54 protein-coding genes, 1 tRNA gene and 2 pseudogenes (1 of these 57 running past the window's edge) are annotated in these 56,027 nt (G+C 65.7%); 21 read left to right on the top strand and 36 right to left on the bottom strand.

Going from position 1 to position 56,027, the window contains the following annotated elements; all coding sequences use genetic code 11:
- From ABFP37_RS09350 to ABFP37_RS09335, 4 genes are all read right to left on the bottom strand, one after another.
- Window positions 1-417 carry the 5' portion of a YcnI family protein gene (locus ABFP37_RS09350; protein WP_078027402.1) on the bottom strand. The gene continues 351 nt to the left of window position 1, outside the view, so 417 of the gene's 768 nt are visible here — the first part of the coding sequence; it begins with the start codon at window positions 415-417; the stop codon falls past the left edge of the window.
- A 106-nt stretch (window positions 418-523) separates the two neighbouring features.
- A complete protein-coding gene (locus ABFP37_RS09345; protein ID WP_347033373.1) occupies window positions 524-1,189 on the bottom strand; it encodes a hypothetical protein in 666 nt (221 codons plus the stop codon).
- 443 nt (window positions 1,190-1,632) lie between these two features.
- Entirely contained in the window at window positions 1,633-2,352 is a 720-nt protein-coding gene (locus ABFP37_RS09340; protein WP_015877499.1) for an autoinducer binding domain-containing protein, read from the bottom strand.
- Window positions 2,353-3,072 carry an autoinducer binding domain-containing protein gene (locus ABFP37_RS09335; protein WP_243567400.1) on the bottom strand — a complete coding sequence of 240 codons (720 nt, stop codon included), beginning with the start codon at window positions 3,070-3,072 and terminating at the stop codon, window positions 2,353-2,355.
- Between the two features lie 43 nt (window positions 3,073-3,115).
- On the opposite strand from ABFP37_RS09335, the gene ABFP37_RS09330 reads away from it, so the two are divergent.
- Window positions 3,116-3,373 carry a hypothetical protein gene (locus ABFP37_RS09330; protein WP_347033372.1) on the top strand — a complete coding sequence of 86 codons (258 nt, stop codon included), beginning with the start codon at window positions 3,116-3,118 and terminating at the stop codon, window positions 3,371-3,373.
- A gap of 315 nt (window positions 3,374-3,688) precedes the next feature.
- Here ABFP37_RS09330 and ABFP37_RS09325 read toward each other — a convergent pair whose 3' ends face one another.
- Entirely contained in the window at window positions 3,689-4,408 is a 720-nt protein-coding gene (locus ABFP37_RS09325; protein ID WP_243567400.1) for an autoinducer binding domain-containing protein, read from the bottom strand.
- A gap of 7 nt (window positions 4,409-4,415) precedes the next feature.
- On the opposite strand from ABFP37_RS09325, the gene ABFP37_RS09320 reads away from it, so the two are divergent.
- A complete protein-coding gene (locus ABFP37_RS09320; protein ID WP_347033371.1) occupies window positions 4,416-4,901 on the top strand; it encodes a hypothetical protein in 486 nt (161 codons plus the stop codon).
- On the opposite strand, the gene ABFP37_RS09315 is transcribed toward ABFP37_RS09320, so the two are convergent.
- Window positions 4,808-5,527: an autoinducer binding domain-containing protein gene (locus ABFP37_RS09315; protein ID WP_243567400.1), complete on the bottom strand. Its 720-nt coding sequence runs from the start codon at window positions 5,525-5,527 to the stop codon at window positions 4,808-4,810. The genes ABFP37_RS09320 and ABFP37_RS09315 overlap by 94 nt on opposite strands.
- A gap of 190 nt (window positions 5,528-5,717) precedes the next feature.
- On the opposite strand from ABFP37_RS09315, the gene ABFP37_RS09310 reads away from it, so the two are divergent.
- Together ABFP37_RS09310 and ABFP37_RS09305 are read left to right on the top strand one after the other, a co-directional pair.
- Entirely contained in the window at window positions 5,718-6,491 is a 774-nt protein-coding gene (locus ABFP37_RS09310; protein ID WP_347033370.1) for a YcnI family protein, read from the top strand.
- Between the two features lie 42 nt (window positions 6,492-6,533).
- On the top strand, window positions 6,534-6,896 hold the full coding sequence (locus ABFP37_RS09305) for a hypothetical protein (RefSeq protein ID WP_347033369.1): 363 nt from the start codon (window positions 6,534-6,536) through the stop codon (window positions 6,894-6,896).
- On the opposite strand, the gene ABFP37_RS09300 is transcribed toward ABFP37_RS09305, so the two are convergent.
- From ABFP37_RS09300 to lasR, 6 genes are all read right to left on the bottom strand, one after another.
- On the bottom strand, window positions 6,887-7,552 hold the full coding sequence (locus ABFP37_RS09300; protein WP_347033368.1) for an autoinducer binding domain-containing protein: 666 nt from the start codon (window positions 7,550-7,552) through the stop codon (window positions 6,887-6,889). The two genes, ABFP37_RS09305 and ABFP37_RS09300, sit on opposite strands and share 10 nt — an antisense overlap.
- Window positions 7,553-7,612: 60 nt before the next feature.
- Entirely contained in the window at window positions 7,613-8,278 is a 666-nt protein-coding gene (locus tag ABFP37_RS09295) for an autoinducer binding domain-containing protein (protein WP_347033368.1), read from the bottom strand.
- A 129-nt stretch (window positions 8,279-8,407) separates the two neighbouring features.
- Window positions 8,408-9,145 (bottom strand): ferredoxin reductase, encoded by a 738-nt coding sequence (locus ABFP37_RS09290; protein ID WP_347033367.1) that lies wholly within the window; start codon window positions 9,143-9,145, stop codon window positions 8,408-8,410.
- Between the two features lie 10 nt (window positions 9,146-9,155).
- Window positions 9,156-9,749 (bottom strand): molybdopterin-dependent oxidoreductase, encoded by a 594-nt coding sequence (locus tag ABFP37_RS09285; RefSeq protein WP_347033366.1) that lies wholly within the window; start codon window positions 9,747-9,749, stop codon window positions 9,156-9,158.
- Between the two features lie 522 nt (window positions 9,750-10,271).
- Window positions 10,272-10,568 carry a hypothetical protein gene (locus ABFP37_RS09280; protein ID WP_347033365.1) on the bottom strand — a complete coding sequence of 99 codons (297 nt, stop codon included), beginning with the start codon at window positions 10,566-10,568 and terminating at the stop codon, window positions 10,272-10,274.
- A 189-nt stretch (window positions 10,569-10,757) separates the two neighbouring features.
- Window positions 10,758-11,477 carry a transcriptional regulator LasR gene (lasR, locus tag ABFP37_RS09275; protein WP_347032980.1) on the bottom strand — a complete coding sequence of 240 codons (720 nt, stop codon included), beginning with the start codon at window positions 11,475-11,477 and terminating at the stop codon, window positions 10,758-10,760.
- 560 nt (window positions 11,478-12,037) lie between these two features.
- Here lasR and ABFP37_RS09270 point away from each other — a divergent pair.
- Window positions 12,038-12,451, top strand: coding sequence for a nuclear transport factor 2 family protein (locus ABFP37_RS09270; protein ID WP_347033364.1), 414 nt, complete (start codon window positions 12,038-12,040; stop codon window positions 12,449-12,451).
- Window positions 12,452-12,739: 288 nt separating this feature from the next.
- Window positions 12,740-13,303: a plasmid pRiA4b ORF-3 family protein gene (locus tag ABFP37_RS09265; protein WP_347033451.1), complete on the top strand. Its 564-nt coding sequence runs from the start codon at window positions 12,740-12,742 to the stop codon at window positions 13,301-13,303.
- Window positions 13,304-13,742: 439 nt separating this feature from the next.
- On the opposite strand, the gene radA is transcribed toward ABFP37_RS09265, so the two are convergent.
- From radA to ABFP37_RS09225, 8 genes are all read right to left on the bottom strand, one after another.
- Window positions 13,743-15,116: a DNA repair protein RadA gene (gene radA / locus ABFP37_RS09260; protein ID WP_078027395.1), complete on the bottom strand. Its 1,374-nt coding sequence runs from the start codon at window positions 15,114-15,116 to the stop codon at window positions 13,743-13,745.
- A gap of 52 nt (window positions 15,117-15,168) precedes the next feature.
- Window positions 15,169-16,293, bottom strand: coding sequence for an FUSC family protein (locus tag ABFP37_RS09255; RefSeq protein ID WP_078027394.1), 1,125 nt, complete (start codon window positions 16,291-16,293; stop codon window positions 15,169-15,171).
- Between the two features lie 80 nt (window positions 16,294-16,373).
- Complete coding sequence (locus tag ABFP37_RS09250) at window positions 16,374-17,183, bottom strand: HpcH/HpaI aldolase/citrate lyase family protein (protein WP_347033363.1); 810 nt, start codon at window positions 17,181-17,183, stop codon at window positions 16,374-16,376.
- On the bottom strand, window positions 17,168-17,953 hold the full coding sequence (hpaH, locus tag ABFP37_RS09245) for a 2-oxo-hept-4-ene-1,7-dioate hydratase (protein WP_347033362.1): 786 nt from the start codon (window positions 17,951-17,953) through the stop codon (window positions 17,168-17,170). Before hpaH ends, ABFP37_RS09250 begins: the two co-directional genes overlap by 16 nt.
- Before the next feature lie 3 nt (window positions 17,954-17,956).
- A complete protein-coding gene (gene hpaD / locus ABFP37_RS09240) occupies window positions 17,957-19,033 on the bottom strand; it encodes a 3,4-dihydroxyphenylacetate 2,3-dioxygenase (RefSeq protein ID WP_347033361.1) in 1,077 nt (358 codons plus the stop codon).
- 49 nt (window positions 19,034-19,082) lie between these two features.
- A complete protein-coding gene (gene hpaE / locus ABFP37_RS09235; protein ID WP_078027391.1) occupies window positions 19,083-20,597 on the bottom strand; it encodes a 5-carboxymethyl-2-hydroxymuconate semialdehyde dehydrogenase in 1,515 nt (504 codons plus the stop codon).
- A gap of 58 nt (window positions 20,598-20,655) precedes the next feature.
- Window positions 20,656-21,363, bottom strand: coding sequence for a GntR family transcriptional regulator (locus ABFP37_RS09230; RefSeq protein WP_347033360.1), 708 nt, complete (start codon window positions 21,361-21,363; stop codon window positions 20,656-20,658).
- On the bottom strand, window positions 21,356-22,870 hold the full coding sequence (locus tag ABFP37_RS09225; RefSeq protein ID WP_078027389.1) for a fumarylacetoacetate hydrolase family protein: 1,515 nt from the start codon (window positions 22,868-22,870) through the stop codon (window positions 21,356-21,358). Before ABFP37_RS09225 ends, ABFP37_RS09230 begins: the two co-directional genes overlap by 8 nt.
- Before the next feature lie 220 nt (window positions 22,871-23,090).
- Here ABFP37_RS09225 and ABFP37_RS09220 point away from each other — a divergent pair, with 220 nt between their 5' ends.
- Window positions 23,091-24,992, top strand: a complete 1,902-nt coding sequence (locus tag ABFP37_RS09220; RefSeq protein ID WP_078027388.1) for an FAD-binding monooxygenase — start codon at window positions 23,091-23,093, stop codon at window positions 24,990-24,992.
- Here ABFP37_RS09220 and ABFP37_RS09215 read toward each other — a convergent pair.
- Together ABFP37_RS09215 and ABFP37_RS09210 are read right to left on the bottom strand one after the other, a co-directional pair.
- Window positions 24,974-25,837, bottom strand: coding sequence for a prephenate dehydratase (locus ABFP37_RS09215; RefSeq protein ID WP_078027515.1), 864 nt, complete (start codon window positions 25,835-25,837; stop codon window positions 24,974-24,976). The two genes, ABFP37_RS09220 and ABFP37_RS09215, sit on opposite strands and share 19 nt — an antisense overlap.
- Window positions 25,838-25,981: 144 nt before the next feature.
- The gene (locus ABFP37_RS09210) at window positions 25,982-27,394 is read right to left on the bottom strand and encodes an aldehyde dehydrogenase family protein (RefSeq protein ID WP_078027387.1); all 1,413 of its coding nucleotides are present in this window, start codon (window positions 27,392-27,394) and stop codon (window positions 25,982-25,984) included.
- 334 nt (window positions 27,395-27,728) lie between these two features.
- Here ABFP37_RS09210 and ABFP37_RS09205 point away from each other — a divergent pair, with 334 nt between their 5' ends.
- A complete protein-coding gene (locus ABFP37_RS09205) occupies window positions 27,729-29,210 on the top strand; it encodes an APC family permease (RefSeq protein ID WP_347033359.1) in 1,482 nt (493 codons plus the stop codon).
- Window positions 29,211-29,407: 197 nt separating this feature from the next.
- On the opposite strand, the pseudogene ABFP37_RS09200 reads toward ABFP37_RS09205, so the two are convergent.
- Window positions 29,408-29,791 (bottom strand): annotated as a pseudogene (locus ABFP37_RS09200) (AmiS/UreI family transporter); the annotation flags it as partial.
- Window positions 29,792-29,845: 54 nt separating this feature from the next.
- Between ABFP37_RS09200 and ABFP37_RS09195 the strand changes: the two are divergent.
- Window positions 29,846-30,007 (top strand): annotated as a pseudogene (locus ABFP37_RS09195) (glutamate dehydrogenase); the annotation flags it as partial.
- Here the strand turns inward: ABFP37_RS09195 and ABFP37_RS09190 are convergent.
- From ABFP37_RS09190 to ABFP37_RS09180, 3 genes are all read right to left on the bottom strand, one after another.
- The gene (locus ABFP37_RS09190; RefSeq protein WP_347033358.1) at window positions 30,006-30,965 is read right to left on the bottom strand and encodes a helix-turn-helix domain-containing protein; all 960 of its coding nucleotides are present in this window, start codon (window positions 30,963-30,965) and stop codon (window positions 30,006-30,008) included. The pseudogene ABFP37_RS09195 and the gene ABFP37_RS09190 sit on opposite strands and share 2 nt — an antisense overlap.
- A 145-nt stretch (window positions 30,966-31,110) precedes the next feature.
- Window positions 31,111-32,208, bottom strand: coding sequence for a D-TA family PLP-dependent enzyme (locus ABFP37_RS09185; RefSeq protein WP_260680909.1), 1,098 nt, complete (start codon window positions 32,206-32,208; stop codon window positions 31,111-31,113).
- Window positions 32,209-32,277: 69 nt separating this feature from the next.
- Window positions 32,278-32,868 (bottom strand): TetR/AcrR family transcriptional regulator, encoded by a 591-nt coding sequence (locus ABFP37_RS09180; protein WP_347033357.1) that lies wholly within the window; start codon window positions 32,866-32,868, stop codon window positions 32,278-32,280.
- Window positions 32,869-32,990: 122 nt separating this feature from the next.
- On the opposite strand from ABFP37_RS09180, the gene ABFP37_RS09175 reads away from it, so the two are divergent.
- Complete coding sequence (locus ABFP37_RS09175) at window positions 32,991-34,910, top strand: primary-amine oxidase (RefSeq protein WP_347033356.1); 1,920 nt, start codon at window positions 32,991-32,993, stop codon at window positions 34,908-34,910.
- Window positions 34,911-34,919: 9 nt separating this feature from the next.
- Window positions 34,920-35,378 (top strand): hypothetical protein, encoded by a 459-nt coding sequence (locus ABFP37_RS09170; RefSeq protein ID WP_078027382.1) that lies wholly within the window; start codon window positions 34,920-34,922, stop codon window positions 35,376-35,378.
- On the opposite strand, the gene ABFP37_RS09165 is transcribed toward ABFP37_RS09170, so the two are convergent.
- Window positions 35,326-35,823, bottom strand: a complete 498-nt coding sequence (locus ABFP37_RS09165; RefSeq protein WP_347033454.1) for a hypothetical protein — start codon at window positions 35,821-35,823, stop codon at window positions 35,326-35,328. The genes ABFP37_RS09170 and ABFP37_RS09165 overlap by 53 nt on opposite strands.
- Between ABFP37_RS09165 and ABFP37_RS09160 the strand changes: the two genes are divergently transcribed.
- Window positions 35,746-36,132, top strand: coding sequence for a pyridoxal-phosphate dependent enzyme (locus ABFP37_RS09160; protein WP_347033450.1), 387 nt, complete (start codon window positions 35,746-35,748; stop codon window positions 36,130-36,132). The genes ABFP37_RS09165 and ABFP37_RS09160 overlap by 78 nt on opposite strands.
- A gap of 391 nt (window positions 36,133-36,523) precedes the next feature.
- Here the strand turns inward: ABFP37_RS09160 and ABFP37_RS09155 are convergent, their stop codons facing one another.
- Window positions 36,524-37,075 carry a flavin reductase family protein gene (locus ABFP37_RS09155; RefSeq protein WP_347033355.1) on the bottom strand — a complete coding sequence of 184 codons (552 nt, stop codon included), beginning with the start codon at window positions 37,073-37,075 and terminating at the stop codon, window positions 36,524-36,526.
- 242 nt (window positions 37,076-37,317) lie between these two features.
- On the opposite strand from ABFP37_RS09155, the gene pstS reads away from it, so the two are divergent.
- The 4 genes from pstS (at window position 37,318) to pstB (ending at window position 41,454) form a co-directional block, all read left to right on the top strand.
- Window positions 37,318-38,436 carry a phosphate ABC transporter substrate-binding protein PstS gene (gene pstS, locus ABFP37_RS09150; RefSeq protein WP_078027381.1) on the top strand — a complete coding sequence of 373 codons (1,119 nt, stop codon included), beginning with the start codon at window positions 37,318-37,320 and terminating at the stop codon, window positions 38,434-38,436.
- Between the two features lie 121 nt (window positions 38,437-38,557).
- Window positions 38,558-39,490, top strand: coding sequence for a phosphate ABC transporter permease subunit PstC (gene pstC / locus ABFP37_RS09145; protein WP_078027380.1), 933 nt, complete (start codon window positions 38,558-38,560; stop codon window positions 39,488-39,490).
- Window positions 39,491-40,600, top strand: coding sequence for a phosphate ABC transporter permease PstA (gene pstA, locus ABFP37_RS09140; protein WP_078027379.1), 1,110 nt, complete (start codon window positions 39,491-39,493; stop codon window positions 40,598-40,600).
- A 74-nt stretch (window positions 40,601-40,674) separates the two neighbouring features.
- Window positions 40,675-41,454, top strand: coding sequence for a phosphate ABC transporter ATP-binding protein PstB (gene pstB / locus ABFP37_RS09135; protein ID WP_078027378.1), 780 nt, complete (start codon window positions 40,675-40,677; stop codon window positions 41,452-41,454).
- Between the two features lie 41 nt (window positions 41,455-41,495).
- Here pstB and ABFP37_RS09130 read toward each other — a convergent pair whose 3' ends face one another.
- The 3 genes from ABFP37_RS09130 to ABFP37_RS09120 form a co-directional block, all read right to left on the bottom strand.
- Complete coding sequence (locus ABFP37_RS09130; RefSeq protein WP_078027377.1) at window positions 41,496-42,512, bottom strand: inorganic phosphate transporter; 1,017 nt, start codon at window positions 42,510-42,512, stop codon at window positions 41,496-41,498.
- A 1-nt stretch (window position 42,513) separates the two neighbouring features.
- The gene (locus ABFP37_RS09125) at window positions 42,514-43,131 is read right to left on the bottom strand and encodes a nuclease PIN (protein ID WP_078027376.1); all 618 of its coding nucleotides are present in this window, start codon (window positions 43,129-43,131) and stop codon (window positions 42,514-42,516) included.
- Window positions 43,132-43,388: 257 nt separating this feature from the next.
- Complete coding sequence (locus tag ABFP37_RS09120) at window positions 43,389-44,048, bottom strand: hypothetical protein (RefSeq protein WP_056631802.1); 660 nt, start codon at window positions 44,046-44,048, stop codon at window positions 43,389-43,391.
- Between the two features lie 235 nt (window positions 44,049-44,283).
- Between ABFP37_RS09120 and ABFP37_RS09115 the strand changes: the two genes are divergently transcribed.
- From ABFP37_RS09115 to ABFP37_RS09105, 3 genes are all read left to right on the top strand, one after another.
- Window positions 44,284-44,356 (top strand) — tRNA-Lys (locus ABFP37_RS09115).
- Window positions 44,357-44,481: 125 nt separating this feature from the next.
- Window positions 44,482-45,492, top strand: coding sequence for a LacI family DNA-binding transcriptional regulator (locus tag ABFP37_RS09110; protein WP_347033354.1), 1,011 nt, complete (start codon window positions 44,482-44,484; stop codon window positions 45,490-45,492).
- Between the two features lie 75 nt (window positions 45,493-45,567).
- Window positions 45,568-46,593 carry a LacI family DNA-binding transcriptional regulator gene (locus ABFP37_RS09105; RefSeq protein ID WP_347033353.1) on the top strand — a complete coding sequence of 342 codons (1,026 nt, stop codon included), beginning with the start codon at window positions 45,568-45,570 and terminating at the stop codon, window positions 46,591-46,593.
- A 133-nt stretch (window positions 46,594-46,726) separates the two neighbouring features.
- Here ABFP37_RS09105 and ABFP37_RS09100 read toward each other — a convergent pair whose 3' ends face one another.
- The 5 genes from ABFP37_RS09100 to ABFP37_RS09080 all read right to left on the bottom strand — a co-directional run bounded on the left by ABFP37_RS09100 (window position 46,727) and on the right by ABFP37_RS09080 (window position 52,914).
- Window positions 46,727-48,184 carry a family 43 glycosylhydrolase gene (locus ABFP37_RS09100; protein ID WP_347033352.1) on the bottom strand — a complete coding sequence of 486 codons (1,458 nt, stop codon included), beginning with the start codon at window positions 48,182-48,184 and terminating at the stop codon, window positions 46,727-46,729.
- 141 nt (window positions 48,185-48,325) lie between these two features.
- Window positions 48,326-49,342, bottom strand: a complete 1,017-nt coding sequence (yjfF, locus tag ABFP37_RS09095) for a galactofuranose ABC transporter, permease protein YjfF (RefSeq protein WP_185982351.1) — start codon at window positions 49,340-49,342, stop codon at window positions 48,326-48,328.
- Window positions 49,342-50,373, bottom strand: coding sequence for an ABC transporter permease (locus tag ABFP37_RS09090; RefSeq protein ID WP_139362720.1), 1,032 nt, complete (start codon window positions 50,371-50,373; stop codon window positions 49,342-49,344). Before ABFP37_RS09090 ends, yjfF begins: the two co-directional genes overlap by 1 nt.
- Window positions 50,370-51,896, bottom strand: coding sequence for a sugar ABC transporter ATP-binding protein (locus tag ABFP37_RS09085; RefSeq protein ID WP_347033351.1), 1,527 nt, complete (start codon window positions 51,894-51,896; stop codon window positions 50,370-50,372). The genes ABFP37_RS09090 and ABFP37_RS09085 overlap by 4 nt, the downstream gene beginning before the upstream one ends.
- 79 nt (window positions 51,897-51,975) lie before the next feature.
- A complete protein-coding gene (locus tag ABFP37_RS09080) occupies window positions 51,976-52,914 on the bottom strand; it encodes an ABC transporter substrate-binding protein (RefSeq protein WP_347033449.1) in 939 nt (312 codons plus the stop codon).
- A gap of 182 nt (window positions 52,915-53,096) precedes the next feature.
- On the opposite strand from ABFP37_RS09080, the gene ABFP37_RS09075 reads away from it, so the two are divergent.
- Both ABFP37_RS09075 and ABFP37_RS09070 read left to right on the top strand, forming a co-directional pair.
- On the top strand, window positions 53,097-53,282 hold the full coding sequence (locus ABFP37_RS09075; protein ID WP_347033350.1) for a hypothetical protein: 186 nt from the start codon (window positions 53,097-53,099) through the stop codon (window positions 53,280-53,282).
- Between the two features lie 51 nt (window positions 53,283-53,333).
- Window positions 53,334-55,877, top strand: a complete 2,544-nt coding sequence (locus ABFP37_RS09070; RefSeq protein WP_347033349.1) for an alpha-L-arabinofuranosidase C-terminal domain-containing protein — start codon at window positions 53,334-53,336, stop codon at window positions 55,875-55,877.
- Window positions 55,878-56,027 lie beyond the last annotated feature (150 nt).

Raw genomic sequence — 56,027 nt, 5'->3', positions numbered from 1 at the left:
GGCAGGGAGCCTGCCAACCGAGATCGAGAACGTCTGGTACTCGTGCTGTCCAAGCTGATGGGCCTGGTCTGCCGTCCAGATGACGGAGGACGCGGCTTTCGTGATCGTCGCGCCGTCGACCGTGACGGGGGCCGGAAGTTTGGCTTCGGTGACCTTGGCCGTCCAGCCTTCCATGGGCTTGACCGACACCGAGGTGAACGGTGTCCCGGTGGGCAGCGTGACGGTCAGTTTGGTGGTCTTGGCGGTCTCGGACTCGTTGGGAACTTTGAATGTCAGCTGGGAGAAGCCGCCGGCGGAGGTTGAGGCCGGATCCACTCTGACGTGGGCCGAGGCCGCGCCGGCGCCCAGGGCCATGAGGCCGGCTGCGGTGGCCAGGACGGTGGCGGATTTCAGCGTGCGTGTAGTCGGGAAGTTCACGATTCTTGCCTTTCGCGGGGGCTGCCGCACTCACGGCGGCGGACAGTGCTTGGGGATGGTGGGTAGGCGAATCCCGTTCACCGGTCCCCAGGACTGAGCAGGCAGGTCAGGGCATGGTGCACGGGCGGAGCTTGGCAGGAGGCCCGCGAAGGCTGTCCTGGCGAAGGTTGCGCCGCGGCGTGGGAACGAATGCCAGGTGGAAGATGGCGGCTTCGGGGCTGACGGGCATGGTCCCGGCGGGGCGTGGGAGCTGCACGAGCGGACGGAGCCATGCCAGGAGCTGCCACAGCGCCTCTTCGCCCTTGTGGAGCAGCCAGGCTGTACACACCAGCGCAAGGAGATGTCCGGCCGTCATGTCCGGTGCCTCGGCGGCCTCTCCGGTGTGAAGGGAGAGGGCCACGGAATCCGTTGTGGAACACCCGGCGCCCGGGGCAGCCCCGTGGTGCGGGGGCTGCCCGGCCAACGACGGCGGGCACACGGCTCCGCGGCTAAATGACGTGAAGGCCGTGTGCAGGATGAGTTGCCCGGCTCCCAGCACGCCCAAGAGTGTCAGGAAGGACAGCTGCCGGCCGGCGAGCCAGGCCGCCGGCGCCAGTAGGAGCGCCGCCAGGACGGCGGTGGCCGCCGGTCCGGGAAGCGCCCCGCCGCCGAGCACATGCCCGGCGGCGGCCAGCGACATCGTCATGCCCGTAACCAGGGCCGCACGGAAAAGGCGCAGTGAGCCGCGAAGATCCATCTGTGCCTCCCCTCCGGGCGCAGGCTTCTGTGACATGCCGACGGTAGGCAGGGCAGCGTGGGAAAACCTTGTGCCAGGGCCCGCAGATGGTCATGATGGCCACCCCGGAAAGGTGGTCCGCGAACCGGCCCCGGGTCATAAACTGAGGCAGGATGTTCGGCCGACGACGGAGGATGGTGTGCCATGGGCTCGCGGTTCAGAACGTGGCGGCTGCGCTGGGCCATCGGAGGTCTGCTCCTTGCCGTCTGCGCGACCGTTTTCCCTTTGGCTGCGGCGCAGCCGGCGGCCGCGCACGACGTCGTTGAGACGGTGGAGCCTGCTGACGGGTCCGTCGTCGCCGCAGTTCCGGGCATGGTCCGGCTGACATTCAACAGGACGCCGATCGCGATCGGCTCGCGGATCCTGGTCAACGACGAAAGCGGCACCAACCAGTCCGACGGGCCCGTGGTTATCGTGGACAACCAAGTCGCCCAGGCCATCTACGGCGCCTGGATCAGCCCCATGCCGATCGCCTTGACGACCGCCTGCACCTTGTTGGCCGCGCCGAGCTTGGCGAGGATGTTGTTGATGTGGAACGTGACGGTGCGCTCGGAGATGTTGAGCTGTTCGCCGATCTCGCTGGCGGTGCGGCCTTCGCTGGTCCAGCTCAGCACCTCGCGTTCGCGCTTGGTGAGCGAGATGCTCGCGGCCGGCGACAGCTTCGGCACGAGGAACCGGCCCATCAGCGAATGCGAGAGATTGGCGAGCCAGTTGGCCTGCAGCGTCAGGCTGTTGATCTCGGCCGGCGTGAGGCGGTCCGAGCGCCGCGCGATGGTCAACAGTCCGAACACGCCGCGCGCGGCCCAGCTCGACTGCGCGACGCCGACCGACATGCCGAAGTCGCGCGCGTCGCGCCAGAGCGACGGTTGCTCCGCCGCATCGGCGTCGGGCCAGATGATCATGTTCGGGCTCGCCGCCCCGTCGCGCACGGTCGGATCGATCTCGATGTAGTTGCGCGCCTGATAGTGCGCCATCCAGCCCGGCGGATAGGTGTCGAAGATCTCGACCAAGGGCTGCGATCCCGGCTGCGGCACGCGGATTCCATAGCAGCAGTACTCGAAGCCGAGACGCTTCGAGTATGCGGAAACCTGGTGAAAGAGCTGCTGCTCGTTTTCCGCCGTATTGAACTGGTGGTAGGCATCCTGCCAGCGTAGTTCCATTCAGAACATATCGATGAGCCCCGCCGAGACCGCCTTGACGACCGCCTGCACCTTGTTGGTCGCGCCAAGCTTCACGAGGACGTTGTTGACGTGAAAAGTCACCGTCCGCTCCGCGATGCCGAGGATCTGACCGATCTCGCATGCCGTCTTGCCTTCGGCGGTCCAGCACAGCACTTCGCGTTCCCGCGCCGTCAGCACGACGCTTGCCGCTGGCGCGAGCTTCGGCACCATGAAGCCGCTCATCAGCGAATGTGACAGGTTCGCGAGCCAGTGGGTCTGCAGCGTGAGCATGTCGATTTCGGCAGGCGTGAGGCGATCCGCATGGCGCGCGATGCTCAGCAGGCCGAACGCGCCGCGCGCGGCCCAGCTCGACTGCGCGATGCCGACCGACAACCCGGCCTCGCGCGCATCTTCCCACAACGGGCATGGCGCGACCTCGTCGACGTCCGGCCAGACGATCATGTTGGTGGTGAGCGCACCGTCGCGGACCGTCGAATCGATCTTGATGTAGTCCTGCGCCTGATAGTGCGCCATCCAGCCGTCCGGATAGGTGTCGAAGATCGCGACGGCCGATTTCGACACGGGCAGCGGCACCCGGATTCCGTAACAGCAGTATTCGAAGCCCAGGCGCTTCGAATACGCGGCGATCCGCTGGAAGAGCTGCTGCTCGTTCTCCGCGGCGCTGAATTGATGGTAGGCGTCCTGCCAGCGCAGCTCCATCAAGGCCGGTGCCCCCGCCGGCCGGTACAGGGTTGTTTGGCGCGTGGTGTCCTCCGACTCCCACCCCATTGAGGGAAGCTTCATCTTCACGGCCGGGCAGGCGAACGGTATCCGGCAATCCGGAACTGCGCGGCCCGCAGCGCAGGCGCCCGTCCAGACGCCCGCGGAGGAGGCCGGATTCCCCTGGGGCGTGGCCGCAGGAGGGATGGCGCTCGCGGCTTGCCTGATCGCGGTGGGTGCCTATGTGCGGCGTCGCCTGGCCCCCAACGAAGCCGCCGCGAGCACTGGGAACGGGCCCTGACGACCAAACCTCAGGACCCGGCCGGCAGCGCGTGATGATCGCCAGCAGAAGCTGGGGCGGTCCCGGCGGGCGACTAGAATTGAGCCACTGCCAGATTGGGCCAGCGCCGGAATTGAACCACCTGAATCCGGCCCCGCCGCCCGCGCCGCTGATCTTCCGGAAAGGACCGCCGATGTTGCCTCGCGCCCCGTTCCGGCTTTTCCGGACCGCGCTGATCGGGTCCATCCTTGTGGGATTCTCCGCCGGCGGGCACCTTGCCGCCGGCGGCCGGCTTCCGGAGCCGGCAATCCTCGCGGCGCTCTGCGCAGTGTCCATTCAGAACATATCGATGAGCCCCGCCGAGACCGCCTTGACGACCGCCTGCACCTTGTTGGTCGCGCCAAGCTTCACGAGGACGTTGTTGACGTGAAAAGTCACCGTCCGCTCCGCGATGCCGAGGATCTGACCGATCTCGCATGCCGTCTTGCCTTCGGCGGTCCAGCACAGCACTTCGCGTTCCCGCGCCGTCAGCACGACGCTTGCCGCTGGCGCGAGCTTCGGCACCATGAAGCCGCTCATCAGCGAATGTGACAGGTTCGCGAGCCAGTGGGTCTGCAGCGTGAGCATGTCGATTTCGGCAGGCGTGAGGCGATCCGCATGGCGCGCGATGCTCAGCAGGCCGAACGCGCCGCGCGCGGCCCAGCTCGACTGCGCGATGCCGACCGACAACCCGGCCTCGCGCGCATCTTCCCACAACGGGCATGGCGCGACCTCGTCGACGTCCGGCCAGACGATCATGTTGGTGGTGAGCGCACCGTCGCGGACCGTCGAATCGATCTTGATGTAGTCCTGCGCCTGATAGTGCGCCATCCAGCCGTCCGGATAGGTGTCGAAGATCGCGACGGCCGATTTCGACACGGGCAGCGGCACCCGGATTCCGTAACAGCAGTATTCGAAGCCCAGGCGCTTCGAATACGCGGCGATCCGCTGGAAGAGCTGCTGCTCGTTCTCCGCGGCGCTGAATTGATGGTAGGCGTCCTGCCAGCGCAGCTCCATGGTCCCGGTGGCCGCACTAACGCGGTTCCGGCTCACCTTCCCCGCGCTTACCGGCCTGCTGGGTGCCGGGCAGCTCTGGCTGCACTGGGCCTTCGACGCACTGTCGGCCGCGTCCTCTGCGACGGCGCCCCCGCAGCTGATGCCGGGCCATGCCCAGCACTCCGGGATGGTCGTGTCCGCGGAGGCCTTCGCCGGTGCCGCACCGGCCCACGAAGCCGCCTCCGATGGCCTCATGTTTGTAGCCCACGCTGTCGCCACCTTGGCCGCAGCACTGGTCATGGCCCGCGGAGAACAGGCCCTGGGAGTCGTGGCCTCCTGGCTGCGCCCCTTGGTCCGCCAGCCCCAGCCGGTCGGCATCGTTCCGGCCCGTGTCCCGGGCCCCTGCGGTGCGCCGGCCATTCAGAACATATCGATGAGCCCCGCCGAGACCGCCTTGACGACCGCCTGCACCTTGTTGGTCGCGCCAAGCTTCACGAGGACGTTGTTGACGTGAAAAGTCACCGTCCGCTCCGCGATGCCGAGGATCTGACCGATCTCGCATGCCGTCTTGCCTTCGGCGGTCCAGCACAGCACTTCGCGTTCCCGCGCCGTCAGCACGACGCTTGCCGCTGGCGCGAGCTTCGGCACCATGAAGCCGCTCATCAGCGAATGTGACAGGTTCGCGAGCCAGTGGGTCTGCAGCGTGAGCATGTCGATTTCGGCAGGCGTGAGGCGATCCGCATGGCGCGCGATGCTCAGCAGGCCGAACGCGCCGCGCGCGGCCCAGCTCGACTGCGCGATGCCGACCGACAACCCGGCCTCGCGCGCATCTTCCCACAACGGGCATGGCGCGACCTCGTCGACGTCCGGCCAGACGATCATGTTGGTGGTGAGCGCACCGTCGCGGACCGTCGAATCGATCTTGATGTAGTCCTGCGCCTGATAGTGCGCCATCCAGCCGTCCGGATAGGTGTCGAAGATCGCGACGGCCGATTTCGACACGGGCAGCGGCACCCGGATTCCGTAACAGCAGTATTCGAAGCCCAGGCGCTTCGAATACGCGGCGATCCGCTGGAAGAGCTGCTGCTCGTTCTCCGCGGCGCTGAATTGATGGTAGGCGTCCTGCCAGCGCAGCTCCATTCTCCCGCCGGCCAGCCCCGCTCTGCGCCTGCCCTCCCTGCGGGGACCTCCCGGACTGGCGCCGGCTGCCTAGCAGGACCCTTCACTACGGACAGGGACCGACGGCGGCGCGCACCACCTTCCTTCCCGGCGCCCGCCATGCTGCGGGCCTGTTCCTGATGATTTTTTCTTTGTGAAAGGCACACCTGCCATGAATAGCTTCCTTCGCCGTACCCTGAAGACCGCAGCCGCCGCCTCGATGACGGCGGGGCTCCTGGCCGCCAGCGCCGTGGCCGCTTCCGCTCACGTCACCGTCGATCCGTCCAAGACCGCCGAGGGCGGATTCACCAAGCTGACCTTCAGCGTCCCGAATGAATCCGAGACCGCCAAGACCAACCGGCTCGAGGTCAAACTCCCCACCGACACCCCGCTGACGTCGGTCTCGGTCAAGCCGATCGACGGCTGGAAGGCGCAGGTTGTCACCACTGCACTGCCCAAGCCGGTGGAGATTGACGGGGCCACAGTGACCAAGGCACCTACCAGCGTGATCTGGACCGCCGACACCGCCCACCAGATCGGCCAGAACGAATTCCAGACCTTCACGCTCTCGGTTGGCCGGCTCCCGGCTGCCGGCACCACGGTGACGCTGCCCGCCGTGCAGGGCTACACCGACGGGACCACTGTTGGCTGGGCCGATACGGAAGAGGCAGGGCACGATCACGCCGCAGCGTCCGCGTCAGCGTCCGCGCCGGCGTCAGCAGCCGCAGAAAAGGAGCACCACCCGGCGCCCGCCTTCGTCACCACCGCCGCCGAAGCCACGGGCTCCGCAACCGCGACGCCGGAAGCGGCACCTGCCGCCTCAACGGTGCCGGCTGGTTCGTCCAGCGGCAGCGAAACCTCAGGCCGGTTGGGGCTGGTAGCAGGCGTGCTTGGTCTCGCCGCGGGCGTCACCGCGCTGGTACGCACTCGGGCCCGGAAGAACTAGCCGTTTTCTTCCAACGCGGCGGTCACCCAGGATCCCGGCCCGGTGGCTCTTACGACCGGCAAGGATTTCAGGCCCCTGGGTGGAGCAGTGCTTTCTGGCCAAGCCCTAGCCCTCTCGGTCGATTTGGAGGTAGCTGAGTCCGCTTACATCGAGCCAGTAGCTGGTGGGAGTCTCCACGAGTCGCAGAAGGACGCCGTCGCAGGAACTGCAGCGCACAACGATTCCCGGGGCGTCGGCATAGACTGCCGCCTCCCCGAAGACCCGGACGGCGCCGCAGTTTTTGCACCGTCCGATCGCTGCGATGATGTCGATGCGGAACAGTTCCCACAGAGGCCCTGCCGCAGCGTTTCCGTCCAGATGAGGTATCGGATTACCCGCGATTCCGGCGATGTCATTCAGATATAGCCCATCGCGACGGCGTAAGAGACTGCCTGCACGCGGTTACTGGCGCCGATTTTGCGTTGGATGTTGCGGTGGTGGTAATTCACCGTATCGGTGCACACCCCCATGATCACGCCGATTTCCTCCGAGGTCTTGCCGTCGGCCGTCCAGCGCAGCACATCACATTCCCTACCGCTGAACTCCACATCCGTATTGAACACACGCACGTCGCTCTCCAGCTCGGAAATCTTCTCGTGGACCGCTGCGGCAAACGCCTTGGTCACCACCTTCAACGCCTCAAATTCCTGAAGACTGATGGGATTATCCTTGCGCGCCAGGCTTAACACCCCAACCCTCCCCTGGGTGTTGAACGAGGGCTGTGCCAGGCCGTGGCGTAAATTCGAGTCGTTGGCTTCGGACCACAGATCCGGGCACCCACGGAACAACTCATTGCTCCACAAAATGGGGGACGACGATACTTTGCTGTGTTTCACCGTGGGATCGATCACCGCGTAGTTAGCCGCCTGATATCGCTGCACCCAGTCCTCGGGATAATTGCCATACATATAAGTCCTGGGCCGCATGAACGGAGTCACGCTGCACATGCCGTAGGCAAAAAAATCAAACCGTAGTTCGCGCAAGGCCCTCAACGCGACAGCCGTAAACTCCTGCATATCCATGGTTCGCGCAAAGATACTATAAAAGTACGCATCCCATCCCAACTGCTGCCCTAATTCCATTCAGATATAGCCCATCGCGACGGCGTAAGAGACTGCCTGCACGCGGTTACTGGCGCCGATTTTGCGTTGGATGTTGCGGTGGTGGTAATTCACCGTATCGGTGCACACCCCCATGATCACGCCGATTTCCTCCGAGGTCTTGCCGTCGGCCGTCCAGCGCAGCACATCACATTCCCTACCGCTGAACTCCACATCCGTATTGAACACACGCACGTCGCTCTCCAGCTCGGAAATCTTCTCGTGGACCGCTGCGGCAAACGCCTTGGTCACCACCTTCAACGCCTCAAATTCCTGAAGACTGATGGGATTATCCTTGCGCGCCAGGCTTAACACCCCAACCCTCCCCTGGGTGTTGAACGAGGGCTGTGCCAGGCCGTGGCGTAAATTCGAGTCGTTGGCTTCGGACCACAGATCCGGGCACCCACGGAACAACTCATTGCTCCACAAAATGGGGGACGACGATACTTTGCTGTGTTTCACCGTGGGATCGATCACCGCGTAGTTAGCCGCCTGATATCGCTGCACCCAGTCCTCGGGATAATTGCCATACATATAAGTCCTGGGCCGCATGAACGGAGTCACGCTGCACATGCCGTAGGCAAAAAAATCAAACCGTAGTTCGCGCAAGGCCCTCAACGCGACAGCCGTAAACTCCTGCATATCCATGGTTCGCGCAAAGATACTATAAAAGTACGCATCCCATCCCAACTGCTGCCCTAATTCCATGGTCCTCGACGCGCGGGTCCTCGACGTGCGGGTTCTCGGCGCCTTGGGAGGGCAATCCGCTTATGCCAGTCACCGGAGTCCTCCAGTTCCGCCGAAGCGTTCGGTCTTGATCGAGGTGGCCGGGTAGCCCGCCTGCACGAGCCATCCTGCGACCGTTTCGACAAACATCGTCTGACCACAGATGAATATGTCGGGGCCAGCCTCCGCCGGCAGGACGGTCGCCAGCAACGTTTCGGCCGTGAGCCGCTTCGGAGCACCCGCCCAGCCCGGGGGAACTTTGCGGGTGTAGACGTAGTCGACCGTGAGTTTGGGGGACTCCCGGCTCAGAGTAAGCAGCTCCTCCCGATAGAACCCCGCCTCCGGCGATTTGAGGGAATACAGAAGCCGGAACGGTGACGGATTCTCCGATGCCTCATGCGCCCGGATCATGGACATGAGCGGCACGATGCCGGACCCTCCGGCGATCAGCTGAACAGTGTTCGTGTCCGTCGGCCGCCAGACGAACCAACCACCCACCGGCCCCCGTATTTCCAATTGATCGCCGACCATCAGGTCCCTGACCAGGTAAGGGGAGACTTCCCCGTCGGTCAATTCATCGACCGTGATCTCCAGGATTTCGTCCATGCCGGCTGTAGCGACGGAGTAGGACCGTACGGCGGTGTACCCGTCGTCGGCCGTGAGCCGGATATCGATGTGCTGGCCGGCGAGGTTGCCGTTCAAACCGTCGACCCTTAGCCCGATGGTTCTGGAAGTTTCCGACTCAGGAACGCCGCTGACGACCTCGGCGACACGCCAGAGCGTGCTCATGCGGGCGCCCTCATGAGTAGCGCTCCTCGCGCCACGGATCGCCGTGCATGTGGTAACCATTCGATTCCCAGAAACCGGGAATGTCCTCCCGCATCAGCTCGATGCCGTTGATCCACTTCGCGCTCTTCCAAAGGTACAAATGGGGCACCAGCAGGCGGGCCGGTCCACCGTGGGCCCATTCCAGTGGCTCACCGTCGAATTCCCAGGCCACCCACGCCTTGCCGCCAAGAAGGTCCCGCAGCGGAACGTTGGTCGTATAGCCGCCGTAGGAGTGGGCCGTCGTGAATTCGGACGCTGTTTCCACGTCCTCGAACAAAGTGTCCAGGGATACCCCGCGCCACGAAGTGCCCAGCTTGGACCAGCTGGTGACGCAGTGAATATCGGTCCGGATATCAACCTGCGGTAGTGCCATGAATGCGTCCCAGGACCACGCGTGGCGCTGCCCCGCCTCGGTTGTAATGAAGAATTCCCAGTCTGCCCTGGCGACATAAGGTGCAGGGCCCGCCGTCAATACGGGAAAGGTGCCCGTCTCGTGTTGACCGGGTGGTATCGCTGCATTGCCGGTCCGCCGTTTTCCGTGAAAACCAGACGAGATAATGCCCATTATTCACCTCCGATGCGGAGACCTCCGATCGGCTTTGATCGGTTCCCCAACGATATGGCAACGGCCCCGCGGGGTCCAGACATTCACCGTTGCCTCACTGCCCGGCATCCTTGGTGCAAGGCTTTCACCCGCCCCGTTGTTAGCTGACAGCGATGAGAGGCTTCCGCTGTATTTCCGGGACCACCGGGAATGGCCGTCTATACCCAATCTTCTGAATCTGATCCTTGACCCCTGCCTTGGCCAGGTCATCGCAACTCCCACACAGATCTTGGGGGCTGCGGCGACCGCTGAAACTTTTGCCGAGTGGGACTACGTCCTTGGTGCAGAGTTGTTCGGAGCTCGCGGACGCGGTGCACGTTAAAGATGAGGCGGAACACGGCCAGCGGCGTTCTCGCCGCTATTGAGTGGATTCCTCCTGCGGGGCCTGACTGACCGTGCCTTGAAGACTGCCGGTGTCCTCGTCGCGGATGCGAAACCACCGCGAGGATAAAGCCGAGCCTCGGCAAGTCCGTTCCGTGGTGCTCAGGCGTCTGCGCCCTGCGTGAAGTAGTTGTAGGCGTCGTAATAGGTGATTTTCGGCTGCTCGGGAATACCAGATTCTGCGCTATAGGGCCCGATCTGGTCCCGTGCGAAGGCGTCATACAGCTCCCGGGACTTCCAGAGATCCGTTACGAGTATGCCGTTGTCCGTCGCGCCTACCCAGTGGGACAGTGCGCCGGCCGGGCCCGGGCCGCCCCGTGAGAGTCCCATTCTTTCAATGACCTGGTCGTATTGTTCCAGTGTGGCGCCGTTGAATTCCATGATGACTGCAACCGCCATTTCCTTATCCTTCCAACGGGCGGGCTGTGGGGAACGGCCCGCAATTGACCTGATACGGCCCGTCATACGCGCGGGACAGTCGTTCGTCAACATCCCGCGGAAAACGGCAACGGTGGGTCGATCGGACGTCTGAAGGGTCCGGAAAAGAGGGCTCTCCGGGCCCGCCGGATCCGCTGCGGAAGGGGGCATTCAGAGAGTAATAAGACCCAAATTAACGGCCATAATGGCCGCTACGCGGCGGGAGGTCACACCGAACTTCCGCCGAATATTTCCCATATGGAAGTTCACATTGGCTTCCGAGCAGTTGCAGATAACCGATATCTCCCAACTGGTCTTGCCGATGGCGCACCACTGCAACACTTCCTTCTCCCGGCTGGTCAGAACCACCGGTTTGCTGACCGGATGTTCGAAGGCCAGTCCGGCACCGCTCTGCAGTGCGTAGTCCTTGAGCATCCACAGGGTCGGCAGGACCGACTCTATGAAACGGTTGGCCTCGGCCCGGTTTTCCGCTTCCACGCTGAGGCTCAGCGCGCCGAGTTCGCCGCGAGCACCATGCAGCGGCATGGTCAGCCCATACACCAGGCCGGCGGCCGAGGCTTCCTCGAAGAACTCGTGCTGCTTTCGCGTCTGGTAGATGGACGGTTCCCAGAAAATCGGCAGTACGCTCTGGGTACAGTGACTGACCGTCGGGTCGACCCGCGCGTAGCCAGCCCGGTCGTAATGCTCGCGCCAGGCGGCCGGGTAGTTGCCGACGATGAAGGCGTTCTCGTAGTCCTGGCTGTCCTTAGGCAACAGGCCGAACAGGATCTTCGAGAATCCAAGGTCGCTCGCCATCTTCTGCAGGATGGCGCTCCACTCCAATTTTCCACTTGAGCGTTCCAGCTCAAGAAAACCGTCAACCAAGGCCATTTCCGATCGCGGTTCCGACCGTGGAACGCCGGTATCTCCTCGGGATTTCAAGCTTCTTCAAACGCCGATAACCGGCCTTTCGTTCACTTAGGAAATTTGCAGCGGTTAATCGGCAGAACGTGCAGAGCCAGCCCTGCCTGCCGACGCGACTTGATGGGCTTCGCAAGCAGTGATCCTGCCGTATCGAAGCGAGATCGGAAGCGTCGGGCGGCATCTGAAGCATGCCTTGAAAACCTGACTCCGGTTAGTCCCAGGTGCCCGCTTCTGCAGAACTAATGTTGCGCTGGCCTCGAATGCGACGAAGGAATGAGCCATCGGCCGACTTCCTTGATGGGTGATGCCCAGGCCTGGACCAGCCCTTGCAGCCTGACCACTAGAGTGATTTTGAGCGGTCCACGGCTGGGGTCAATTCGGGTTCTGCTCGGCTGGGAATTAGGAGCCGTTGGGGTGGCTCCCTGGCCGTAGTAGTAGCGGAGAATTAACGCATCCGAGGATGTTGCCGGGAACCTTTCGGGCGCCAGACGGTGGCGCGACCCCGCCCGGCGGGGAGGAGTAATCAGGTGAGCGAGGTTATCCAAAGACTGATGGCTGCCTTCAATAACCACGACCTCGAGTCAGCGGCCGGGTTATTCCATGAGTCATACAAGAGTGTGCAACCGGCCCACCCGGCCAGGGCCTTCGTGGGTCGGGCGCAGATGCACGCGAACTGGGCAGCCATGTTCGCCGGCATTCCCGATTTTCACGCAGAAGTGGTCCGCTCGGTGGACGACGGCAATGCTACGTGGAGCGAATGGACTTGGGCCGGCACGCACACTGACGGGCAGCCCTTCCGCATGCGCGGCGTGACGATCTTCGAGAGTGAGGACGGTCTCATAACGGCCGGTCGCCTCTTCATGGAAGAGGTTGAACGAGAAGACATAGGCATCGCCGAGGCAGTCCAGGCGTTGTCTGGCCGCTTGCCGGAAAATCCATAACCGGGTCCCATTCGCAAACGTGAGCCGCTTACGCCCGCGGACGCCGAGGTGAATAGGAGGCCGTTTACAGGCGCCCCGATGGCCGAATCTCCCATCGAGCCACACTCAAAAACGAACGCCGATAACGGACCTCTCGGCGGGCTATGGGCCGCGGCGGGGGGGCACCCCGTCTGAGTACAAGGGCAGTGAGGCCTGTAAGAATGGGCTGCATGGACAAATCTGAGGCCGGGACCGGGGCTGGACAGGACTCTGTCCTGGAGGTTCGCGTAGAGCTGGTCGACAGCGTGCCTGACATTTTGGCGCCTGTTCGAGCTCCCGGGCTCCCTGGCTCTGAGCCAGCTACACCAGATACTGCAGGCAGCCTTTGGCTGGGAGGACGCGCACCTGCACAGGTTTGTCACCAACGACCCGTTCGCGCCGCTGCGCCCGGTCAACGGTGAGATTCCTGAGGTCCTGCAGTGGCTTCCGCGGCAGGTGTGTGAGGAACGGGAGGACAGGCCCGAGGAGGAGGGCTCCCTGGATCAGCTGCTCGCCCTGGGTTCTGGCGCAGCCCTTTATGAATACGACTTTGGCGACAGCTGGCTCCACCGGCTCGAGCTGGTTTCCCGCCGGCACGCGGACGGAGACAGTCCGCCGGCCCGACTGATCGACGGCGCCCGCCGGGGCCCGCTGGAAGACTCCGGAGGTTTTCCCGGATACGAGGAGATCATGGATGCCCTGGCCGACCCGTCGCATCCGAACCACGTCGAACACTGCGCCTGGGTGGCCGAGATAACCGGCTCCGATGCGCCTTTTGACCCTGCCTTCCTGGACATCCCCGCCGTAAACCGGGCACTGGCCGAGCAGTTCTGACCCCCGCAGTCCGTGCAGAAACGCCACGAACGAGGGCAGGAAACAGCCCCTCTTGAAGCCACTCCCCCACGAATTTTAGAACGCCGATAACCATCGTTACGTCAGGCTGGCATTCGGAAAAGTTCGTTGAGAGCGTGAAGCCCTAACCTTCCGCCAGCTGCTTACCCAAGAGGTTGCCGTGATCGCGTCGGCTAGGCCCGTCGATGCCACGGGACTGTGACGTCCGCGGGAACCCCGCGCCTCACGGTCAACCATGAAGGTCCAGGCCGAGTGGCCCGTCAAGACCCAGAGCCGGCCGCAGGCCTCCGCCGGAGGCGGAACAGCAACAGCAGTGGCCCGCGCCGGCAGACCGGCGCGGGCCACCCGCGCTAACGACCGGGCCACCCGCGCTTACTGCTCGGCCACCCGCGTTAACTGCCCGTCCGGCCGACTGGCGCCGCTAGCTGATCAGCAGACTCAGGGCCTCGGTCAGGTGGCCGACTTCCCGCACCGAGAAGCCCGCCGGCACCGGGCCCGGGCCGTTGTGGCTGGCGGGCACCACTGCGTGCGTGAAGCCCAGCCGGTGCGCCTCCTGGATGCGCTGGTTGATGCCCGGCACAGGACGGACCTCGCCGGCCAGCCCCACCTCCCCGAACGCGATGAGCCGCTGCGGCAGCGGTTTCTTCGCCTTGGCAGACGCGACGGCCAGCGCCACGGCAAGGTCCGTGGCAGGCTCGCTGAGTTTCACGCCGCCCACCGTGGCCACGTACGAGTCGTCCTTCTGCAGCAGGCAGCCTGCCCGCTGCTGGAGCACAGCCAGCAGCATGGCCACCCGCGAGCTGTCGAGGCCGCTGGTGGCGCGGCGCGGCTGCGAGTTGGCGCTCTCGGCCAGGAGCGACTGCACCTCGGCCAGCAGCGGGCGCCTGCCCTCCATGGTCACCGTGATGCAGGTGCCGGAGACGGGATCCTTGGTGCGGGTGACGAAGAGCCCGCTGGGGTCCGCGAGGCCCTCAATGCCGTCCTCGTTGAGGTCGAAGCAGCCCACGTCGTCCGTGGGCCCGTACCGGTTCTTGACCGCACGCAACAGCCGGAGGCGGGAGTGGCGTTCGCCCTCGAACTGGCACACCACATCCACGAGGTGCTCCAGGAGGCGCGGCCCGGCGATGGAGCCGTCCTTCGTCACGTGCCCCACCAGCAGCGTGGTCATGTTGCGGCGCTTGGCGGCCGCGATGATGGACGCGGCCACCTCACGCACCTGGGAGACGCCGCCCGAACTGCCCTCCACGTCCGCGCTGCTCAATGTCTGCACGGAGTCCACCACCAGGAGCTTTGGTTCCACCTTCTCCACCTGGCCCAGGGCCTGGCCAAGGTCGGTCTCAGCGGACAGGTAGAGGGTGTCCGCGAGGGCGTTGATCCGCTCAGCCCGCAGCTTGACCTGCGCCGCGGATTCCTCGCCGGTGACGTAGAGGACGCTTTGGCCCGTCCGGGCAAACTTGGCGGCCACGTCCAGCAGCAGTGTGGACTTGCCGACGCCCGGCTCACCAGCCAGCAGGATCACGGCGCCCGGCACCACGCCGCCGCCCAGCACCCGGTCCAGCTCGTCCACGCCCGTGGGCAGGAAAGCGGCGGTGGTGGCGTCCACCTCGGCGATGGGGCGGGCGGGCTCCAAAACGGTAGTGGCCGCCGTCGTGCGGGCCACGGCGGCGCCGGTTTCCTCAACGGTTCCCCACGCCTGGCACTCACCGCAGCGCCCCACCCACTTGACCGTGGTCCAGCCGCATTCCGCGCACTTATAGCCCGGTGTTTTGGACGCCCGGGAAGTCTTTGTAGCCATTGCTCCACACTATCCGGAGCCCCCGACATTCCTGCTCCGCGGGCTTCCGCTCCTACAGCGGCGGGAGGATGTCCCGGGCCTCGCGGGAATCCATGCCGGCGGCCTCCAGCAGGTCCACCATCAGCGGCCGGAAGAGCATCACCACGGTCTCACCCTCCAGCCGCTCCACTTCCAGCATCTTCGGATGCAGCCGGCCCGCGATGGCACCCAGCTCCTGCCTGGCGCTGCGGAGGTGGGCACGCCGGGCGCCCTCGTGCACCTCGGCCAGCCCGAGCGAGAGTTCGTCGATGGCAGCTGCGGTCTCCTGTAGGACCTCGGCGATGTTCTCGGTGGCTTCGTCGGAGAGCGCCGCGTGGTTGATGGCGCTGGTCAGCCTGCGGGCAAAGACGCGGCTATTGCGCAGCGCGAGGTCGATGTAATCCAGCGACTGCTCCAGCCGGTCGATTTCATCCCGGTGCCTCCGGTAGGCCGGTGCCAGCGTGGCCACCTCACCAGACGTCCGCAGCGACTGCCGCATGGCGTCCACCAGCGGCTGGCAGTTCCGGCCGCGGATCAGCGCATGCCACGCCTGCGTGGAGTCGCTCTGCATCAGCGCGGCGGCACATTCGCGCAGCACTTCCGCCAGCTCGTGGAGCAGCTTCTGGACATCCTTGCGCGGTTCGCGCCGTGGATCCTTCGGCACCAGGATGGTGACCAGCAGCGCGAAGACGCCGCCCACCACGGCATCGAGGCTGCGCGTGAACGGGCCGCCCGGCGGTGCCGGCAGCAGCACCACCAGCAGCGACTGCAGCCCCAGCTGGGTGGAGAAAATGGTTCCGCTGTCCAGGAAACGGGCCAGCAGGATCGAGAAAAGAAGGACGACGGCGGCCTGCCAGATTCCGGCGCCCAGCCAGTGGAGCAGCAGGTCGCCCACCGCAATGCCGATGGTGCAGCCCAGCCCCACCTCAATCACCCTGCGCAGCCGCGGGTCCCGGGAGAACCCCAGGGCGATGAGCGAGGACGTGGCGGCGAACAGCGGCCCCGAATGCCCCAGGACGTACTCGGCGAACGCGTAGGCACCCACCGCGCACAGCGTCATCTGGATGGCGGGGACCAGCGAGTTCCGGCTGCGGACCAGCCCGGTGCGGATCCGGCCGCGGAGGAACCGTCTGCTTGCGGAAAGTCCGGTCTGGGCCATGGCTTCAGTCTATTGCCGCAGCCGCCCCCGGCATTGCCGCCCCGGATTGCCGGCTTCGGGCGAATCAGTAACCGGGCGGGTCAGTAGCCGGCGGGGGCGTCGCCGTCGTTGGACGTGGTGTATTCGGCGGCGAGTGCTTCGGAGCCGCGGGCAAGAATGGCGACGTCGGCGCCCACCAGGACAAAGGCGGCGCCGGCGTCGAGATAGGCGCGGGCGGTGGCCGGGTTGAAGGCGTTCACGCCGGCTGGTTTGCCTGCCGTCCTGGCGGCGGTAATGCAGTGTTCGACGGCGGCGCGCACCTCGGGGTGTTCCTGCTGACCCAGCAGCCCCATGGAAGCGGCGAGGTCGGACGGGCCGAGGAAGATGGCGTCCACCCCGTCGACCGCGAGGATGTTTTCCACTGCGGCGACGGCGGCTTCGGATTCGATCTGGACGGTGACGCTGACGGTTTCGGACGCGCGGGTCAGGTAGTCCGGAACGCGGTTCCAGCGTGCGGCCCGGGCCAGCGCCGAGCCCACGCCGCGGACGCCGTGCGGCGGATACCGCGTGGCGGCCACCGCTGCCTCGGCCTCGGCTGCTGAATTGACCATGGGGATCAGCAGGTTTTGGACGCCGAGGTCCAGGTACTGCTTGATGAGCACGGTGTCGTTCACCGGCGGCCGCACCACCACGTGCCCGGGGTAGCCGTGCACCGCCTGCAGCTGGGCCAGGATGGATTCCAGGCCGTTGGGGCTGTGTTCGGCGTCGATCAGGAGCCAGTCCAGGCCGGCCCCGGCACAGATCTCGGCCACGAGCGGGCTGCCGGAGCACACCCACATGCCCGCCAGGGGACGGTCCGCCGCGGCCAGGGCGTCGCGGAACGTTTTATCGGGTTCTACTCGAAGCGGCATGTGATGCTCCCCAGGGGTCCGTAGTCGGCGTGCACGGTATCGCCCTTGTACACCCACAGCGGGCGCGTGAAGGACCCGGCCAGGATGATGTCTCCGGCCTTCATGCCGTCGCCGTGCGCGGCGATCTTGTTGGCGAGCCAGTGCACGCCGTTGGCCGGGTGGTCCAGGACGCCGGCGGCCACGCCGGTCTCTTCGACGGTCTGGTTCTTGTAGAGGATCGCGGAGACCCAGCGGAGGTCGACGGCGTCCGGGCGGACCGGGTTGCCGCCCACCACCATGGCGCCCATCGCGGCGTTGTCCGCGATGGTGTCCACGATGGTCCGGCCCTCCATCTCTATCCGGGAGTCGAGGATCTCGAGGGCGGGAACCACGTAGTCGGTGGCATTCAGGACGTCAAAAATGGTGCAGCCCGGGCCTTTGAGTGCGTCCTTCAGGACGAACGCCAGCTCCACCTCCACCCGGGGGTGCGTGTACTTGTCCCACTGCACCGAGCAGCCGGTTTCGAGGACCATGTCATCGAAGATCGCGCCGTAGTCCGGTTCGGTGATGCCCGTGGCGGCCTGCATCGCCTTGGACGTGAGGCCGATCTTGCGGCCCACCAGCGTGCGTCCGGCTTCCTCATTACGCCGCCGCCACAGCTGCTGCACGGCATAGGAGTCCTCCACCGTCATGTCCGGGTAGCGGGCAGTCAGGCGCTGCACCGGCTTGCGGTTCCGGCCGGCCTCGAGCAGTTCGTCGGCAATCGCTTCGATCGTCTTCGCGTCCAGCATGGTTTAGACCTGCGCCCCGAGCTTGAAGCCCTCCACTGCGGAATCGTCCTTGCGGGTGTAGGAGAAGCCGTCGGCGCCCACTGTCACGGCCATCTCGCTCTTTTCCTCGCGGACGATCACGGGTTGCGGGTTGCCGTCCAGGTCCAGGACGAGGGAGGCTTCGGTGTACCAGGAGGGGACGACGGGGTTGCCCCACCAGTCGCGGCGTTGGTTGTCGTGCACGTCCCAGGTCACCACGGGATTGTCCGGATCGCCGGTGTAGTAGTCCTGGGTGTAGATCTCGATGCGGTGGCCGTCCGGGTCCAGGATGTAGAGGTAGAAGGCGTTGGAGACGCCGTGCCGGCCGGGGCCGCGCTCGATCCGGTCGGAGATGCGCAGGGCGCCCATCTTGTCGCAGATCTGGATGATGTTGTGCTTCTCGTGCGTGGCGAACGCGACGTGGTGCATGCGCGGGCCGTTGCCGCCGGTCAGGGCGGTGTCGTGCACGGTCTGCTTGCGGTGCATCCACACGGCGTACGTGACGCCGTCGGAATCCTGGATGTCCTCGGAGACGCGGAAGCCGAGGTCCTCCAGGTACTTGCGGCCGCGGGGAACGTCCGGGGTGACCTGGTTGAAGTGGTCCAGCCGAACCAGTTCGCCGGCGGAGTAGAGGTCGTAGCGCTGGGTGAGGCGTTCCACGTGCTCGGTTTCGTAGAAGAACTCGTAGGGGAAGCCCAGCGGGTCCTCGACGCGGACGGAGTCGCCGATGCCCTTGGTGAAGCCTTCCTTGCGGCGTTCGGTGCGGCAGCCAAGTTCCTTGTAGTACGCCTCGGCGGCGTCGACTTCGGCGGGGGACCTCACTCGGTAGGCAAAGGCCGCGACGGCGGCGACGGGTCCCTTGCGCAGGACCAGGTTGTGGTGGATGAACTCCTCGAGGGAACGCAGGTAGATGGCGTTCTCGTCTTCCTCGGTGACGTGCAGGCCGAGGACGTCGACGTAGAACTCGCGGGATTTGGCGAGATCGGTGACCACGATTTCCATGTACGCGCAGCGGACGATGTCCGGTGCGGGGACGGAGGGCTTGGGGATGATGTTGTTCATGGGATTCTCTCTTCGTTGAAAGGGGCCTGGCTGGCGCCGGCCGAGGGGGTTATGCGCCGAATTTGGGGGTGTGGACGGTGCCGAGCGTGATGTGCACGGCCTGCTGGTCGGTGTAGAAGTCGATGGAGCGGTAGCCGCCCTCATGTCCCAGCCCGGAGGCCTTGACGCCGCCGAACGGCGTCCGGAGGTCGCGGACGTTGTGGCTGTTGAGCCAGACCATGCCGGCCTCGACGTTCTGGGAGAAGTTGTGGGCCCGGGTCAGGTCCTGCGTCCAGATGTAGGCCGCCAGGCCGTACTTGGTGTTGTTGGCCAGGGCGAGGGCTTCGTCGTCGTTCTCGAAAGGGGTGATCGCGACGACCGGGCCGAAAATTTCCTCCTGGAAGATCCGCGCGTCGGGGGCGACGTCGGCGAAGACGGTGGGGGCGATGTAGTTGCCCTCCGGGAGGTGATCCGGGCGGCCGCCGCCGGCCAGCAGCCGGCCTTCGGACTTGCCGATCTCGACGTAGGAGGCCACCTTTTCGTAGTGTTCCGGATGGACCAGCGCACCCACCTGGGTTTTGGGGTCGTGCGGATCGCCGACGACGATCTTCTTCGCGCGGGCGGCGTACTTGTCGCAGAACTCGTCGTAGATGGCGCGTTCGACGAGGATGCGGGAGCCGGCGGTGCAGCGCTCGCCGTTGAGGGAGAAGACGCCGAACAGGGCGGAGTCGATCGCGGCGTCCAGGTCGGCGTCGGCGAAGATCACGCACGGTGACTTGCCGCCAAGTTCCATGGACAGGCCCTTGAGGTTGGCGGCGGCGTTGCGGAAGATGGTCTGGCCCGTGGTGGTTTCGCCGGTGAACGAGATCAGCGGGACGTCCGGGTGCTTGACGAGGGCGTCGCCGGCTTCCTCGCCGAGGCCGTTGACCAGGTTGAAGACGCCGTCGGGCAGGCCGGCGTCCTTGAAGATCCGGGCCCAGAGTGAGGCGGACAGCGGCGTGAACTCGGCCGGCTTGAGGACCACGGTGTTGCCGGTGGCCAGGGCCGGGGCGAGCTTCCAGGACTCCAGCATGAACGGGGTGTTCCACGGCGTGATGAGCCCGGCGACGCCGATCGGTTTGCGGTTCACGTAGTTGATCTGCGAGCCGGGGACCTTCATGGCGTCGTCGAACTGGGCCACGATCAGGTCCGCGAAGAAGCGGAAGTTCTCGGCCGCCCGCAGCGCCTGGCCCTTGGCCTGGGTGATCGGCAGGCCGGTGTCGAAGGTTTCGAGTTCGGCGAGGCGCTCCTCCTGGGCTTCGACGGCGTCGGCGATTCTGTTCAGGATGCGGGCGCGTTCGCGCGGCTTCATCTTCGGCCACGGTCCGTTCACGAACGCTTCGCGGGCGGCGGCGACGGCGAGGTCGATGTCCTCCTTCTGGCCGGCCGCGGCGGTGGCGTAGTTCGTGTTGGACACTGGGTCCAGTACGTCGAAGGTCTTGCCGCCCACGGAGTCAACGAACTCGCCGTTGATGTAGTGCTGGATGTGGGTGGGCAGGTTCTCGGGGACGTAGTGGGATGTGGTTTCCGGTGCAGTGAACGTCATTGTTGATTTCCTTACTGATGGTGCAACGCGGGGTCACTTACGGCCCATTCGGGGCGCTCTATTGGGCGCTAAGTGACCCCGCGTTGGTTTGGGCGAGGTACGCGTCCAGAGTGGCGGAGCGGTGGAGCCGTGCTGCTTTTTCGATGGCGTCGGCGTCGGCGCCGGTTTCAATGAGTTTCAGGAGGGCTTCGTGTTCGGCAACGGAGTCGTGGGCCCTGCCGGGCACGAAGCGGAACGTGGAGGACCGCAGTGACGCGAGCCTGTTCCAGCCGCGGTGGACGAGGTCCAGGATGTGCGGGTTGGGGCAGTGCTCGAACAGGACGCTGTGGAAGTCCTGGTTCAGGCGGGTGAAGCGGACGGGGTCGAAATGCTGCAGGCATTCCCGCATTTCCTCGTTTACCGCCCGGGCGCGGGCAATGTCCGCCGCCCCGATCAGCGGGGCCGAGAGTGCGGTGGCGGCACCCTCCACGATGCTCAGGGTCTGCATCGTGTAGAGGTATTCGGTGGGATCGATCCCGGACACTGTGGCGCCGACGTTCCGCTCGAACTTCACCAGCCCCTCGGCCTCGAGCCGGCGGATGGCCTCGCGGACCGGAACCACGCTGACGCCCAGGTCCTCGGCAATCTTGGCCAGGACCAGCCGGTAGCCGGGGGAGTAGGTCCCGTCCACGATTCGGGCCTTGACCGCCTGGTAGGCCTGTTCGGATTTGCTGCCGGTGGCGCCGTTTCCGACTGCGGTGCCGGCCGTGGCTACAGTCTCAGTCATTGGCCTTGTCCGTTTCCCATTGTTCGTACTTGCGGCGCCATTCGGCGTTCAGCGGGTAGAGGCCGTCCACGCTGTTGCCCTGTTCCACCATCTCCGCGATGAAGGTTTCTTCGCGTTCCTGGGCGATGGAATCGTCTGCGAGCTCTTCGGCCAGGGCCGGCGGGATGACCAAGATGCCGTCGGAGTCGGCCACGATGATGTCCCCGGGCTGCACGGTGGTGCCGCCGCAGGCGATGGTGATGTCCGTGTCCCACGGGATGTGCCGGCGGCCCAGGACGGCCGGGTGCGGGTTGGCGTAATACGTGGGCATGTCCATTGCTGCCACGGCGGCGAAGTCGCGGACCCCGCCGTCGGTGATGATGGCGGCAGCGCCGCGGACCTGGGCGCGGAGGGCCAGGATATCGCCGATGGTGCCGGTGCCCTTTTCGCCGCGGGCCTCCATCACCAGGATCTCGCCCTCGTTGACGGAATCGATGGCCTTCTTCTGGGCGTTGAAGCCGCCGCCGTGGGTCTTGAACAGGTCTTCGCGGTTGGGCACGTAGCGCAGGGTTCGGGCCAGGCCCACGATCCGCTTCTCCGGGCGGGTGGAGGTGAGGCCGTCGATGCTGACGTTGTTCAGGCCGCGCTTGCGCAGCTGGGAGGACAGCGTGGCGGTGCAGACGCTTTCCAGTTTCGCCTTCAGCTCCGGGGTAAGGACCGGCCCGACGGCGGCGCCCTCCACGGCGGCAAGACCGGCCGCTTCCCGGGAGCCGTACGCTTCCTCCCGCTGGAGATCATCGGTCTTGGGCCGGGCGCCAAAGTCCGCGAACGGTGTCGTGCCTTCCGCAACCAGGGTGACCAGCCGGCCGGTGGTGAGGCCGGAAGCGGCGCCGCCCGCCGTCGTCGTGCCGGCGCTGACTTCAACCTCGACGACGTCGCCCGGGTTGGCCACGGAGGCGCCGGCCGGGGTGCCGGTCAGGATCATGTCCCCCTCTTCGAGCGTGAGTAGCTGGGACAGGTCGGCGACGAGCCTTGCGAAGGGGAAGAGCAGGTCTTCGGTGGTGTCGTCCTGGACGAGGCGGCCGTTGTGCCAGGTGCGGATGCGCAGTTTTGCGGGGTCCACCGTGTCGGCGGGGATCAGCCCGGGGCCGACCGGCGTGAAGCCGTCGCCGCCCTTGGACCGGAGGTTGGAGCCCTTGTCCGCGTAGCGGAGGTCATAGACGCCGAGGTCGTTGCTGGCGGTGACCCACTCGACGTGGCTCCAGGCGTCCTCGAGGCCGACGCGGCGGGCCGGCTTGCCGATGATCAGGGCGATCTCGCCTTCGAATCCGAGGAGTTCGCAGCCGGCGGGGCGCTCCACCGTTGAAGGGGCTTCCGCCGAACCGAACGACAGGGACGACGGCGGCTTCAGAAAGTAGGAGGGCTGCTCCGGCGTGCGGCCGCGCTGGGCTGCCCGGCTGGGGTAGTTGATGTGCACCGCGATGACCTTGCGGGCCGCGGCCAGGATGTGGTCGGTGACCTGTTCCAAGAATTACTCCTCATCGAGTACGAAATCGTATACGATAACTATCATCCACGAATCGAGGGACCGTCAACCCCTTGTTTGGCGGAGTTTTCGAAGCGCTTGTATCCCGCGTCATACCTGGCGTACAGTTTTGGATCAATATAAACGTTCCATATTGGAACGAGTAATTCTAATATCGAACACAACGGCGATAGACGGCCACACAACGAAGTGAGGAAAGCCCGTGCAGTTTCACCACCACGGTTACGTATCCGGTGACCCCCGGGTCCAGCCGGCCGCCGGCGTCGGCATCAACCGCCCCGAAGAGCTGCCCGACGAGGTCGAGGTGCTCATTGTGGGCACCGGCCCCGCAGGCATGCTCACCGCCGCCCAGCTGTCCCAGTTCCCCGGTGTCACCACGCGCGTCGTGGAGCGCCGCGGCGGCAGGCTCGCCATCGGCCAGGCCGACGGCATCCAGGCCAGGAGCGTCGAGACGTTCCAGGCCTTCGGCTTTGCCGAGCGGATCATCGCCGAGGCATACCGCATCACCGAGATGGCGTTCTGGAAGCCGGACCCCGCAGACCACTCCCGCATCATCCGGGCCGCCCGCGCCGTCGACGACCCGGCCGGCATCAGCGAGTTCCCGCACCTCATCGTCAACCAGGCGCGCGTCCTGGACTACTTCGCCGAATTCATGGCGAACTCGCCCGCCCGCATGTCGCCGGACTACGGCTACGAATTCCGCAGCCTCGAAGTCACCGGCCAGGGCGAATACCCCGTCACCGTGACGCTGCTCCACACGGCCGGACCCGACGAAGGCCGGGAGCGCACGGTCCGCGCCAAATACGTCGTAGGCGCTGACGGCGCGCGCAGCAAGGTGCGGGAGTCGATCGGCTGCACCCTCGCCGGGGATCAGGCCAACCACGCCTGGGGCGTGATGGACGTCCTGGCCGTCACGGACTTCCCGGACATCCGCACGAAGTGCGCCATCCAGTCCGGCGAGGGCGGCAGCATCCTGCTGATCCCGCGCGAAGGCGGCCACCTCTTCCGCATGTACGTGGACCTCGGCGAAGTGGACGCCAACAGCAAGGGGGCCGTCCGCAACACCACCATCGAGCAGATCATCGCCAAGGCCAACGACATCCTGCACCCCTACACGCTCGATGTCCGGAACGTCGCCTGGCACAGCGTGTACGAGGTGGGCCACCGCCTCACCGACCGGTTCGACGACGTCCTCCCGGAGCAGCGGGGCACCCGCACGCCGCGCGTATTCATCGCCGGCGACGCGTGCCACACGCACAGCGCCAAGGCCGGCCAGGGCATGAACGTCTCCATGCAGGACGGCTTCAACCTGGGCTGGAAGCTGGGGCACGTGCTCGAAGGCCGCAGCCCGGAGAGCCTGCTGTCCACCTACTCGGCCGAGCGCCAGGTCATCGCGAAGAACCTCATCGACTTCGACAAGGAATGGTCCACCCTCATGGCGAAGAAACCCGAGGAGTTCGATAGCCCCTCCGAACTCGAGGACTTCTATGTCAGCACGGCCGAGTTCCCCGCGGGCTTCATGACCCAGTACGCCCCCTCCATGCTCATCGCCGAGCCCGATCACCAGGACCTGGCCACCGGGTTCACCATCGGTAAACGCTTCAAGTCCGCGCCCGTGGTGCGGGTCTGCGATACGAACCCGGTGCAGCTCGGCCACCAGGCGAAGGCGGACGGCCGGTGGCGCATCTACGTCTTCGCGGACGCGGCCGCCGCAGGTGCCCCGTCGCCGACCACGGACCTGGCGGCGTGGCTGGCCAGTGCACCGGAGTCGCCGCTCGCCGCCACACCCGAGGGCGCCGACCGCGACGCCTGGTTCGACGTGAAGGTCATCTACCAGCAGGACCACACGGGCGTCGACATCGGCGCAGTCCCGGCGGTGTTCAAGCCGGAAGTCGGCCCGTTCAAGCTCAGCTACCTTGAGAACGCCTACGGCACCGACCCCACCGCGGACATCTTCGAGCTGCGCGGCCTGGACCGCGGCGGCGTGATGGTGGTGGTGCGCCCGGATCAGTACGTGGCGAACGTCCTGCCGCTGACGGCGACCGCCGAGCTGGGCGCGTTCTTCGCGCCGCTTCTGAACCGGCGTCAGACCGCCGTGGCCTGAGCCGGCCTGGTCCGGTATTCGGCAGCGGCATACACGCCCAGGATCCGCACCTCGGTGGTGAAGAAGTCCAGCTCCTCCAAGGCAAGCTTCAGCGGCAGGTCCTCCGGGTGTCCCTCTACGTCGGCCATGAACATGGTGGCAGCGAACTCGTCGCCCACCATGTAGCTCTCCAGCCGGGTCATGTTCACGCCGTTGGTGGCGAACCCGCCCAGTGCCTTGTAGAGCGCGGAGGGAACGTTCCGGACGCGGAACACGAAACTGGTAACTGCCGGCCCGGGCAACTCATCCCGGGTCGGCAGTTTCTTTTCCGGCGCCAGGACCACAAAGCGGGTGGTGTTGGAGGGGTCGTCCTCGACGGCGGATGCCAGCACTTCCAGTCCGTAGAGTTGCGCTGCCAGCGGGGGAGCGAGGGACAGTTTGGCGGGGTCGTTCCAGTCCCGGACCTCCCGGGCTGACCCTGCCGTGTCTCCGGCGATCACGGGCTTCAAGCCGGCGCTGCGGATGAGCTTCCGGCACTGGCCCAGGGCGTGGATATGGCTGTGGACCTCGGTGGCGGCCTCAATGGTACTGCCAGGGATGCCCAGCAGGTCGAAATGGATGGGCAGGAAGAACTCGCCCACTATCTGCAGATGGGACTGGGGCAGCAGAATATGGATGTCAGCCACCCGGCCGGCAATTGAGTTCTCGATCGGGATCATGGCAAGGTCCGCCTCGCCGCTGGACACCAATTCGAAAGCGTCCTCAAAACTGGCGCACGGAATATTTTCCAGCTCGGGGAACATCTGGATGCAAGCAATATTGGAGTTGGCGCCGGGCTCACCCTGGTACGCAATCTTTTGGGCCATGCTCCGTATGGTTTCACGCGTGGTGCCCTGCCACTCACCCGGGCGGCCGTAGATGTCGTAATTGTCGCCCGACATGACACCAAGGAGGCCGGGGCCGCCCATGGCGCCCCCGGCCTCCGCCGTCGCTATCTTGGGTTCCGCATCCTAGCCGTTGATCACCTGCGGCACGCCGAGGGCTTTGAGGCCTTCGACGCCGAATTCCAGGCCGTAGCCGGACTGCTTTGCTCCGCCGAAGGGGACGCGCGGGTCCACGGCGCCGTGCTTGTTGATCCACACCGTGCCGGCCTCGATCCGGGCAGCGACCTGGCGGGCGGCGCTGATGTCCGGGGACCAGACGGAGGCGCCGAGCCCGATGTCCAGCGCGTTCGCCATGGCCACGGCTTCGTCCACGCTGCTGTACCGGATGATCGGCAGGGCGGGGCCGAACTGTTCCTCGGCAACCAGCGGGTTGTCGTTGTCGATGTCGGCCACGAGCGTGGCGGGGTAGAAGTGGCCGGGCTGGCCGGGGTCCGGGTTGCCGCCGAGCAGGATCCGGGCGCCGGATTCCCTGGCGGCTTCTACGAGCCCTGCCACGATTTCGTACTGGGCCCTGTTCTGCAGCGGGCCGAGGACGTTGTTCTCGTCGAGCCCGACGCCCATGGGCATGGCCTTCGCCACGGCGGTGAGCTCTCCGCAGACGGCGTCGTAGATGTCGTCGTGCACGTAGAGGCGCTTGAGGGCGGCGCAGGTCTGGCCGGTGTTGATGAAGGCGCCCCAGAAGAGACCCTCGGCGATGGCCTTGGGGTCGGCGTCGGGCAGGACGATGCCGGCGTCGTTGCCGCCGAGCTCGAGGGTGAGGCGCTTGACGGTGTCGGCGGAGGATTTGATGATCGCCCGGCCGGCGGAGGTGGAGCCGGTGAACATGATCTTGCCGACGGCGGGGTGTCCGGCCAGGCGGGCACCCACCTCGCGGTCGCCGGAGACCACCGTGAGGACGCCGTCGGGGAGTTCCTCGTTGAGGACCTTGGCAAGGGCCAGGACGGACAGCGGCGTGTATTCGGAGGGCTTGACCACCACCGTGTTGCCCATCCGGAGGGCGGGGGCGATCTGCCAGATGGTGATCATCATGGGCCAGTTCCAGGGGCCGATCGCGCCGACGACGCCGATGGGCCTGTAGTGCAGTTCGGCGTAGGTCTCGCCGTCGTCCACCACGGTTTCCGGGTGGAGCACGGTGCCGGCGGCGGCGCGGAGCCAGGCGGCGCAGGCGCCGACCTCGAAGCGTGCGTTGGGGCCGTTCAGCGGCTTGCCCTGTTCTCGGGAGAGCAGCCGGGCAAGTTCTTCGGCGGAGCGTTCGACGGCGTCGGCCGCCTTGAGCAGCGCGGCGCTGCGTGCGTCGTGGCCCAGGGCAGCCCAGGCCGGCTGGGCTTCCGTGGCGTCAGTGATGGCCCGGTCCAGGTCCTCGACGGTGTGCACGGGAGCTTCGCCGACAATCGTGCCGGTGGCAGGGTCAAAGATGGTCCGGCTGCGGGAACCGGCGTTGGGGGTGATCGAGGCCAGCAGGGCGTCGTAAGTTTCCATGGGGTACTCCACTTCGAGTAGGCAATGCGCACCGGCCTGCGTGGCCTGAGGCTATGTCTCGAGTCTGCCTGGCTCCCTACGGGGCGTCTTGTGTATCCGCGAACGGTTCTTGACCTCAGGTGAACAGCTGCATCCGGCCGGAGCGCCAGCGTGACTGCGCTCAGGAACAACAAATGATCGCTGCACGACAAGGCGCCTCCGGGCTTCAGTGCCATTCTGGATCTTATGGCGAAGCCCACATGCGCGGCCCCGGCACTGCTAGGCAGCCCGCAGGCCAATGGGCGCCGTCGTCCAAGAACATCTCCCAGCACTCATGACCGTTAAGAAGGATCAAATGAGTATTTCCAATTCCGAGTCCCGGACAGCAGAAGCACAAGCCAGCCCCCGCCAGGAACACTCCACCGCCCTGCGCGCCGGCAGCATCGGTGTTCTGGGAATTCTCTTCTTTGTCCTGTCCGCGCAGGCCCCGCTGACCGGGATAGTCGGCGCCGCGCCCCTGGCAGCAGCGCTCGGCAATGGTGCCGGCGCCCCGGGGGCCTACCTCGTCGTCGGCATCGTCATTGTAATCTTCGCCGTCGGGTTCGTCGCCATGAGCCGCAAGGTCCAGACCAACGGTGCCTTCTACGCGTATGTGACTGCAGGGTTCGGGCGGAAGACCGGCGCCGGTGCCGCGTGGCTGGCCCTGCTGGCGTACAGCACGGTGCAGGCCGCGATGTACGGGCTCTACGGTACCGCTTTCTCCGGCCTGCTGGCGTCGGCAGGAATCAGCGTTCCCTGGTGGCTGCTGGCGGTGGCCACCATGGCAGGGGTCCAGGTTCTTGGGTCTATGAACATCGAGCTCGGCGCCCGGGTCCTGGCTGTCTTGGTTGGCCTGGAAGTCGCAATTCTCCTGCTGTTCGGGTTCTCCGTGCTGTTCCACGGCGGCGGCCCGCAAGGCCTGAACCTGGCAGCCTCGTTTTCCCCCGAGGCCATTGCGGGCGGCGCTCCCGGCGTGGCCATCATGTTCGCGGTGGCGTCCATGTTCGGCTTCGAATCCACGGCCATCTACTCCGCGGAGGCCAAGGATCCGCACAAGACCGTTGCCCGCGCCACCTACCTCTCGGTGGGCATCATCGCCGTGTTCTTCTCCTTCATCACCTGGATGCTGGTCAGTTTCTACGGGCCCTCACAGGTGGCCGGCGCCGCCGGCGCGGCACTCGAATCCGGGGACGCGACGTCGTTCGTCATCGGCCCGCTCGTTGAGATGTTCGGCCCCTGGGCCGGCATCACGGCCGGAATCCTCCTGGTGACGTCCCTCCTCGCCGGCATTATTGCCTTCCACAACGGCATCAACCGCTACCTTCATTCACTGGCGCTGCGCGGCTCCATGCCCGCCGTCGTGGCGCGGACCAACAGGCACTGCGCGCCCGCGGTGGCGGCGTGGATCCAGACGGCGGTGGCCGTGCTTCTCGTGGCGCCGTTCGCGCTGCTGGCCATGGATCCGGTGCTGACCCTCTTCTCCTGGTTCAGCGGCCTCGCTGTCGCGGCACTGCTGGCGCTGTACATGCTGTCCTCGCTCGCCGTCGTCGCCTATTTCCGCCGGGAACCGGTGCCGGGGCAGTCCTGGCAGACGCTCATAGCCCCGGTGCTGGCTTCGCTGTTGCTCGCCTGGGTGCTCTACCTCGTGGTCAGCAACTTCACCTCCCTCATCGGGGGAAGCACGCAAACCGCCGCGGCACTCCTGGCGACAGTCCCGGCGCTCTTCGCGGCAGGGGTGCTGGTGGAGATCCGGGTGGAGAAGCGGGCGCGGACCCTAGACCCTGAGGTTGCCGGGTAACGGACGACGGCGACGGCGGCGGCGGCGCGGGCGGCGGGTTGGCGCCGCCCGCGCCAGGCGAGACCGCCGGCAAGCAGCAACAGCGCCAGCAGGGACGCCGCGGCTCCCGCGGCCAGCTCAGGTCCGCCGGGCCACCGGCCGGTCAGCCCCAGGAACGCCGGCACCGTGGCCGAGGCCTGGCCGGCGAGGACGAGGGACCAGCCAATCAGTGGGGCCAGGCGTTCGAAGCCCAACGCCAGTTGCAGGAAGAACAGCATCCACAGATAGGTCCAGCAGAGCCATAGGACTGCCAGAAACGGATCCGCTCCGGACCAGGCGGCAGCCAGCACGAGCCCGCACACGCCCACCAGTCCGCAGAACCAGCCGAGGCCCCTGGACCCGAGTGCCAGCAGGTAGTCCAGGCCCCCATAGACATAGGTCAGTCCGAACAGGAACATCCCGGCCGCGCCGTGCAGCGCTTGCTGGCCGCCGCCGTTAACGCCCGGAGGGGCCGCAGCCAGATAGGTGACACCCAAGGCCAGCTGAATGCTGCCGATGACCAGGCTGAACACGGCCGCATCCCGGCGGGGGAGTGTGCCCAGCGATGCCAGTCCGTTGATCAGCAGCGCCGCTCCCGAGAGAAGGAGGCAGATGCGCAGGACGAACTCGACGGCGATGCCGCTGCCCGGCTTGTCCGGAACGGGCTGCTCGCCGTCGGCGAGGGCGCCAACATGCCGTCTACCCGTGCGGCGGTGGCTGTGTTCCAGGATGACGGCGTGCTGTTCGCGCCGGGCAAGGCCGCCAACGCAGGCGGCGTCAGGCGCTGCGCCGCCAGTCGCTGGGGGATTCTCCGAATGCTTCGCGGAAGGTGCGGCTGAAATGGGCGGCGTCCAGGAATCCCCAGCGCGCCGCGACGGCTCCCACCGAGGTGCCCGAGTGCAGGGGGTCCCGCAGGTCGCGGCGGATATGCTCCAGCCGTTTGCTCCTGATCCAGCTGGCCACGGTGGAGCCTGATTCGTGGAACACGTTGTGCAGGTGCCGGGTGGAGATGAAGTGCGCAGCCGCAATGCTGGCCGGCGACAGGTCCGGATCCGCCAGGTTGGCCTCGATGTACTCGCGGATCGACGTTGCCAGCACAGCCTGGGGTTTCATCCGGTCCGGTGCCATGGCCAGTTCCGAGTGCAGCATGGTGGAGACGAGATCGAGGGCGTTCGTGGCCAGCCGCGAGCCGCTGGGGCCGCTGAGGACCTCCAGGTTCTCGGCGAGCTGGGCAATGAACGGCCCCACAATGCCCGTCAGGCCGTGGCCGCCGGCCAGGCGGACCGCGGAAAGCTGCCCCACGTAGTCGGGCGGCAGCGACAGTGCGTCGTGCGGGAACATGACCACCATCATCCGTGCCTGTTCCTCAAAGGCGAGCGTGTACGGCCGGTTGGTGTCGTAGATGGCCAGATCGCCGGGGCGAAGTACGGCCTCGCGGTTGTCCTGGATGAGGAGGCCGGTGCCCTCCAGCTGGAGATTGAGCTTGAAATAGCGCTGGTCCGACTGCGCCAGGAGGGCGCGTGTGCGGTGGACGCTGTGCCCCGACGCCGAAACCTCCACAATGCACATGCGGTCGAGCACCCTGGACCCCATCCGGCCGCGGAAGGAGTCGGGGCGGTCCGTCTCCGCGGCCAGCGGCACAAAGGACTGGGCTACCAGGTGCCTCCAGTGGTCAAACGAGGCGGCCACGCTGGAGGTGAGGTCCTGGCGCGCGGGACGGGCTGTTGGTGCAGGCATGGATGTTCCTGACGACGGATGGCCATCTGAAGTGGGTCCCCAATACTGTGTCCTGGAACACAGTCATTTCAGGTTAGCGCCGAAGTTCCGCAGTGTCATCTTTTTTCAACACATGTCGAAAAAAGATTTCCGGCCGGCTTCCTGATCATTTGTTCTTACCCCTGGCAGCCACGGCCCACCTGTCCACGAGCTCGCCGCGGCTGGTGACTGCGACGTCGTCAACCAGGTTAATAGTGAGGCACACGTGGTTGGGGATGACGCGCAGCCGCTGCCCGATGGCCGGCATGGTCCCGCGCTCGGGCCACTCGACGGTGGCATGGTGCTCCGACAGCGCGGTGATCCGGGCGTCGGGCTGGTCGAGCAGGCGTCCGAAGCCGCTTGCCCACGCCGGCCGATCGCTGCCGAGAACCTTGCTGCCGGCGTCGATGATGAAACGTGCGGGACCGTCCGCCGGGGTTTCATGCTGGCTGACCACCGTGGCCGCCACCGTCAGTGCGATGTCTTCGATGGCGCACCGCCCCAGTTCCAGCTGCTGGGCGTCGCCAAAGACATACACGCCCGGACGCACCTCGGTGGCAACCGAATTCTCGGTCAGCATTGCCGTCGGGGTGGACCCGCCGCTTCGGCGCGTGATGTCGAACCCTGCCGCGGCCAGGACTTCGGACGCCTGCTGCAGGGCGTGCTGCTCCTGGCGGGCCGCCTCGACCGGCATGCCCGGCGCATAGCTGTGGCCCGGGAAGGTGAAGACTCCCGCCACCGTCAGCCCGGCGCGCGCCGCTGCTTCGGCCACCGGCACCACTGCCTCCGGACTGACGCCGCTCCGGTGATGGCCGCTGTCGACCTCCACGAGAACACTCACGTTCCCTGCCGCCGTCCCGAGCCCGGTTCCCAGCATGGCCGCCCCTTCCGCGGAATCCACTCCGACGGCGATGCGTGCGCTTTCCGACAGGCGCCGAAGCCGGCCGGCCTTTTGAGGAGAAACCCAGAGCGGATAGGCGATGAACAGGTCATCGACACCCGCAGCGGCGAACACTTCCGCTTCGCCGATGGTTGCCACGGTCAGGCCCGAGGCTCCCGCCGCCATCTGGCGGGCGGCGATCTCTGTGATCTTGTGCGTTTTGGCGTGGGGGCGCAGGCTGAGGCCTTTCGCCCGGACGGCCGAGGCCATGCGGTCGATGTTCCGCTCGAGAATGTCGAGGTCAACCATGACTTCCGGCGTGTCGATTTCCTGGGGGATGGTCACAGCCGGCGTCTCCTGGTTGGTTATCCCGGCAATCGCGGTCCGGGGGGGTGGGATCTTGAGGTCTCAAGGCTAGCGGGTCAGCAGCGCCAGGAAGCCCTCCAGTTGCTCACTCAGCCCGAGGTCGCCCTGGCCCTCCGGTGCCAGAGCGGCGGATATCTGGGCGCCGAGCAGCATGTTCAGCAAGTGGCCCGCGAGGGCGGCGTCGTCGACGCCGGTGGTGACGTCGCCGCTTTCCCGCGCCTCCGCGAGGTGTCCCAGCAGTGCCGCATGCCACTGGTCCATGGATTCCCTGTGGATGGCGGCTTTTTCGGGGTCGTTGACGGCCTTCTGCCAAAAGGGGATCACTATCCGGGCTTCGTTGATGCGCTCCTCGTCCAGTGGCAGCACCTCCACGCAGAACGCCCGCAGTGCGGCGATCCCTGACAAGCCGTCGGTTACCGCCTCGATCCGCTCGTTGGTCCGGTTGAAGACGTGGCCGAAGGCGAACGTCAGCAGGGTGTCCTTGGTGGGGAAATACGGCTTCAGGGCGCCGTTCGCAAAGCCGGCCTCGAGGGCGATCTCCCGCATGGTGGCGCCTTCGATGCCCAGCCGGGCGATGATCCGCCAGGTCGCATCCACCAGCTCCAGGCGCCGCTCGTCATGGTCAACAATCTTTGGCACGCTGCCGCTCCCCGGGAAATATTTGGCGTCTGGCTATTGTGAGCCATCTTACGGACGGTTATTCTCTACAACTATAGAAAATAAAAATCCCGACCGGACACGGTCCCGGACAAAGGTCGCCCATGACACTCGCACCAGCTGACGCAGCCACCCAGTACCGCCTGGCAACGGGCGCTGAAATCACCGGCGTGCAGGCCATCCTGCGCGCCGGGGGACTTCTCGGCCCGGAGAAGCGGATCGCGTACCTCGGCCTGCTCGATCCGGCCCGGGACGCCGCTCCGGACTCCGAGGACCGGCGTTTCCGCGTGTTTATCCACGATGTGTCCGGCGGGCGGCCCCTTGATGTCACCGTGTCCGCCACGGGCGGCACGGTGACCTCCGCCGTCGAACTCGACACCGCCGTGACGGGTGAACTCCCCGTTCTCGAGGAGGAGTTCGAGGTGGTTGAGGAGCTGCTGGCCTCCGACGAACGGTGGCTCAAGGCCCTCGCCGACCGGAACCTGGACGTCAGCAAGGTCCGCGTTGCCCCGTTGTCCGCCGGCGTCTTCGAATACCCGGAGGAGAGGGGCCGCCGCATCCTCCGCGGGCTGGCCTTCGTGCAGGACTTTCCCGAGGACAGCGCCTGGGCGCATCCGGTGGACGGCCTGGTGGCCTACGTCGACGTCGTCGGGAAGGAAGTCACCCAGGTGCTGGACGCCGGCGCCTTCGCGGTTCCCGGCGAGCACGGCAACTACACCGATCCGGAGCTCACCGGCCCGCTCCGCACCACGCAGAAGCCCATCAGCATCACCCAGCCCGAAGGGCCCAGCTTCACGGTCACCGGCGGCAACCACGTTGAGTGGGAAAAGTGGAGCCTGGACGTTGGCTTCGATGTCCGCGAGGGCGTGGTGCTGCACAACATCGCCTTCCATGACGGCGGGCGGAAGCGCCCCATCATCAACCGCGCCTCCATCGCCGAAATGGTGGTTCCGTACGGCGACCCGTCACCCGTCAGGTCCTGGCAGAACTACTTCGACACGGGGGAGTACCTCGTGGGCCAGTACGCCAACTCGCTCGAACTGGGCTGCGACTGCCTCGGCGAGATCACCTACCTCAGCCCGGTGATCAGCGACGCGTTCGGCAACCCGCGCCAAATCCGCAACGGCATCTGCATGCACGAGGAGGACTGGGGCATCCTGGCCAAACACAGCGATCTCTGGTCCGGCGTCACGTACACGCGCCGGAACCGCCGGCTGGTGATCTCCTTCTTCACGACCATCGGCAACTACGACTACGGCTTCTACTGGTACCTGTACCTCGACGGCACCATCGAGTTCGAGGCCAAGGCTACCGGCGTCGTGTTCACCAGCGCCTACCCCGAGGACGGCTCGGACAATATTTCGCAGCTGGCCCTCGGGCTGGGGGCGCCCTTCCACCAGCACCTGTTCAGTGCGCGGCTGGACATGGCCATCGACGGCTTCACCAACCGCGTCGAGGAAGAGGACGTCGTCCGGGAGCCGATGGGCGCGGGCAACGAACGCGGCAACGCCTTCTCGCGGCGGCGCACCCTGCTGGCCCGGGAATCCGACGGCGTCCGTGAGGCCGACGCACGCAACGGCCGCACCTGGGTCATCTCCAACCCGGACTCGCGCAACCGCCTCGGCGCACCCGTGGGCTACAAGCTCCACGCCCAGGGCCAGCCCACGCTCCTCGCCGACCCGGATTCCTCCATCGCCCGCCGCGCGGCGTTCGCCACGAAGGACCTCTGGGTCACCCGTTTCGCGGAAGGCGAGCGCTACCCCACCGGGGACTTCGTGAACCAGCACGCGGGGGGAGCGGGCCTGCCGGCCTACGTCGCCCAGGACCGGGACATCGACGGGCAGGACATTGTCGTCTGGCACACCTTCGGCCTCACCCACTTCCCTCGGACCGAAGACTGGCCAATCATGCCGGTGGACACCGTCGGCTTCAAGCTGCGTCCCGAGGGATTCTTTGACCGCAGCCCCGTGCTGGACGTGCCGGCGGGATCGCAGCCGGCCACCGGCGGACACTGCCACGGCTAGGCCCGCGCCGTGACAGCCCTGCGGGGATGGGACCGTGCCGCCGGCCCCATCCTCCGCCCTCGCGTCGTTGTCCACTACCGCGTTGTCGCGGCTGCGACGGCGGCATCCTGCCTGGTGCACCTCTGGCTCGTTGCGAGCAACCACCATGGGCTGTGGCTGAACCTGCTGATCCTCGCCATGGTGGGAGTCTGCCTGCCCTGCGCTGTCCACATTTGGCGCGACGGCAGGGTGGACGCCCTTCGCCAGGTGATGGCATGCGGGCTGGCGATGACCGTGCTGCACGCCGCCTTGCTCTTGGGTGGTACTGCCGCCGGCAGCGGGGCGTCCGGCCACATCCACGGGACTGCTGCCCTGCGGGCAGCAGGAGTAGCCGGATCCGCGGCGGATGGACTGCTGGCCATCGTCGCCCTGGAAATTACGACGGCGTTGCTCGCCGCCACGCTGCTGGCCCGGCTCCGGCGCCCGTGATGCTGCGGTGGTTGAGCGTGGCCGGCCACCGGTGCGTCAGCGGACCGGGTTGCCCAGTTCGCGCAGCGGCGTCTTGTGGGTTTCGCGGGCCCAGAGTGCGCCGGCGACCGCCAGCACTGAGGACGCGGCCCACTGAGGACGCGGCCACGATCCAGGCTGCCGGACCCCAGTTGGCCTTGGTGGCACCCACCAGGGCCGTTCCCAGCAGCGGGGTGAAGCCGGCGCACAGGATGCCGACCTGCAGCCCGATGGCCATGCCGGAGTAGCGCACCTTGACGTTGAACAGCTCGGAGAACCACGCCGGGTCCTCCTGGAACAGCTGGGCGGCGTGGACACCGTGCTTGGGGCCGTGGGCGGCGGGGGCTTGATGGCCGGGATCGCGGCCGCCGTCGAAGGCCTGGCCAATGTGGTTGGCGTGGAGCCCGCCAGCGCTCCCACGCTGCACGCTGCCCTCGAGGCGGGCGCCCCGGTGGACGTGGCCGTCTCGGGGATTGCCGCGGATTCACTCGGGGCGCGGCGGATCGGACAGATCGGCTCTAAGGTGGCGGTTCGAACCGGCGTGAAGAGCGTGCTGGTGTCCGACGACGAGATCATCGCCGCGCGCTCGCTGCTGTGGCCCGAGTACCGCTTGGTGGTGGAGCACGGTGCCGCGGCCGCCTATGCCGCGCTGACCTCGGGGGCGTACGTTCCGGCGGACGGCGAACGCGTAGCCGTTATCCTGTGCGGCGCCAATACGGACCCCTCCACGGTTTGACTGTCCCACCGGTTCATCCGCGATAGGAGCTAGCTGAGCTCAAGGAGAAGGTACGTCAACCAGCCGGCGGCGACACCACCGGCCGGAAAGGAGGTCCGGTCCCACGCGGTATCCAATGCTGTACGTGCAATGCCGGTGGCCCTCACCGCAGGCCTGGCCATGACCAAGATAGTGCCGGGACCGGCGCGTGGCGCCGTGGGTGCAGTGATTCGAACTGATACTCAATGTGATCCCCCCTGAGAATCGTGCGGGCAACCTGTGATTCTTTCCTTCTCACGGATGCCGGGTTCCCGCCTGGATGGTTATGCCTCAAGGGTGAACCGACAAAATCAGCGACTCCGTTACGTTGGCGCAATTTTGGCTCAAGTTCCGGGGGTCTTCTCCGGCGGGTCTACGGGGCCAGCCGGCGGAACTCGGAACCGAAGTGCAGCAACGGGTCCTGGGCCTCTGACGGCGCAGCGTCGCTGCCCATCGCCACCACCTCTCCGACGACGAGCAGATGCGTGGCGGCCGGATGAACCGATGCGGTCCGCAGCTCAAAGTATGCGATCGACCCGTCGATGATCGCCGCTCCGGTGGCCGGGCCGCGCCGGAACGGAACCTGCGCAAGCATCCCGTGCAGCGGGATGCCGGGGCTGGCCAGCCAGTTCGCGGTGCCCTGGTGCTTGGCAGGAAGCAGGCTCAGCGCCCACGTGCCTGCCTCTGCGACCGCCTCCCCGATGCGCGATTCCGCATAGAGGCTGACCAGCAGCGTCGGCGGGTCATAGGAAACTGAGAGGAATGCGCTGACGGTCGCGGCGTAATCCCGGTTGCGCAGCACCGTGGAAACCACGGCCACTCCGGCGGCGATGTCGCTGCTGAGCCTGCGGTACAGATCGATGTCAGCGTCCGACGGCGGCCCCTCGCCAAGGCGGTGCGCGTCAAGCTTCCCCGGTGTCTCCATGCAGCCCATCGTGTCACGCGCCGCCGGAACCGCGCCCACTACGACTGTGACGTAGCTAACGCAATGGTGACCCTGCAGGTGTAAGCAAATGTCCCGCCGTCGTTAACCTTTCGTTCACCTTGGACCCCAACACTCGTTACCTGCGGCCCATACCTTCATTGAAGGTACAAAAAGTACGCATCCCCCTGTCCGGACGTCTCCGGTTCGGATCGCATCAGAAAACCCTGGAAGGGGTACACCCAGTGAAGGCACTCCGCTTCGGCCGCCACGCGGCTATCGCTGTCATCGCCGTTGGCGCGCTCGCGCTCACCGCGTGCGGTTCAGACAACGCCACGAACTCTCCCGCAGGCACCCAGTCCGCTGCCGGCACCAAGGTCACCGGAACCCTGACCGGCATCGGCTCCTCTGCGCAGGGCGCAGCCATGGACGTCTGGAAGACCAACTTCGCCGCCGCAAACCAGGGCGCCACCGTGCAGTACTCCCCGGACGGTTCCGGCGCAGGCCGCAAGGCCATCATCGACGGCTCGGCACAGTTCGCCGGATCCGACGCCTACCTGAAGGACGAGGAACTCGCGGCCTCCAAGGCCAAGTGCGGTCCCGAAGGCGCCATCGACATCCCGGTCTACATCTCCCCGATCGCTATCGCGTTCAACGTTCCGGATGTCATGGACCTCAAGCTGGACGCCACCACGGCCGCCAAGCTCTTCCGCGGCGAGATCGCCAAGTGGAACGACCCCGCCATTGTCGCCCTGAACCCGGATGCCAAGCTTCCGGACCTCAAGGTCACCCCGGTCAGCCGCTCTGACGACTCCGGCACCACCAAGAACTTCACCGAATACCTGTCCGCCGCAGCGCCTGACGTCTGGAAGGACAAGGCCGACGGCATCTGGCCCGCTTCGCTGAAGGGCGAAAACGCCAAGGGCACGTCCGGCGTCGTCAAGACCGTCACCGACACCCCGGGTGCCGTGACCTACGCCGATGATTCCGCCGTCGGCGGCAAGCTGGGCACCGCCCAGATCAAGGTCGGCTCCGAGTTCGTCAAGATCTCCCCCGAGGCCGCCTCCAAGGCTGTTGACGCCGGCAAGGCCGTCGAAGGCCGCGCCACCAGCGACGGTGCCATCAAGCTGGACCGCACCACCACCGAATCCGGCGCCTACCCCGTCGTCCTGGTTTCCTACCACCTGGTCTGCACCACCTACCCCAAGCAGGAAACCGTTGACCTGGTCAAGGCCTTCGAGAAGTACGTAGTCTCCGAGGAAGGCCAGAAGGCTGCCGCTGAGTCCGCCAAGTCGGCTCCGCTGTCCGCAGCCCTGGCTGAGAAGGCTGCCAAGGCCATCGAGTCCATCAAGGTCAAGTCGTAAGGTTTGAACTGAACGCTGAAGTTCCCCGCCCAGCCGCAAGGCAGGGCGGGGAACTTAGGCGTGTCAGGCGCGGTTTCACCATGTTCAACACCTCCGCAACACCAACACCGAAGGGCCAGGTATGACCACCACCTCCCTGACAAGTTCCCGAGGCGCAGGCCGCGCCGGGGATAAAGTCTTCTCCGGAGCCACCCTGGCAGCAGGGTGCCTGATACTTGCCGTGCTGTTCGGCGTTGCGCTCTTCCTCGTCATCCAGGCAATTCCTGCCTTCACGGCCCCGGCCGCCGACATCCAGGGCGGCAAGGGCTTCTTCGCCTACATCTGGCCGATCGTCGTAGGCACGCTAATCGCCGCCGTCATCGCGCTGGTCATCGCCACCCCGGTCGCCATCGGAGTCGCACTCTTCATCTCGCACTACGCGCCGCGCAAGCTGGCCTCCGGCCTCGGCTACGTTGTCGATCTGCTGGCCGCCATCCCGTCCGTCATCTACGGCGCCTGGGGCGCAGCGTTCCTGGCCAAGGAAATCGCGCCGGCCTACGACTGGCTCGCAGCCAACTTGGGCTGGCTGCCCATCTTCCACGGTCCTGCGTCGGCCACGGGCAAGACCATCCTGACCGCAGGCATCGTGCTGTCCGTCATGGTGCTCCCGATCATCACGTCGCTCTCCCGCGAGATCTTCCTTCAGACCCCCAAGCTGCACGAGGAAGCCGCCCTGGCCCTCGGCGCCACGCGCTGGGAAATGATCAAGATGGCCGTCCTGCCCTTCGCCCGCCCGGGCATCGTCAGCGCCGTCATGCTGGGCCTCGGCCGCGCGCTCGGCGAGACCATGGCCGTTGCACTGGTACTTTCCTCCGGCGCCCTCACCGCCAGCCTGATCCAGTCGGGCAACCAGACCATCGCCGCCGAGATCGCCCTGAACTTCCCTGAGGCGAGCGGCCTGAAGGTCAGCACACTGATCGCCGCCGGCCTGATCCTGTTCGTGATCACCCTGGCCGTGAACATGGTTGCACGCTGGATCATCAGCCGGCACAAAGAATTCTCGGGAGCCAACTAAATGACCTCCACCCTTACCCCGGCCCGCAAGAGGTCGGCACTGACCAAGGGCCAGCTGCCCAAGTTCGCCCCGTACGCGGTCCTCGCCGTAGCGCTGGTCCTCGGCGCGGCCATCCTCGCGCTGATCGGCTTCAATGCCTTCGGCTGGGGAATCGTCTCCGCCATCCTCTTCGCCGCCGGACTGGTGGGCTGGAGCGCCGCCGTCGAAGGAGCACGCAAGGCCAAGGACAAGCTGGCCACCTGCCTGGTGGTGGGATCCTTCCTCATCGCGCTCCTGCCGCTCATCTCCGTCATCTGGACCGTCCTGGTCAACGGCATCCCGGGCATCATCACGCCGGGGTTCCTGGGCACGTCCATGAACGGCGTCACCGGCGTCTTTGACAACAGGGCCGCCGAAGGAGGCGGACCGGTCCTCGGCGGCATTTACCACGCGCTCCTCGGCACGGTCCAGATCACCCTCCTGGCTACGGTCATCTCCGTGCCGGTCGGCCTGCTCACCGCGATCTACCTCGTCGAATACGGCAACGACCGCCCGCTGGCCCGCGCCATCACGTTCTTCGTGGACGTCATGACCGGCATCCCGTCCATCGTGGCCGGCCTCTTTGCCGCCGCCTTCTTCTTCGCGGTGGTGGGGCCCGGCACCAAAACCGGCGCCGTCGCCGCCGTCGCGCTTTCCGTGCTGATGATCCCGGTGGTGGTCCGCTCCAGCGAGGAAATGCTGAAGATCGTCCCCAACGAACTCCGCGAGGCGGCCTACGCCCTGGGCGTCCGCAAATGGCGGACCATCCTCAAGGTGGTCATTCCGACGGCGATCTCCGGCATCGCGTCCGGTGTCACCCTGGCGATCGCCCGCGTGATCGGCGAAACCGCACCCATCCTGGTGACCGCCGGGTTCGCCACCAGCATCAACAACAACGTGTTCGGCGGCTGGATGGCCTCCCTGCCCACGTTCATTTACACCCAGATTCTGAACCCGACCTCGCCGTCCAACCCGGACCCGTCCTCGCAGCGGGCCTGGGGCGCCGCCCTGGTCCTCATCATCCTGGTGATGCTCCTGAACCTCGGGGCCCGCCTGATCGCCAGGATTTTCGCCCCCAAGACCGGGCGCTAGGCAGGTCACCGGCCGTTCCGGAACGAACAGCCGGGATCTAGACTCAATCCATACCAGCAAGTTAAAGGAACCTCATGTCCAAGCGCATCGACGTCAAAGACCTGAACGTGTACTACGGCAGCTTCCTGGCTGTCGAAGACGTCAGCATCAACATCGAAGCCAAGTCCGTCACGGCGTTCATCGGCCCCTCCGGCTGCGGCAAGTCCACCTTCCTGCGGACGCTCAACCGCATGCACGAGGTCCTTCCGGGCGCCCGCGTCGAGGGCGAAGTGCTTCTCGACGGCGACAACCTATACGGCCCCGGCGTTGACCCCGTCACGGTCCGCTCCCAGATCGGCATGGTCTTCCAGCGGCCCAACCCGTTCCCCACCATGTCCATCCGGGACAACGTGCTGGCCGGTGTGAAGCTGAACAACCAGAAGATGTCCAAGGGCGAGGCCGATGCCCTCGTGGAGCGGTCCCTCCAGGGCGCCAACCTGTGGAACGAGGTCAAGGACCGCCTCGAGAAGCCGGGCTCCGGCCTCTCCGGTGGCCAGCAGCAGCGACTCTGCATCGCCCGCGCCATCGCCGTGGAACCGCAGGTAATCCTCATGGACGAGCCGTGTTCGGCACTGGACCCGATCTCCACCCTGGCCGTTGAGGACCTCATCAACGAGCTCAAGGACCAGTACACGGTGGTGATCGTGACCCACAACATGCAGCAGGCCGCCCGCGTTTCGGACAAGACGGCATTCTTCAACATCGCCGGCACCGGCAAGCCGGGCAAGCTGATCGAATTTGCCGAGACCAGCACCATCTTCAACAACCCGAGCCAGAAGGCCACGGAAGACTACGTCTCCGGCCGCTTCGGATAGTCCCCGCCGCCGCCCTAGCCTCGCAAGCTCGAGGCGATGAGTCAGGTCGTGATCAGCGGCGACAGCGCGAGCTCAAGGACGAAGGCGCCGGCCGCCGTAGCGGCCGGCGTAAGAACCCAGAGGCACAGGATCCGGGTCACGAGTTTCCGGTGCGTCGTGGCGAAACTCTGGTTTTCCCCCGCGCCGAGCACAGCCGACGTCACGGTGTGCGTTGTGGAAATGGGCCAGTGCAGGCCGATGGCGCCGAGGAACAGCAGTATGGCGCTGAATCCCTGCGCCACCACGCCGCGCAGCGGGTCAATCCGGGTGAGCCGGTAGCCGACAGTGTGCGAAATCCGCCAGCCGCCAAAGAGCGTGCCCACGGCGATCATGACGGCTGACAGCATGGCCACCCAGACCGGGATCGAGCCTCCGCCGCTGTACCCGGCCGCCAAAAGGGCCAGGAGGAGGACGGCGCTGATGCGCTGGCCGTCCTGGAGCCCGTGGCCGAAGGCGACGGCCCCGGCGGCTATCGACTGTGCTGTCCTGAACCGCTTGTTGATGACGCTGGGCTGCGCATACCGTGCGGCCCAGGTGACCGGGAAGACCAGCAGGTACGCGCCGATGAAGGCGATGACCGGCGAGAAGACCAAGGGCAGCACCACCTGGAACAGCAGTGACTGGTCCACGCCGCCCACGGAGTTGCCGCCCACCACCACGCTGGCGGTGCCGGCACCGGCCAGGCCGCCCACCAGGGCATGCGTGGACGACGACGGGATGCCGCGCCACCACAGCAACAGGCCCCAGACGCAGGCGCTGGCCAGTCCGGCCGCCAGGATGGTCAGGCCGCTGTCGCCGCGGGGGAGGGTCACCCAGGTCTGGCTGATAGCCACGGCCAGGCCGGCGCTGAGCAGGGCGCCGATGAAGTTGAAGGCGGCCGCGAGCAGGACGGCCACCGTGGGCGTCAGCGCCCGGGTGCGGACGGCAAGGGCCACCGAGGTGGACACGTCCCTGAAGCCGTTGATGAACGCAAAAGCGGCGGCCAGGGCCACCACCAGGGCGAAGATGAACAGCGTCACGTCAGGATTCCTTGACGATGATGCTGCCTACCTGGGTGGCGATGCGCCGCATGTCCTTGGTGACGTCAACGAGCTGGTTGGCGATGTCCCTGTTCCGGGCGTACTGCGTGGATTTCATGTCCTTGAGCATGTCCGCCACCCAGATCCGGTGCGTCCGCTCGGCACGCTTGGCCAGGCGGAGGACCTCGATCCAGTAGTCCTCAAGGTCATCGAGGTTGTTGAGCCGCCGCATGGCATCAGCGGTGAGCTCGGCCTGGCGGCTGATGATTTCCAGCTGGTCGGCGGCCCGTTTCGGAAGCCGGTCCAGCTTGTAGAGCGCCACGAGTTCGGCTGCGGCGTCCAGCTTCTCGATTGCTTCGTTGAGGCACAGGGAGAGGCTGTACATGTCCTCGCGGGGCAGCGGGTTCACGAAGCTGGTGCGCATGTGGGTCAGGAGGGCGAAGTGCAGCTCGGCGGACTTGGCCTCGTGGTTGTGCATGTCCTCGACCAGCCGGTGATGCTCAGTGGCCGGTGCTCCCAAGATCTCCGCCATGGTGGCGCTGGCCAGGACGATCTGCCGTGCCAGCTGTGAGAGAAGGTTCAGCCCGGCGGGCTCCTGCGGAAAAAGGCGCAGCTTCATTAGTACCGGTCTCCGGAGGATCGTCAGGGCTGGGCACTGCGGATCGTGTGACTTGACGTCGCGCCCCCGCAGCTAGTCAGTACTTTACCGGCACCGGCAACCGGGCATGAAAATGGTGCCGAACCGGATACGCCTCTCGGCGGTAGGCCGCTCTAGGCGGCTAAATTTTGAAGCCCGGGGGTTTCGCGGTTCGGCACCAGTTTCAGTGTTCTACTTTGATCCTGCCAAGTCAACATTGACAGATCGGCCCCAATGGGTCAGTCAAGCTCGCCCAGCCGCCAGGCGTTGGCGGCATGTTCGAGGTCCTCGGCGGTCTTCACCAGGAGGTGGGAGTTGCGCGTCAGCTTGCGGGCGTGGACCTCGTTGCTGTGGTCGGCGCCGTCCGCGAGCGTGGCCTGTCCCAGCGCAACCACGCGGCAGAACGCGGCCGAACGCTCCAGCGCGACGTCGAAGTCGCCGTCGAACGCGCCGGACAGAATCGCATCAGCCATGGTCTTCATTTCGTCGGCGCCGGGCGGTTCGGCCGCGCCGGCAACCACGTTGGACACCTGTGCCGTGTCCTTGCCCGCCTTGAAGTACACGGAGATGCGCTCCGGGTCCTGGACTGTCGCCGCGCGGAGTGCATACAGCCGCCACAGCGCACCTGGAAGTGAACGGGCAGGGCTCTCGGCCCACATCTCTGCGATGGCTTCCAGACCCTGTTCGTCGGCGAGCTTCACCAGGCGTTTGGTGATGACGGGATCGTCGCTGTCCCGCCCGTGGCGCACCAGCGCCTGGGCAGCGAGGTGTGCCGCTTCGGACACGCGCGCCGGATCCGCACCGCCTGCGAATGGCTCGAAATCAATGGGCGCAAAAGGCTTTGGTTTGTGGTGCCGCTCCGCCCCGCCCGGGCCGCTGGTTCCTGCTTTCTCGCTCATGCTCCCACGCTACTCCTGGTCCGTGCGGTAATCGAGCGCGCTTCCGGAGCCTTTGTTCCGCGGAGTCGCGCGGTTTCCGCCGTCGCCGGTCCGTGAAGTGACCCGGACGACGGCGGCGGAAGGCCCCGTGCGAAAAGTCACCCCCGGACTGGGGTACAGTATTAACGTCCAGAAATGGACTGGAGCTGACACCCGCTGTGCAGGCCGTTGCGGCAGGCATTTCGACAGTCAGTTTGGGCCTTTAGCTCAGTTGGTAGAGCATCGGACTTTTAATCCGTGGGTCGTGGGTTCGATCCCCACAGGGCCCACTCTTTTAGCGAAGAGTGGAAAGTCCCCGGTTCCTGGCGACAGGAGCCGGGGACTTTTTTGCGTCCCTGCGCTTGGCGGGCGTGCGGCATTCGTGTTGCGGCGCGGCGTCGCGCAGAATAGCCCCATGACTAAAAGCAACGCGCGGCTGCCGCGGCTTGAGGACGTGGCGGAGCGCGCCGGCGTCTCGCACCAGACCGTGTCCAGGGTGATCAACAACCACCCCAATGTCAGCAAAGCGACGCGCGAGCGGGTGGAGGCGGCCGTTGCCGAGCTGGGTTACCGGCGCAACACCGCGGCCCGGAGCCTGGTCACGCGCCGGTCCCAGACCATCGGTGTCCTGGCCAGCGAACTCTCCCAGTTCGGCCCGGCCAACACGCTGCTGGGGGTTGAACAGGCGGCCCGGAACGCCGGCTACTTTGTCAGCATCGCGGCACTGAAGTCCGTCAGCCGCGAGGCGATCTTCGATGCCGTCAGGCACTTCATGGACCAGTCCGTCGACGGCATCGTGGTGAGCGTGCCGCATTCCGACACGCTGCTCGCCCTCGCGGAACTGCAAGTCGGCGTGCCGGTGGTGGCGGTGGGGTCGCTGGGAAACGACGCCGTGAGCGGCGCCATGGTGGACCAGACCCGGGGGGCCGAACTCGCCGTCGGGCATCTGATTGAACTGGGCCACCGGCGGATCGGTCACGTCGCCGGACCGCAGGACTGGATCGACGGCGTGGCGAGGGCCGAGGCCTGGAGCGCCGCCCTGCGGGCCGCGGGCCTTGAGGACGACCTCCTGATGACCGGCGACTGGAGTGCCGGCAGCGGTTACGAGATTGGCAGGAAGCTGGCCGCCGAACGCACGGCCACGGCCATTTTCGTGGGCAACGACCAGATGGCGCTGGGCCTGCTGCGCGCGTTCAATGAGGCAGGCGTCCGCGTGCCCGACGACGTCTCCGTCGTCGGGTTCGATGACCAACCGGAATCGGGCTACTTCACCCCGCCGCTCACCACCGTCCGCCAGGACTTCGAGGAACTGGGCCGGCGCTGCATTGACCTCATGCTCACCGCCATCGAGGACGGCGACAGCGTCAGCAGCACCGTGGTGGCTGCCGAACTGGTGGTGCGGCGGAGCACCTCCGCCCTTGGCTGAGCCCCCGAATATTCCCGCAGCCTGATCTTTGCCTTGGCTGGTAAGCTGATTGTTAGCGCTAACTAAGGAGGGGGAATGTCGGTAGGATCAGAGATCAGGCGTCCTCCCGTGATGGAGGACGTGGCCAAACTGGCCGGCGTCTCGCACCAGACCGTCTCGCGGGTCCTCAATGCGCATCCCAACGTCAGCGCCCAGACCCGTGAACGCGTCGAGCAGGCCATCCGGGACCTGGGCTACCGCCGGAACACCGCAGCGCGCAGCCTGGTCACCCGGCGGTCCCAGACCATCGGCGTCCTGGGCAGCGACATGTCCCATTACGGGCCCGCCAATACGCTGCTCGGAGTGCAGCAGGCAGCCCGGGACAAGGGCTACTTCGTGAGCGTGGCCAGCCTCAGTGAAGTCACGCCCGTGGCGATCAAGGACGCCCTCGAATACTTCATGATGCAGTCAGTGGACGGCATCGTGGTGATTGTTCCGCACGAGGCCATGTTCGAATCGCTCAGCACCATCAGCATGGCCGTCCCGCTGGTCGCAGTGGGTTTCGGCGTCGATGAGCGGCTGAGCGTCGCCGCGGTGAACCAGCGGATGGGCGCCACCCTAGCCGTGCAGCACCTTGTGGACCTGGGCCACACAGCCATCGCGCACGTCTCCGGGCCGCCGGACTGGATTGACGCCGCCGCCCGCATAGACGGCTGGCGCCGCACCCTCGCGCAGGCGGAACTGGACGACTCCGTGCTGATCCGCGGCGACTGGAGCGCCGAGAGCGGCTACCGCGCCGGGCTTGAACTTGCGGCCGCAGGAAACGTCACCGCGCTGTTCGCCGCCAACGACCAGATGGCACTCGGAGCCCTGCGCGCCTTCAGCGAAGCCGGGCTGCGCGTCCCGCAGGACATCAGCCTTGTTGGCTACGACGACCAGCCCGAGGCCGCCTACCTTGTGCCGCCCCTGACCACCGTCAACCAGGGTTTCAAGGAACTCGGGGCCCGCTGCATGCAAATGCTCCTTTTCGATATGGCCAACGGTCATTCGGGTGCATCGTCGGTGGTCAACCCCAGGCTTGTGGTTCGCTCCACCACTGCGCCGCCACACGCCGCGCACTGAGCCCGGGGGAGCGGTGGCTGGCGCGGCCGCACTTCTTTGGCGGCACACTTCTTTGAGTTGGTACACGCAGGGCCCGGCAGCTGGGAAGCCTGCCGGGCCCTGCGGGGATGCTGACTGCAACCGTGCCGTGCGGCTACGTGCTCTGGAAGAAGGTGGCCGCGGCCCTGTCGTTCTTGCCGGCTTTCGCCAGGGTGAGGACGCCCTGCCGGAGCAGGAGATAGGAGCCGGGGACATCGACTGACTCAAAGGAGACTCCGGCCGGATCCGAAAGTCCGCCCCGCTGGATGAACCCCGACGACGATCCGTCGGTGGACGCGATTGCGACACTTGAGCCCTGGACCCGAAGGTAACGTCCCTTGGTCAGGACAGGTTCGATGACCACAGAGTTCTTCTTGGCAAAGCCGGGCGCAATGCGGAACTGGGACGCTCCCAGTGCCGGCGCTGACGAGGCCGTGACGGTTGTCCCGTCGTGAACGAGGTAGGCGCCCGGGGCAGCGGCGGACTCCAGCCTGACTGGGAGTTCGCCGTCGCCCACGGGAACGCCGAAATCGGGTGTTCCGTCTGCCTTCCAGTGCAGACGCTGAACGCGGGCATGCCTGTTGGGGTCAAAGAGGGGGTTGCCGATCGGGTCGCGGTAGGACCTGGCGTGGTACACGAGAACGTCATTGCCCGCTTCGTCCACTGTGAAGGAGTTATGCCCGGGTCCGTACTGCTTTGACCCCTCAGATGTGCCGAATACCGGCGTCGGGGTCTTCGTCCACGACGCCGCATCGAGCAGGTCCGCGTTTTCGTCCGCAGTGAGGAGGCCCATGCAGTAGTTGGAGTCGGTCGCGCTGGCGGAGAAGGTTGCAAAGATCCGGCCGTTCCGCTTGATCACGGCAGGCCCTTCGTTGACTTTGTACCCCTTGGTTTCCCAGGCCAGCGTGGGGACGGCGATGCGCACCGGTGCGCTGGACAGGGTGGAGGGAGATGACATGGAGGCGATGAACAGGCTCGAATTCACGCCGGTATCGCTCTGCGCCCACAGCAGGTACCGCGTGCCCGCGTGCTCGAACGTGGTGGCATCCAGGGAGAACGTGTCTGCATGCGTGTACACCCGTACCGGTGGTTCCCACGCAGCGGTGGTCGGGTCCGCGGCGGCCGTGGATATCACGTAGATCCGCACCCGGAAAACATCATCGCTGTCGCCGGCGGCGAAGTAGATGTGCCACTTCCCGTCAAAGTGGTGCAGCTCCGGAGCCCAGATGTAGCCGCCCATCGTCCCGGTTGCAGGCCGGGTCCACACCACAGCCTCAGCGGAGCCGCCCAGCCCGGAAATGGTGGATGAAGAGCGGAGGATGATCCGGTCGTATTCCGGCACGGATCCGGTGAAGTAGTACCTGCCGTCGGTGTGCTTCATGAGCCACGGGTCCGCCCGCTGCGAAACGACGGGGTTGATTACCGGCGTCGATGGTGCGGGGGCTGCGGCGGAGGCAGGGGCCGTCATCAGCGTGCCGGCACCGGCGCCGGCCAGTATTACGGTGGCGGCCGCGGCGGTTCCGGAGCCGAGGAACGAGCGGCGCGAAAACTGCCGGTTGAGGGGATCATTCATGGTGAAGCGTCCTTCCTGGATTTCCTTCCCCGGGCGGGCGCGGGCGCGCCTCATCGGAGGCGGGAGGCCGCGCGCGCGGAGAGAGGACTCATTGATGAATCGGTGGTTAAGGGGAGTGCGGAACTGGCGGCACCTGGCCTGTTAGGCCGTCTTCCTGGCGAAGAGCCGCTGCAGCAGGATGAAGACGAGGAGCAGGCCGCCGATGACGATCTTGGTCCACCAGGAACTCAGTGTTCCGTCGTAGGCGATGAATGTCTGGACGATTCCCAGCACGAGGACTCCCACGACGGATCCAAGGACGTAGCCCGTTCCGCCCGTCAGCAGGGTGCCGCCGATGACGACGGCGGCGATGGCATCAAGCTCCATTCCCTGTGCTGCGAGGCTGTAGCCGGAGAGGCTGTAGAAGGAGAACAGAACTCCGGCGACGGCGGAGCAGAGGCCGCTGAGTGCGTAGACCAGGATTTTTGTCCTCGTGACCGGCAGCCCCATGAGCATTGCCGAGTGCTCGTTGCCGCCGATGGCGTAGACGGTCCGGCCAAAGCGCGTGTGGTGGAGGACGAAGAAGGCTGCGGCGACGATGGCTAGGGCAAGAACTACACCGGGCGAGACGAAGAGGTCGCCGGGAAGCGGGATCTGGGCCTGGGCAACGCTGGTGAAGAATCCCTCGGTGACGGGGATCGAGTCGAGGCTGATGACGTAGCAGAGGCCGCGGGCGAGGAACATGCCGGCGAGGGTGACGATGAAGGGCTGAATGTCAAAGTACTGGATGATCAGTCCCATGAGGAGGCCCAGGCCGCCACCGATCACCAGGACCAGGAGGATGACGGCGGACGGATTCCAGCCCTGCTGGAGAAGTGTGGCGCTGACCATCATGGACAGTGCGACGACGGCGCCGACTGACAGGTCGATGCCCCCTGTCAGGATCACGAACGTCATGCCGACGGCGAGCACGATCAGGAACGTGTTGTCGATGAAGAGGTTCAGGAACACCTGGCCGGAGAGGAAGCTCGGGTACATTCCGGCACCCACGGCGAACATGGCGATGAAGAGCCCCAAGGTCGCAAGGGTCGGCGCGTAGCGGGCGCCTCCGCGCATGCGGCTGCGGAGCGGCGACGGTTCCTTGACGGTCAGTGGCGTGAGGGTGGACAGGGAAGACATCAGATTGCGACCTTTTCCTTGGTGCCGGGGTTGGGTGCGGCTTTGAGGCTCCTCAACAGGTTCCGGGCCTTGGGTGCCTGCAGGAGACAAACGGTAATGACGACGAGGGCTTTGAAAACCAAAGTCACTTCCGGCGGGATTCCGAGAGTGTAGACGGTGGTGGTCAGGGTCTGGATGATGAAGGCCCCGATCACCGTCCCTGCCAGGGTGTAACGCCCGCCGGCGAGTGACGTGCCGCCGATGACGACGGCGAGGATCGCGTCCATTTCGATGTAAAGCCCGGCATTGTTGGCGTCGGCCGCGGTGACGTTGGAGCTGATCATCAGGCCGGCGATTGCGGCGCACACTGCGCTGAAGACGTAAACGATCCAGATGATGTTCCGCGAGCGGAGCCCGGCGAGGCGGCTGGCCACCGGGTTGATGCCCACGGCTTCGATCAGGGTTCCCAGCGCCGTGCGCCGGGTGAGGACGGCCGCCACGAGGAAGACTGCAGCGGTGATCAGGATGGAGATGGGAAGCGTGAACAGGTACCCGGCGCCGATTGACTTGTAGGAGTCATTCGAGACGGAGACGATCTGGCCGCCGGTGATGAGCTGGGCTATGCCCCTTCCGGCGGTCATCAGCACCAGGGTCGCAATGATCGGCTGCACACCGACCGTCGAGACCAGGAACCCGTTCCATGCACCCAGGAGAAGCCCCGCAGACACCGCGATGAGAACTGCCATGGCTGCCGTAACCGGCGAGGCAGGCTCCGGGGAAGCGGCGATGTAGGCGCACGATGCCGCTCCGGCGATGGCCACGACCGCGCCGACAGAGAGGTCTATGCCCCGGGTGGCGATGACGAGGGTCATTCCCAGCGCGATGAGGATGGTGGGGGCGCCGTTGCGCATGATGTCGATGATGCTGCCGTAGAGGTGTCCGTCCTGCATCCTCAGGCTCAGGAAGTCAGGCCGGAAAACCTGGTTCAGCAGCACGAGCGCTGCCAGCGCGATTACCGGCCAGGCAAGGCGGTTCTGCATAAGGGATTTCACTGCGTACCTCCGGCGATGACCGTCATGACGTCTTCCACTGAGACGCCGTCGTTCTGAATTTCAGCGACCATTTCCCTGTCCTTGATGACGGCGACGCGGTCGCTCAGGCGCAGGACTTCTTCGAGCTCCGAGGAGATGAAGAGGATGGACATCCCTTCGGTCGCGAGTTTGTTGACGAGTTTTTGGATCTGGGTCTTCGCCCCGATGTCGATTCCCCTGGTCGGCTCGTCGAGGATCAGCAGCTCAGGGGATGTGATCAGCCAGCGGGCGAGCAGTACCTTCTGCTGGTTCCCGCCGCTGAGGTTGCGGATCAGCGCGTCGGGGTTCGCCGGCCGGATGTCGAGGGTTGCGATGTATTCGGCGACGAGCTCGTCCTGGACACGGCGCGGAATGCGGCGTGCCCAGCCTTTGCTGGCCTGCATGGCCAGCATGAGATTGTCGCGGACGGACAAGTCTCCGATGAGGCCTTCTTCTTTGCGGTCCTCGGAGCAAAACCCGATGCGCTTATCGATGGCGGTCCGCGGGGAGCGGATCTTTTGGCTGACGCCCTTAACCTTTATGGAGCCTTCATCGGCCTTGTCGGCGCCGAAAAGGAGCCGGGCGATCTCGGTCCGGCCTGCTCCCAGCAGGCCTGCGAGGCCCACGACCTCCCCGGGGTAGATGGAGAGGTCCACAATCGAAACCGATCCCTTCCTCCCGAGTCCGCGGGCCTCAACGAACGGCGTCACCCCGGAGCCTGTCCTGGCACGTGTCCGGGCCGGTGCCTGGTCCAGCTCCGCGAGAGCCTCCATTTCCTTGCCGATCATCTTGGAAATGAGGCCCATGCGGGAGAGGTCGCGGGTCAGGTATTCGCCCACGAGCTTGCCGTTGCGGAGCACCGTCATGCGGTCGGAGATCTCGTAGACCTGCTCGAGGAAGTGGGAGACAAAGAGAATGGCTACTCCGCGGTCCCGCAGGTCCCGGATCACGCGGAAGAGCTGCTTGACTTCGTCGGCGTCCAGGCTCGACGTTGGTTCATCCAGGATGAGGACCTTGGCGTTGATCTCCACCGACCTGGCAATGGCGATGAGTTGCTGGACCGCGATGGAGTGAGAGGAGAGCAGGGATCCGGGATCAACATGGTTCAGGTGCAGTTCTGCGAGGACCTCACGGGTCCTGGACCGTACGCCCTTCCAGTCAATGGAACCGCGGCGGCGCGGCTCGCGTCCCAGCAGCACGTTTTCTTCAACGGTCAGGTTGGGGCAGAGGTTGACCTCCTGGTAGACGGTGCTGATGCCCGCTGCCTGTGATGCGGCGGGCGTCGAGAACTGCTGGTGCTCGCCGAGTACGGTTATCGTGCCGGAATCAATGGCGTACACGCCTGTCAGGGCCTTGATCAGGGTGGACTTGCCAGCGCCGTTCTCTCCCATGAGGGCGTGAACTTCACCTTGGAAGAGGCGGAAGTTGACTCCGTCGAGCGCCTTAACTCCTGGAAATCCAATAGCTATGTCGGTCATCTCGACGACCGGAACGATTTCGTTCATCCTCGTGTCTTTTCTGTGATTGGTGTGCCGTGCGGGGGGGGGGATCCGCCGCCGCACGGACGTTCAGGGGCGCCGTGGTTCAGTACGGGCGGCTGGCAAGAACCTGCTTGGCCTGCTCCTGCGTGAAGGCCGTCTCCTCGGTGACGACGCGTTCCGGAACGCTCTCGCCGGCAATGACCTTCTTCGCAAGGTCCATGAGCTGGTCGCCGAGCATCGGGCTGCATTCAACGATGTAGTTGATCTTGCCGCTGCTCAGCGCGGTCATGCCGTCCTTCACCGCGTCAATGGTGACGATCTTGATGTCCTTGCCGGGAACTTTGCCGGCCGCTTCGATGGCCTCGATGGCACCCAGCCCCTCGTCGTCATTGTGGGCGAAGACAACGTCGATGTCCGGGTTATTCTTGAGGAAAGCCTCCATGACCTGCTTGCCGCCGCTCCGGGTGAAGTCCCCGCTCTGCGACGCGATGATCTTCAGCTTCGGATTGGCCTTGATGGCCTCCTCGAATCCTTCCTTCCGGTCGTTCGCCGGCGCGGATCCGGTGGTGCCCTGAATTTCGACGATGTTGACCGTGTCGGAGGCTGCCTTGGAGTCCTCCACGACCCAGGCCCCTGCCTTCTTGCCCTCTTCAACGAAGTCGGAACCGAGGAACGTCTTGTACAGGGTCTTGTCCGACGAGTCCACCGCCCGGTCGGTGAGGATGACGGGAATCTTCGCCGTCTTGGCTTCCTTCAGCACCGTGTCCCAACCGGACTCCACCACAGGGGAGAACGCAATGACATCGACTTTCTGCTGGATGTAGGAGCGGATCGCCTTGATCTGGTTCTCCTGCTTCTGCTGGGCATCTGAGAACTTCAGGTCGACCCCGGCCTTCTTGGCCGATTCCTGTACGGACTTGGTGTTGGCGGTGCGCCACCCGCTTTCGGCGCCGACCTGGGCAAAGCCCATGGTGATCTTGTCACTGCCTGCGGCGTTGCCGGCAGCACTGCCGGTTCCCCCGCAGGCAGTCAGGGTGAGCATCGATGCGGCGGCAACCGCAATTAGGGATTTCTTAAACACAACATCCTCCCGGAAGCGTAGTTACATGCAGGCGGGAGACCTCGAACACCGCCATTGCTGCAAGTGAGCTGATGCGCTCTGCGACCCATTGTGAACGCTAACAAAACACGCCGTCAAGTAGTGCCGGGTCATAAATTGGTGACTTGCGCATCACGAGCGTCGATCCCCACGCGGCTATTGTCAAGGCTCTTTACAACGCCGCAAAGATGTCCAATACTTTTCCCGACGCGCATTTTGTTAGCGTTAACAGCTTTGTCACCCATTCACCGGCGGCCACGCCCGAGGACGGAATTGCATCCCGCGAAACTGTCGGCGGCCGCCCTGCCTGAGCTGCGCCGGCGAGCCGGCGGACCGTTCAATGGAGAAAGGCCATCTCTTCCATGCCATCAAAATCCCCGAGTCCCGCAAAGCGGGCCTGCACCATGGCGCTTGCCGGATCATTGGCAGCAGCGGTGCTGTCGCTGACCCCGGCGCTGGGCGCCAATGCAGAGCCGGCAACGAACCGAACCATCAACATCAACGCCGCCGAGGCGGGACCTTCGATCGATCCGACCATGTACGGGGCCTTCTACGAGGACATCAACCAGGGCGCCGACGGCGGCATCTACGCCGAACTTGTCCAGAACCGGTCGTTTGAATTCAACTCGGGGGACAACCGCACCTACACGCCCATGACCGCTTGGGAAACCCTGCGGCGGGGCAGCGACGGAACAGTCGTCGTCGTCAATGACGGCAATCGCCTGAACGAGAACAACCGGAACTACCTGCAGATCGACGCCACCAGTGCAGGCGCCGGCGGCGCCGCGGGGGTCGGCGTCCGCAACAGCGGCTGGAACGCCGGGCAGAAGCTCGAGGCACACAAGAAATACAGCTACTCAGTCTGGGCGCGGACTTCCAACCCTGCCGGCAGCAGCCTTGCTGTCACGCTGGAGACACCGGAAGGCACCCGCCTGGACATCGCCACGGTGAAAATCAAGGGCGACAAGTGGGCCAAGTACGATGTGACGATGTCGCCCAAGTCGTCCACCGGGGCGGGCAGGCTGGCGACAGTCGTTCAGGGAACCGGAACGGTCCGGCTCGACATGATTTCGCTGTTTCCGCAGGACACGTGGAACGGCCGGGCAAACGGCCTTCGTAAGGACCTCGCCGAAAAGATCGCGGCCCTGAACCCCGGCTTCCTGCGCTTCCCGGGTGGCTGCATCGTCAACACCGGAAGCTACGACACCTACTCAGCCCCCAATTACACGCGCGCCCGCACCTACCAGTGGAAAGACACCATCGGCCCGGTGGAGCAGCGGCCGGCGAACCGGAACTTCTGGGGCTACAACCAGACCTACGGCCTCGGCTACATGGAGTACTTCCAGTGGGCAGAGGATATGGGCGCAGTCCCTGTGCCGGTAGTTCCCGTTGGCGTTACGGGATGCGGCGACAACAAGTCCGCTCCCGATCAGGCCACCCTTGACCGCTATATCCAGGACACGCTCGACCTCATCGAATTCGCGAACGGCGATGCCAGCACTGAATGGGGTGCAAAACGCATCGCATACGGCCATCCGGCACCGTACAAACTTGAGCGGATCAGCCTGGGCAACGAGGAATACAAGCCCGAATTCAAGGCATACTTCACCCAGTTCTACAACGCCGTCAGGGCGGCCCACCCCGAGATCAAGATCATCGGAAACACGGGTCCGTTCAGCCAGGGACCGGAATTCGACGACCTCTCGCAATTCAATGCCCAGACCGGCGTGAACTTCGTCGACGAGCACTACTACAACACCCCGCAGTGGTTCCTGAACAACAACCACCGGTACGACTCCTACAGCCGCAACAGCTATAAGGTCTTCCTGGGCGAGTACGCCTCCCAGGGCAACAAGCCCGTCAACGCCCTCGCGGAAGCCTCCTACATGACAGGTCTCGAACGGAACGCAGACGTCGTCAAGATGGCGTCCTACGCCCCGCTGATCGCAAATGAGGCCAACACGCAGTGGAGCCCGGACATGATGTTCTTCAACGGAACCTCGATCCGGACCACCCCCAACTACGAGGTCCAGAAGCTGTTCATGAACAACGTCGGCACGCATGTGGTGCCGAGCACGCAGGAGAACCCGGCCTCGACCGTGGCGCCCATTGCCGGCAAGATCGGCCTGTCCACCTGGGCCACCTCCGCCCGTTACGACAACGTCAAGGTGACAGGCCACGACGGCGCCACCCTGTTCAGCGATGACTTCTCGGGAACGGCTGCGGCTTGGACCGGCAACGGCACCGGCTCCTGGTCCATTCGGGACGGTGCCTACGTGCAGTCAAGCACCACCGCCCAGAACACCATGGTCACCGCCGGAAGCCCGGAGTGGAGCAACTACACGCTGAGCACCAAGGCCACCAAGCTGGCCGGCTCCGAAGGCTTCCTGGTCTCCTTCGGCGTCAAGGACACCGGAAACTACTTCTGGTGGAACCTGGGCGGCTGGAACAACTCGAAGTCTGTCGTCGAGAAGGCCGTCAACGGCGCCAAGACAAACGTCCTGGAAAAGAACACGGTCATCGAAACCGGACATGAATACGACATCCGCATCGAGGTCGCCGGGCGCACCGCGAAGCTGTACCTGGACAACGTCCTGTGGGGCACCGTGGACGATACTCCGGCTGATCCCATCTACTCCGTGGTCACCAAGGACGCACAGTCGGGCGACACCATCGTCAAGGTGGTCAACACCTCGACGGAGCGGACGCCCGTAGACCTCAACGTCACCGGCGCGGCCAACATCGCGGCCAGCGCTGCCGTAACGACGCTCACCGAGACTGCGGACGGGCAGAACCTCGCCTCCGCGGCGAGCGTTTTCAACGGCGCAGGGCCGAAGTTCACCTACACCTTCGAGCCCAGCTCTGTGACCTTCATCCGGCTGGCCGACGCCGGCTCACGCAAATAGGCCAGCTCACGCAAGCAGGAACCCGCGTTTGACCGGGAGTGGGGGGGGGGGGGGCGCCCGCCGCGGCCGCCCCCCCCCCCACACCCGCCCCCCCCCCCCCCCACAAACACGGCAAAAAAGAGAAAACCAATACAACACAAAAAAAAAAAA

This window comes from Burkholderia sp. RS01, assembly GCF_039748055.1.
In the GTDB taxonomy this organism is placed as follows: Bacteria; Actinomycetota; Actinomycetes; order Actinomycetales; family Micrococcaceae; genus Arthrobacter.
The sequence above is the reverse complement of the archived record's forward strand: the minus strand, read 5'-3'. Positions and strand labels throughout refer to the sequence as shown.

Bases quoted from the DNA above. Each gene is read 5' to 3' on its own strand.
- ABFP37_RS09125 (WP_078027376.1), bottom strand. From the start codon at position 43,131: ATGAAGCTGCGCCTTTTTCCGCAGGAGCCCGCCGGGCTGAACCTTCTC.
- ABFP37_RS09100 (WP_347033352.1), bottom strand. From the start codon at position 48,184: ATGAATGATCCCCTCAACCGGCAGTTTTCGCGCCGCTCGTTCCTCGGC.
- hpaH (WP_347033362.1), bottom strand. From the start codon at position 17,953: ATGCTGGACGCGAAGACGATCGAAGCGATTGCCGACGAACTGCTCGAG.
- yjfF (WP_185982351.1), bottom strand. From the start codon at position 49,342: ATGTCTTCCCTGTCCACCCTCACGCCACTGACCGTCAAGGAACCGTCG.
- ABFP37_RS09295 (WP_347033368.1), bottom strand. From the start codon at position 8,278: ATGGATATGCAGGAGTTTACGGCTGTCGCGTTGAGGGCCTTGCGCGAA.
- hpaD (WP_347033361.1), bottom strand. From the start codon at position 19,033: ATGAACAACATCATCCCCAAGCCCTCCGTCCCCGCACCGGACATCGTC.
- pstC (WP_078027380.1), top strand. From the start codon at position 38,558: ATGACCACCACCTCCCTGACAAGTTCCCGAGGCGCAGGCCGCGCCGGG.
- radA (WP_078027395.1), bottom strand. From the start codon at position 15,116: ATGGCTACAAAGACTTCCCGGGCGTCCAAAACACCGGGCTATAAGTGC.
- ABFP37_RS09285 (WP_347033366.1), bottom strand. From the start codon at position 9,749: ATGGGCATTATCTCGTCTGGTTTTCACGGAAAACGGCGGACCGGCAAT.
- ABFP37_RS09255 (WP_078027394.1), bottom strand. From the start codon at position 16,293: ATGGCCCAGACCGGACTTTCCGCAAGCAGACGGTTCCTCCGCGGCCGG.
- ABFP37_RS09345 (WP_347033373.1), bottom strand. From the start codon at position 1,189: ATGTCACAGAAGCCTGCGCCCGGAGGGGAGGCACAGATGGATCTTCGC.
- ABFP37_RS09210 (WP_078027387.1), bottom strand. From the start codon at position 27,394: ATGGAAACTTACGACGCCCTGCTGGCCTCGATCACCCCCAACGCCGGT.
- pstB (WP_078027378.1), top strand. From the start codon at position 40,675: ATGTCCAAGCGCATCGACGTCAAAGACCTGAACGTGTACTACGGCAGC.
- lasR (WP_347032980.1), bottom strand. From the start codon at position 11,477: ATGGCCTTGGTTGACGGTTTTCTTGAGCTGGAACGCTCAAGTGGAAAA.
- ABFP37_RS09105 (WP_347033353.1), top strand. From the start codon at position 45,568: ATGTCGGTAGGATCAGAGATCAGGCGTCCTCCCGTGATGGAGGACGTG.
- ABFP37_RS09190 (WP_347033358.1), bottom strand. From the start codon at position 30,965: ATGCCTGCACCAACAGCCCGTCCCGCGCGCCAGGACCTCACCTCCAGC.
- ABFP37_RS09175 (WP_347033356.1), top strand. From the start codon at position 32,991: ATGACACTCGCACCAGCTGACGCAGCCACCCAGTACCGCCTGGCAACG.
- ABFP37_RS09300 (WP_347033368.1), bottom strand. From the start codon at position 7,552: ATGGATATGCAGGAGTTTACGGCTGTCGCGTTGAGGGCCTTGCGCGAA.
- ABFP37_RS09215 (WP_078027515.1), bottom strand. From the start codon at position 25,837: ATGGCCCAAAAGATTGCGTACCAGGGTGAGCCCGGCGCCAACTCCAAT.
- ABFP37_RS09080 (WP_347033449.1), bottom strand. From the start codon at position 52,914: ATGCTCACCCTGACTGCCTGCGGGGGAACCGGCAGTGCTGCCGGCAAC.
- ABFP37_RS09070 (WP_347033349.1), top strand. From the start codon at position 53,334: ATGCCATCAAAATCCCCGAGTCCCGCAAAGCGGGCCTGCACCATGGCG.
- ABFP37_RS09325 (WP_243567400.1), bottom strand. From the start codon at position 4,408: ATGGAGCTGCGCTGGCAGGACGCCTACCATCAATTCAGCGCCGCGGAG.
- pstA (WP_078027379.1), top strand. From the start codon at position 39,491: ATGACCTCCACCCTTACCCCGGCCCGCAAGAGGTCGGCACTGACCAAG.
- ABFP37_RS09085 (WP_347033351.1), bottom strand. From the start codon at position 51,896: ATGAACGAAATCGTTCCGGTCGTCGAGATGACCGACATAGCTATTGGA.
- ABFP37_RS09340 (WP_015877499.1), bottom strand. From the start codon at position 2,352: ATGGAACTACGCTGGCAGGATGCCTACCACCAGTTCAATACGGCGGAA.
- ABFP37_RS09315 (WP_243567400.1), bottom strand. From the start codon at position 5,527: ATGGAGCTGCGCTGGCAGGACGCCTACCATCAATTCAGCGCCGCGGAG.
- ABFP37_RS09110 (WP_347033354.1), top strand. From the start codon at position 44,482: ATGACTAAAAGCAACGCGCGGCTGCCGCGGCTTGAGGACGTGGCGGAG.
- ABFP37_RS09120 (WP_056631802.1), bottom strand. From the start codon at position 44,048: ATGAGCGAGAAAGCAGGAACCAGCGGCCCGGGCGGGGCGGAGCGGCAC.
- ABFP37_RS09205 (WP_347033359.1), top strand. From the start codon at position 27,729: ATGAGTATTTCCAATTCCGAGTCCCGGACAGCAGAAGCACAAGCCAGC.
- ABFP37_RS09280 (WP_347033365.1), bottom strand. From the start codon at position 10,568: ATGGCGGTTGCAGTCATCATGGAATTCAACGGCGCCACACTGGAACAA.
- ABFP37_RS09230 (WP_347033360.1), bottom strand. From the start codon at position 21,363: ATGACTGAGACTGTAGCCACGGCCGGCACCGCAGTCGGAAACGGCGCC.
- ABFP37_RS09155 (WP_347033355.1), bottom strand. From the start codon at position 37,075: ATGGAGACACCGGGGAAGCTTGACGCGCACCGCCTTGGCGAGGGGCCG.
- ABFP37_RS09290 (WP_347033367.1), bottom strand. From the start codon at position 9,145: ATGAGCACGCTCTGGCGTGTCGCCGAGGTCGTCAGCGGCGTTCCTGAG.
- ABFP37_RS09310 (WP_347033370.1), top strand. From the start codon at position 5,718: ATGAATAGCTTCCTTCGCCGTACCCTGAAGACCGCAGCCGCCGCCTCG.
- ABFP37_RS09250 (WP_347033363.1), bottom strand. From the start codon at position 17,183: ATGCCGCTTCGAGTAGAACCCGATAAAACGTTCCGCGACGCCCTGGCC.
- hpaE (WP_078027391.1), bottom strand. From the start codon at position 20,597: ATGACGTTCACTGCACCGGAAACCACATCCCACTACGTCCCCGAGAAC.
- ABFP37_RS09160 (WP_347033450.1), top strand. From the start codon at position 35,746: ATGGCCGGGATCGCGGCCGCCGTCGAAGGCCTGGCCAATGTGGTTGGC.
- ABFP37_RS09335 (WP_243567400.1), bottom strand. From the start codon at position 3,072: ATGGAGCTGCGCTGGCAGGACGCCTACCATCAATTCAGCGCCGCGGAG.